We start from the raw sequence: 57,671 nt of genomic DNA, 5'->3' as shown, positions 1-57,671 counted from the left end.
AATTTCAGATCGACATCTTCGCCTCGCGCGCCTCGCGCGCCGGCTTGACGGTTTCGCTCTTCTGGCTGGGTTTGACGGTCGGCCGGTTCGGCGCCGTGCGCCTGATGGGACGGTTCCGCACCACCGGCCTGATCAGCGCCGCCGGTTGGCTCATGGCGCTGGGCATCGCGGCGGTATCATTGTCGCCCTGGCGCTGGGTTTCGGAAGGATTCTGCTTCGTGACGGGGTTGGCGTCGGCGGCGATTTTTCCGCTCATCGCCAGCTACGTGGGCCGTTTCCCCGCCTGGTTTTCGGGCGTGGTCTTCTCGCTGGGATACCTCGCCGCGACGGTGGGCGCGATGTTTTTCCCCTACCTCGTCGGCCCGGCCGCCGATTGGGTCGGTTTCCGCCTGGCGATGTTTTCCGCCGCCCTGCCGTGCGCCGTCGTCGCGCTGCTGGCTGGGCCGTTGGATCGCGCGGCGGCGAAGTGAGTCGAGCGGATCATTCGATCGTCATTGCCCGGCCGGCGCCTCGGCCGAGAAGCTGCCTAGAACATTGCCGATGATCACGGTGAAATGGATGTTGCCTTCGGCGATGCTGGCTTCGGGCAACAGCGACTCGTCGATGAAGGCCAGCACGGCCGGGACGTCGTTATCGCCGATGCCCGCGTCGTGGAAGATCGAAACGGTGCCCGCGACGACGCCGCCGACCAGATAATGCAGGTCGACGCCGGCCGCGTCCCGACCTTCCCGCTGCAGCACGAAACGCTCCGAATGAGGGGTCCGCAAAACGCGCATGATGTCGAAATGCATCGGCCTTCTCCTTGCTCGTTATCGGATAAACCAGAACGCCATCGCGACGACCGTTAAAAAGACCAGCACGGGCAGCAGGCATCCGGTGGATGATTTCCCGTGGTATTTGACATAGCGCAGGCCGGTTCCCGGCAAACTCATCGACGTGTACTTTCGCCCCGTGGAGGAAACGCCCGACCGGAATCCCCTGCCGCCGACCGAAAAGCCGAGTCCCGACTTACTGACGTTCAGCCGAAACGGCCCGAGATTGGCCGATTTGCGGTAATAAAATCCCATGGCCTTGCTCCTTTGCGCGCGATTCTAGCAAAATCGGCGGACCGCCACCATATTGGCGACCCGTCGGCCTTTCGGCCTCGGCCCCCGCCGGACTCCCACCCGTTTGACAAGATTTCCAATCGGCGAAATACTATTTGAAGAGAAGCTCAGTCGTTCAGGCAAATTCGGGAGACAACATTTGGAAAGTTGATTGCTGTTCCCGCTCACTGGGGGGACACCAAATGCGCGAGGAGTGCGCCATGTCCGCGATGCATTTAAAACCATTCCTTCTTTTCCTGACCTCGATGTTCGTTCTGATGTCGCTTTTCGCTGCGGCTTGCGTTGATCAGAACAATGACGACCACAACGACGGGAACGACGACGACAACGACGATAATGGCGACGACAACGACGATAACGATGACAATGACAATGATGTCGACGATGACAACAACGACAACGATGACGACGACAACGATGACGACGACAACGACAACGACAATGACGACAACGACGACACTGTCGTCGACAGCTTAGGGATCGAGCTGATCGACGGCGGCTGTAGCTATTCGCAAACCCATCTGGCGCTCCTGCCCGGTGGGGCGGCGGCGGTCGCCACGATCCGTGGCGCCATGCCGGTCGTTTATCGATGCTTCCCCGACGGCAAAACCGCGGCAATCGCGATCGACGAAACGGCGCGCGGGCCAAGCCCGGCGATGGCCGCGGACGCCGCGGGGCATTTGCACGTCGTCTTCCTCGACGTGCGCCACGGCCAGGTCCGCTACGCCACCGACGCTTCGGGCGAATGGGTCACCGAACCGATCCGGAACGACGACACCCTTAGTCACTACACTCCCGATCTGGCGCTGGATGCCGAAGGTTTTATCCACGCCTGCTTCGTCAGCAACCGGCAGTTGTATTACGCCCAAAACACCACCGGCGCCTGGGAAGTGGAATGGATCGAACCGGCCGACAACCTGTGGGGCGCCGACCCCGTACTGGCGCTGGACCGACAAGGTAAGGCCCACCTCGCCTATTATCGCCGCAACGAATCCGTCGACAGTTACCATTACGTCACCAATGCCGGCGGCAACTGGCAAATGGAGAAAATCCTCGACGACCCCTCCTATTCCGTCGAGCCGCAGATGGCGATCGCCGTGGACAGCGCCGGCCATCCGCACGTCGCTTCCGCCAACGACAATCGACGGGTGATCGGTTACGCCGTGCGCGGGCCGCAGGGCTGGCAAACGGAGGTCGTTTACAACGATATGGAATCGACCAACTCCCTGGCCTTGCTGCTGGACGACCAGGACAAACCGCATTTGATCGCCGGCCGAAACGGCTCTCCGAAAAGTCAGCTCTATCACATCACCCGGCCGGCGGCGTCCTGGGAGCGGGAAATGATCGCCACCGCGACCGCGCCGGAGTACGAATACGGCACCGATTTCTACCCCTCATTGGCCAGGGACGCATCCGGGCAGTTGCACCTCAGCCTGATGGTCGAGGGCACCCTTCGGTACGCGACCAACCCGATCGGCAAGGATTGGCGGTTCGTGACGCTGGCGGATTTCGGGATGGTCGACTCCAACGTCGCGCTAGCCGTGGACGGCCAACGTCGTCGGCACCTGACCTACTTGCGCGAGCCGGTCGCCGAATGGCGCTATGCCGTCCGCCAGGGAGGCAGTTGGCACATCGAAACCCTGCTGGACTCGGTCGGCCAGTCGGGTATCGTGGACATGGCGACGGACGCCGACGGTTTTGTTCATGCCGTGCTCGGCGATCACCAGAATTCCAAACTCTGGTACGCCAGCAACAAAACGGGATCGTGGATCATCGAAAACATCCTCGCCGGCCAAACCGTTGAAAAGGGGATTTACAACCATACCGAGCCGGCGATCGCCGTCGATGCGGCGGGGGCGGCCCACGTCGTCTACTCGGTCGGCGGTCATCAATTGATGTATGCCACCAATCAAACCGGCGACTGGGAAACGACCCTGCTGGATGAAATCCCTGGTTTGGACATCCTGGAAAAGGTCGTGGCCGCGGATTCGCAGGGGTATCTGCACATCGCTTACCGGCTCGCCCTGCCTTCCTATCTTTACCCGTACTCCATTACGACCGTGAAGTACCTCACCAACGAGACCGGCGACTGGGAAACCAGACAATTCGATCCGAGCCTCACCAGCGGCATCGACCCGGACATCGCGGTATCCGGCGACGGCGGAGTTTTCGTCAGCCATCTGACGGGCGCCGGCAGCCTGAAACTGGGCAGCCTGATCGACGGCGAATTGTCGTCCGAAATGGTCGCCGCAGCGGGATTGGAATATTCGACCGTCGCGGTGGCGGGCACCGGCGAACCGCACCTGGGCGCCACCGGCAGTGAACATGTCTGGTATTTCTTCCGCGACGGCGAAATGTGGCAACCAATATCGATCGATTCGGGCTATTTGCTCGACGAGTCCGTTGCGGCGGCGGTTTTGGGATCGACGGTGTATTTCGGCCTGGCGCATTCCAAGGCCGTCTGGCTGGCGTCCTTCCCGGCGGGCTTTACCGGCGAACCGCGCCCCTGACGAGGACCGGCGCGCCCGTCACAGCGCCTGGTGGATTTTGACCAATTCGGTCACGGTGCGGCAGATCGGCACCAGATCCCCGCGCTCGACCATCTCCAGCGTATCGTTCTCGTCCAGCAGATAGTACGGGCAGCCGATCCACGAAATGACCGGGACGCCCGCCTCGACGACGTACCCCGAGGCGTCGGAAGTCGGCACGGGAGCGATCAGGTCCGACGGGATCGCGGCGGTGCGCCGGGCCGGCGCGGCATGCAGCGCGCGCACGACCGACGCGACGGTCGTCGGCTCGGCCGAGGTGAACATCACCGTCAACGCGGGCAGGCCGGTTTCGACATAGCGGTGCGCCCGCTCCGTCACTTCCTTGCCGCCGAGGTGCTCGAGGGTGATCAGAATCCGCGTCCGCTTCATGAGGTCGGCGTGCCGGCGGGCGAATTCGTGCGCGCCCTGCGAACCGTAAAAATGGCCGGCATCCACGACGAAAACCAGGGTTTTCGGCCGGTCTTCCGGCGGCACTTGCGCCCAAGCCCACGCCTGCGCAAGCACCTGCGTCACGCCCGCCCCGTCTTCCACCACGCCTTTGAACGGGCTGTCGTGGTGCGAGGTGAGCAGAATCGTTTCGGCGGACCGGCCGGGTAAGACACCCCACACGTTGCGCATGGTCCCCGGTTCCTGCCGCCCCGCGAGGGTCAGCACGGCCGGCGCGCCTTGCCGGGCCAGCGTGCGCAATTCGACGCCATCCTCCTTGCCGATCCACAAACCGGGAAGCGGTTTCATGACGCCGTCATAGGGGCCGTAATGCGTGTTCGAATTCGACGGCTGGTCGCGCAAGATCAGACAAACGCCGCGCGCGCCCTGTCGCACCGCCTGCCAATACACATCCTTCGCCGGCGCCGCCGCGGCCGATGCCGCGCCGCCGATGAAGTTCTGACGCACGAAATTGAGGTATTGAGACGACCAGGGTGAAATCACGCGATCGGGATCGGAAAGCGCGTAGCTGGCGCGTAGAACCTTCATCAAGAGCCCGGTGGGCATGCGCGGGAACGGCACGTCGGCGACGACGATCTTGCCGCCGACCTCCGTGCCCGCGAAATCCGCGGCGGTTCCCGTGCCGACGTAAACCAGCGGCGCGGCAAGGCCGGCGTCGCCGGTGAAGGCCGTGTTGACAATGAAAAAACTCGGGATGACCCGGCCGCCGACCGTCAGCGACCAGCGGTCCGCCGTCCAGACCTCGATCGGAATCGGGTCGAGGGTTACGTCCGCGAGCCCGAATTCGCGCAACCGGTCGGCCACCCATTCTTCGGCCTGCCGGCCTTCCGGCGTGCCCGGCCGGCGGTGCGGCGTCCGGCAGATGCCCCGCAGCCACGATTCAAGGAGCGGCAAATCCGGCAGCGCCGGCGGACCGGAGTGAACCGGCAGGCCGGCCGCGAGTTGTCGCGCCCGGCGGCGAGCGGCCCAGATTCCCGGCAGACGGCGAACGATACTCGCCAGCGTCCCGGCCGTGCTGGTAGCGGTCGTCTCTTCCCAGGTGCCACGTGCGGTCATGCTCCATCCCTCCTCGACAATCCGTCGGCGCCGAAAAAGATACCATTCGCCCGGTGCGGCGAACAACCGCTGGACAACCCCGGACAAATCGGAAAAACTGCCGCTCGATGGACCTTTTGCCAGGTAAAAAACATTTCGGTTTCGATCGGCGCGTCAGGTGGAAACGCTGTCTGTTCCGGTTCCTTGCCGTGCTGTTCGGCCTGTTGATCGTCCTTGTGGCGGTCGAGATCGGGCTGAGAATTTACGGGTCCATCGTGGCGCCGGAGATGCTCGACACCCCGGCGTTTCAAGGATCGCCGGACATTCTCGTCGCTTGTTACGGCGACAGCTATACCTACGGCATCGGCGCCTCGGATAAAACGGCGTTTTCCTATCCGGCGCAATTGGAACGCTATCTGCGGAAACAAAATCCGGACCGAAAAATCCAGGTGCTCAAGCGCGCCGTGCCCGGGCAAAGTTCCTCGCAAATGCTCGCCCAACTGAAAAATGATTTGACGACGGCCGCCCGTCTTCCCGATTTATTCGTCGTGGTGATCGGCCACAACAACCCCTGGCATTATCGCAATGCCACTTTTTTGCAAAAAAACGACCTGCCGGCGTTCGACCGGCGAAAAATTGTCGCGCAACTGGAACGTTCTCGCGTTGGCACTCTTTTCGTGCTTCTCAAAAGAAGCCTCTTCGGCGGGTCGCTTTCCGCGCCTTCCGAAACGGACGATCCGGATCAAACCGAAACGCGATTCCTCGACCAATGGCTGCGTGCCGATTTGGGGAATATCACGGCGCTGCTGCGCGCTGATGGCAAGACCGCCGTCTTCGGGCAATATCACGAAAGCCTGGCCAATTCGACCATCGCGGCTTTTGGCCAGGAAAACGGGCTGCCCGTCTGCGCGCCGCCGCCCGCCGCCGATTACTGGCGGGCGATGGGGTACCTCAGCCAGGATGACTGGCATCCGAACGACCGGGGATACGCCGCCTTCGCCGCGCACCTCGCCGGCTGCGTTCAGTCGCTTTTATCGGTCAGCCCCGCCCGCCGACCCGCGCCGGAAGGCTAAGCCCGGCCGATTTCATTTCGATTCGAGCAGCTTGATCGCCGCCTGCCGATAGATTTCCTCGTTTTGCCGGCCGAAACAAAGGTCTTCCTCGTAATGATCGGGGTGACCGTACGGGTGATAATCGCTTTCCGGAATCAAATAGGCGACCTCATTGCCGCAGACAGACATCAGCATCGGAACCTCGGCGTTCATCGAGGACAAAATTCCGGTCATGGCCGGGAAATGAAAGACACCCCACGGATCGCCGTAATCGTAATCGCTCGCCTCGCGGCCGATCAGGGTTTCGGGGAAGGTTTCGCCCGGCGAGGTGATCAGCGCCAGCGGGCCGAGCCGGACCATGCCCAGGCGATCGTCCACGCAGCCGAACCAGCCGCAAATGTCCGGCTGATCCTTCACCACATCCTGCGCGTCGAATTCCAGCAGGTGGATCAGGAACCCCATGATGAACAGCAGGCTCTTCACAGGGCTCAACAATTGTTCCACCTGCACTTCCAACACCGGCGATTCGACCGGCGACGCGGTCTCCAGGGCCCCGAGCGCCAGATCCGCGAGCACGAAGCCCAGGCTGCGAGCTTTGTCCCATGTGCCTTCCTGCAGATAGACCGGCTGCTGATCTTCGTCCAGCACCGGATCGCCGTTTTCATCGCGCGCCGGCACGTCGACGCCCGTGGGCGTGGCCAGGCCTCCGAGCGCGCCGGAGATGTAAACGCATTCGCCGCCCACGCGGTCCCGCACCCGCTGGCGCAGGTAACCCGGAAAATCGGCGCTGACCAGCGTGGATTCGATCATCACCTCGGGATGCGCGTGCCAGTTGACCAACGTGGCGACGGGAATGCCGTCCAGGCCGATGAACTGCGCTGCCGACAGCCAGCCGACCGTCAACTGCGGCTCGCGGAAATCGGCCATCAGCGTCGGGTAATTCGAAAGCGGATCGTCGATCGTCGTCGTGGCCGCGGTCATCGTCACCGGCTCCAGCTTTTCCCAGGTGTCGTCGATCAGCGCCACGATGGCATCCTGCACGAACGCCATGTACTCGGGCGAAACACCGCTGGTGAAGACATTGGGCCCGAAAACGCCGAGCGTGTCCGGCCCTTCGTGCGTGTGCGTCGACGCGATGAGAATATTCTCTTTTGCCAAACCTTCGGCCGTCACGCGCTCCTGAATTTCACGGGTCCGGGAGCGGGAGAAGCCGAGAAAATCGAGGCTGACCAGCATCAGCGTGCGATCGCCCTGCTTCAAGGCCAAAGCGGTCGCCGTCAGGTCGTCGTGCACGCCGGTCCCGATCCGCGACGGGATGATACCGCCGAGATAAATCGTTTCGGGGTGATTGGCCGCGGTCGGCGTGAGGACGGCCGTTCCCGCCGCCGCGTAGAGCGGCTCGCCGTCCGGGGTGTCGTCGTCGGGCGTATCATCGCCCGCGTCGTCGTCGGCCGGAGAGGCGTCGTCGTCATCGTCCGTCTGGTTGTCCTGGCCGTTATCGTCATCGTCATCGCCGGCGGCACAGCCGACGACGAAAAGCAGCGGCAACAAAAGCAGCAGTCGAAAATAGAAACGCATGGTTGACTCCTCGGCGGTTTCAGGCGAATCGACCCGAAACCGTTGACCCGTCAGAATAATTCAAAGACCTCGTTCGCCCACATTTCCATCGCGTCCCGATTCCGAAAATCGCCTTCCGGCACTTTCACCAGATCCCGCGCCGCCCACCGCGCCAGCGGATTGAGGCGCGAGTAATCCATCCGACCCGCGAAACAGCCTTCGTGCCGTGGGCGGATCCGCTTGCGCACGGCCGCGAAGTAGGTCGCGACGGTCGCGCGGTTTTCCGGCGTATCCTTCAACAGCGTCATACAGAGCAGAAAAACCGCCACCGGCTTCCCGCCAAACCCGGCCGCGTGCCGCTTGATGAAGTTGAGAAACTCGGGAACGGGTTGGCCCGCTCGAATGGCGGTGCCCAGGACGAAGGCCTCGTAATTCGCGATCGTTTCGACTTCGGCGACGGGTTTGACGTCGACCACCGCGCCCCGCGCGGCGATCGCACGGCCGATCAGCAACGCCGCCTCGCCCGTCGAGCCGGCCTTGGTCGCGTATGCAACCAGCACTTTCTTCCCGGTCGCGCCGAAGGTCTCCGCCGGTCGGGCGATGCCCGGCTTCCCGCCTTTGATGGCATAGGTCATGAGCAGCGCCGGGACGATCACGATCGCGGCCAACGAGCCCAGCACCAGGAGCAATGTCGTCATTTACCGGTCTCCGCGAAACCAACCGGGCGGCCCACCCTGAATTTAATTAGCAGGGTGTTGAAAAACACCCGGCGTGCGATCCATGGATGGATCGCCACTTTCGGCAATTTCCGAAGTTGCCGAAAATGAAGTGAAACAAAAACCACGCTTTTTGTTGAGCGCGATTGAAAAAGGCCAGGACGGCCTTTTTTACCAGTTTGTTAGGGAAAATACTTGATTGCGAATTATTTGGAAAGGTCCGGCTTCTTCCGGTTATCCAGTCGCAACGATTTGATCATCGTCGGCAAGCCGAAGATGGCGATGATCATGGTGACGGTGATGGCGAAAACCAGAATCCAGCCGAAGGAAATCATGCCGCGGTGATGCGCGAAAACCAGCGAGCCGAAACCGGCGACCGCGGTCGCCGCGGCCAGCCAAAGCGCGTTGCCCATGGTGGCGATCAAGCGGCCGAGGTCCGCGCCGTCCGGCTCCCGCCAGCGGTGGATCATGAAGATGCCGTAATCGATGCCGATGCCCATCAGGATGGGCAAAAACAGTTGGTTGGCCATGTTGAGGTTGACGCCCAGCGCGCCGAGCAGGCCCAGCGACAGAACGATGGCCGTGATCAGCGGGAACATGGTTAACAGCACATCCCGCAGGTTTTTAAAATCCACCAGGATCAGCAGGAAGATGATGATTCCCGCCATCCACGAAGCCGTGACGAAACCGCGATGAATCATGCGGCTCGTCACCTGGTAGACGACGCCGAAGCCGGTGATGCGCTTGGGCCCTTCCTCATTGCCGAAAACGGCCTCGGCCGCCTGTTGAACGTCGCCAACGAACCGGTCCAGAAAGGTTATGTCCCACAATTCCTTTTGGGGGAAAACCATCGTGGAGAAGCGGCCGCTCTGGCCGATGAACCGCTCTTTCATCTGCGGATCGAGCGTCGCCAGGGTGATCGGCGGCGCTTGCATCATCGCCAGCAATTCGTCGCGGGCTTGCGCGACCGTCGTGAAAAAAGCCGTTTCAAACGCCGCCTGATTGGCCGCCGCGTCGGGTCTGGCCAACGCCGCGTCGATCGCCGCGAAGCGTTTGAGCAGGCGGTCCAGGCTCGCCACCAGATCGGTCAGCCCGCTGCCGAAGGCGTCTTCCTGGGCGGTTTCCAGACGCTTGATCGATTTCGTCACCCGCTCGCGCAAGGCGGCGATCGCGGGCGTCGGCGGCGCGGTTTTTACGGGAATGGTCGCGACGATTTTCGCCATTTCCGACAGCAGCCGCCTTTTCTCTTCCTGATCCGGCGGCAGCAGCATGGCGATCGATTCCACCCGCGACACCGTCGCTTTGCCTTCGAGTTCCTTTTGCAGGCGGCGGATCTGCTCGAGGTCGTCGGCGATCACCGACACGAATTGCGTTTTATAGGGCGTCGCCTGTTCGAGCCGATCGCCGACGCGCACGGCTTCGCTGTTGACCGCCAGCAAATTGTTCAGGTTGTAGTCGAAGCGCAGGCGGGGAATCTGGGTCAGCGCCGCCAGGACCGCGACGAGAATCACCACGGCCAGGATCAAGGGGCGCCGCAAAACGCGTTCGCCCGCGCGCCGCAACACCCGCGACTCCGCCAGCCGGGCCATGTCCTTGGGATCGGCCTTCGGCGGAAAATGCGCCACCAGCGCCGGGTGCACGAAGAAGGAAGCCACCAAGGCGCACAGGATGCCGGAACCGGCCACGATGCCCAGGTCGGAAAAAGCGGGCTGGTCGGTGAAGCCGATGGCGAAGAAGGCGGTGATCGTCGCCGCGGCGCCGCTGCCGACGCTCTGCCCCACGTTGGTCAGGGTGTTGTGCGTCGCCTCGGCCGTGGTGCGCCCCAGGGCGATCTCCTCGTCGAAACGCCGGATGAAGACGACGCCGTAGTCGATGCCCAGGCCGAAGAGAATGCCGACGAAACCCGAGGTCAGGTAATTCAGGTGGCCGATGGTGAAATACGTGACGCCGAAATTCCAGACCACGCTGAGCAGCACCGGAACGAACATCAGCAGCGTGCGATGGAACGACCGTGCCGCGGCCCAGACGATCAGAAAAATGATGATCGGCGCGACGATCCCGACCATGGCGATATCGCTTTTCACCAGGCCGATCTCCTCTTCGATCGAGACCGGCCAGCCGGTAAAGCCGACCGTGACGCCGGGATACTTCTTCAAGACGTCGGCCGCCGTCGCCCGCGCGTATTTCATGAGCGGCACGACGTACTCGGTGTTGTCGATGCTTTGGGACTGCTGGACGAACAGGATCTTCATCCGCCCTTGATTGCCGATCAGATACCCTTGTTCGTCGGCGCGCGAATCGCCGAACTTGGCGACCAATTGCGCGAAGGTCTTTTCGCCGAGGTCGAGCTTGGCCGTTGCCGGCGTTTCCAGATACTGCTGCCATTCCGCCAAAAAGAGATCGAAGATCTCGAGGCCGTTCAGCATGGCTTTTTTATCGGCAACGTCGGTCGTTGAAAGCCGGGCGGATTCGGTTTCCAGCGCCGCCAACAGTCCGTTCCAGGTGCCCTCGCCGAGCGCCCGGCTGAGCAATGGCTGGTAATCGCGCAAGCCCGCCGCCATTTTTTGCAGTTCGTCGACGGACAGATAATAGAGCCCGGATTTCCTCATGGTCGCCAGATCGAGCCGGTAGAAAACGTTCTTGACCCACTGCGGATCGCGCAACAACGCTTCGGCCAGATCCGTCGCCGCGGCCCGGGTCACGACCGGGTCGCCTTCCAGCAGAATCACCAACTGGTTCTGGGCGCCGAAATCCTTGGAAAATTCAAGGTACCGCTTCTGCACCGCCAGCTTGGAATCCACCATCCCTTCGCGGGTCGTCAGAATGGGCAGCCGCGTCATCAAAAAAGCGGAGACGAGGGTCATCGCCAAGGCAATGCCGATCACCCACCAGCCGATGGTGGTCGTGGCGCATTTCGAAAGGAAATTGTAAAACTTGTCGCGCAGCATGGGCGCGGATGTTAACGAAGGGAGCCCCTTTTTTCAATCGAAAAAATCGCCGCGCCCGACCGGGGCTTTCGCCGCTCCCCTCGCCCGCAGCGAAAAATCAACCTAAATTCGCATTAATTGGCGTTTGCCGCGCCGCCGAGCGGCGGCGGCAGGATGGTAGGCAAATCCATGACGATCCCCCCGGCGGCACTGGGCACGTAGGCCCGAAGACCATCCTGGGAGAAAGTCACCAACCGCGGGAACAGACCGACGAAAACCTGCCTTTTCACGGTCATGGTCGCCAGATCGACGATGTACACCATCTTGCTGAAATGCCCCGCCACGTAAAGCAGCCCGTCACGAGGATTGATGGAAAGAAAGCGGATTCCCGGCGCCAGAGGCAGCCGCCTGAGGACGGTCAGCGTGGAAGCGTCGAATTCCAACAGATCGCCTTCATTCCAGGCGGAAAGGTAGAGGCGTCCGGAGGGAGCGAAAATCAGGTGGCTGTCATCCATCGGACCGACAAGCGACAAAGGCGGCGAGGATTGGACCTCGACCAGGCCGTGATTGGTCTCATTGATCCGATAGCGATGGAGGCGCGAATCACGATGCGACAAGACCACGATGTCGCCTTGCTCGTTCGTGGCCGGATTGGAAGTCAGATCAAACGGTTCGGTGGGCAAGCGATCCGGATGCAATTCGTTCGCCTGAATCGCCACCATTTCGTGTTCATTTCTGGCCAGGCCCGTTCCCAACGCCCGGTTGGGAATGAACCATTGCAGATTCTCGAGCGGGGTCGGAAATCGCGCGAAAATTGCCGGTTGATCAGACAAGCGGGCTTTGAAAATCGTCGATCGCCGTTCGCAATCGCTGACGTAGGCGACTCCCAGGCTACAATCGTACGGCAAGTCGAATTCGAGCGGACAAATTTCGGGAAAATCCAATTTCCGGCCGGCGATACGGTCAATTACCCGCATTTTTTTCAACGATTTATAGCCGATAAACAGCCGTTTGCCGTCGCAGCTTTCTTTGATAATGGTGATGACGCCTCCCCGGCGAAGCTCCGGATAGATGCCGCTTCCCTGGCGTTGAAACAGCATCTTCACACCCGGTTGCGCTTCGACCTTGGCGGCTTCCCAGGTATGCGGCATGGCGACCCAGGCATAGACGAGCGGCACCACCAACCAACAAGGCAAGATCATCGCGGCGCTCAAGGTGATCTTGCGGAAAACGACTCCCAGCGCGGCCAGGAGAAGCCCGGACGTCAAAGAGATGAAAAAGTAGCTGTACTCGTATTGCCACATGTAGGCGCCGACGAAGGCGACTAAAAGCACCCAGACGAGCGCCAGGACTACCGTGACGGCCAAGCGCCGGGAACGAACAGCAAAGAACACGAGTCCCGTGGCGACAGTGGCGGGCAGCGCCGTGTAAACCGCCGCGGGTCCCAAATACAGATAAGTGAATTTAAATACATAATAGACGGAAATGATCGTCGACACCGCGCGAATCGGTTGCAGCCGGCGCGGGTTCCGGATGAAAAATGACCGGAGAAGAATGATCAGCGCCGCCATCGCCGCCAGTGCGCCGAGAAAAGCGGGGATACTGAGAATGCGGAGGACTTTGATCAGCAAATAGAGCACGAGCGGCGCGAAGACCGATACATTCAGGAAAAACGAGGCGCAATTCTTTATTTTTTCAGACCCAATCCGCATTAAATACCCTTGTCTGAAGTTGGGCTGACTTCACCACTCTTACAGTCCAAGATGCCAAATTCGAAAAAACACTCGGTTCGACCAGGCGCCGCCGGCACAGCGGACTATTTTCATAACTCATTGATATTATAAAACAATCAACCGCCATGGCCATAAACCGACCGTGTGGATAGCTTAACATGTACGCGGCTCGTCAGGCAATCCACATGCCGCGAAGGACTTGGCCGAAAAAAGATAGTGATCGCGGCCGGTGCGCCGCAATATCCGCCATGCCTGAAAAAAAAGGCCGCCGGTGAAGGCGGCCTTTTCAGGCTCTGCGAATTTAGCCGGACGAATCAGCAGCCGCAACCGCTGTCGTCGTCATCGTCATCATCGCCGCCGCTGTCGTTGTCGTCATCGGCCGCCGCATCGTCGTTGTCGTCATCGTCAGCGCCCGTATCGTCATCGTCGCCGCCGGTGTCGTTGTCGTCGTTGTCGTCGTTGTCGTCGTCGCCGGTGTCGTTGTCGTCGTTGTCGTCGTCGTCATCGTCGGCCGCTTCAGTCACCTCGAAGCCCGCCGCGAGGGTATCCTCGCCCGCCGGGGTCGTCACGACCACGTCGTAACCGCCCGTGGCCGCACCTGTCAGATCGAAGTCGCAGGACAATTCACCCGGGTTGGCCACGACCACGTTGGTGCCCTCGATATCGGCCTTGCTGACCGGACCGGAAAGCGTCACCGTCGTTTCGCCGTCGACGAAATTGGTGCCCAGAATGGTCACGGCGACGGCCGCATCGTCGGTCTCGCCGGAAGGCGGGTTGATCGAGGCGACCGTGGGCTCGAAGGCATAATAATCAAAGGCGTTCGAATAGGAGCCGTTGTAGCCTTCGATCGCCACCATGAAGCCGCTGCCGAAATCAAAGCCGAAAGTCCGCCGGCCGGTGTTGAGCAGATCGCTGAAGGCGACCCAGGAACCCTTGGAGTCGTCGTAATACTCGACCGTGGTCAGATAAGTGTACCAACCGCCGCCGTAGGTATAGACTGTCTCGCCGTCGGTAGCCAGACCGAGGCCGGCGCGGCCGGTGTTCAGCGAGGTGCCCGCCGACCAACTGTTGCCGGCGATATCATAAATTTCAACGGTGGCAAGTTCGGTGCCGAACGTGGTGTACCCGCCGGCGATCCAGATCGTTCCGTCGGCCAGTGCCGTCGCGGCGCCCCACATGAAGCCGTACGGGATCGCGGTGCCGGTGGACCAGGAATTACCATCGATGTCGTAAATGGCGTTGTCGGTCAGACTAGTGCTGCCGTCGGGAGTGCCGCCGAGCGCATAGAGGTAACCGTCGTAAGCGGCGCAGGCCACGCCGTATTTGGCAGTGGCCAGCGTGGCGCCGGAACTCCAGGAATCGCCGGCGATGTCGTAAATTTAGAGTGTGTTGCTGCCGGTCGCGCCGGTGTAGCCGCCGACGACATAGATTTTGTTGTCGTAGGAGGTGACGCAAATGTTGCTGAGGCCGGTCGGCATGGTCGCCGCACTGGTCGACCAGGTATTCGCCGCGAAATCAAAAATGTGAATTTGGTTGGAGTATGCCTTGGCGGTTTCGCCACCCATGACATAGGCTTTGCCGCCCACTACCGCCGCGCCCGGCCGCGATGCCGCGACCGGCGAAGTGGGGCCGGCGGTGAATGACGCTTGCGCCAATGTGGCGCCGACCAGGACCGCAAAAACGGTCAAAAAGAGAAGCTTTTTCATTCATATCCCCTTTCCTCGTAGTGTTTGGTAATTTCCACGTAAAAGTACATTATCAAAGCGTTCAGACGATCCCATAGTTTCATTTGTTGTACCACTGAGGAGAAAATCACCCTGCCATCCGAAAGGAAACCGCATCAACGCCGCGAAGCGATTTCCTCGCGCATTGACCTGATAAAATCTACCATGACGAATGACCGGCTTGTCAAGAAAAATGGCTTTGTATCTCAACAATAATATTTAAGAGTCGCACCGTTCCCGATTCTTCGGGAATGGCATTCCATATAGTCATCATCTGCTCTGAACTCAGCAAATCTATCGCAATATTGCCATTCAATTGAGAACGCCCCTCCCCTTGCGAACTATTGAAAATTGTTTCAAATCCTTTAGTGTTTAGCGAGTGCATAGTTAGCGTTTTAAAAAGGAGGGCGCTTTGAAAAATATCCGCCAAGCGATTTTCGCCGCTGCTTTTTTCGTTTTGTCACTGATTGTATCCAACGTCTGGGCCGGCATCGATTACGGCCCCTGGTTGACCGGCGTCACGGATCATTCCATCACCATCAAATGGGGTTCGCTGGATCCGAGCGGGTCGGTGGAATACGGCACGACCGAAAGCATGGAGCAAAGCGCCGCTTCAGTGGCCGGCGACGGAGTGCACCAGGCGGATCTGGATTCCCTCGAAACCGGCACTCGTTACTACTATCGCGTGAGCAGCGGCGGCGACAGTAGCGAGATCCATTCGTTCCTCACCGCGCCGGACCCGGCCGAACCGATTCATTTTGTGGTCATCAGCGACACCCAAGGCTTCATCGCGCCCTACCATGACATCGTCGAAACCATTCTGCCCTACGAGCCCGAATTCATCCTGCACAACGGCGATCAGGTCGATTACGCCTTTTTGGCTTCACAATGGGATCAATACTGGAGCGTCACCGATCTGCTGGCCGGCGATGCGCCGTATTTTCCGGTCATGGGCAATCATGACCTTTATCCCGGCGGCAAGTCGCATTTCGCTTTGTACTGGTCCAATCCGATGAGCGACGGGACTCCCTCGCCGTCCACGTATGCCTTCCAATACGGCAACACCTATTTCATCAGTTTGAATGTCGACATCCCCTACCATTCCGGCTCGGAACAATACAATTGGCTCGTGGATCAACTCGATTACGCCAAAAGCCAGCCCAGTGTGCAACATTGCATTGTCCATGCGCATTTCCCGCCGTTTTCCTGCTCCAACCACGGCGAGGACGCGAACGTCCTGGCGTTTCGCGAAGCGATGGTGCCGCTTTTCCAGGAGTATGGCATCGATCTGTACATGTCGGGGCACGACCACAACTACCAGCGTTCGGTGGTGAACGGCCTTACCTATCTGGTGACCGGCTGTTCGAGTTCGCGGCATTACAGTTGCGACCCGCGGGATTGGACGGTCACCTGCGAGAAAACCAACAATTTCTCCTACATCGAGATCGACGGCACCGTGATTCATGTCGAGGTGCACCGTCCCGACGATACGGTGATCGAGGAATTCGACCTTGACCACGATTTCAACGGCGGGGACGACGACGACACCGCCGATGACGACGCGGCCGACGACGACGATGATGACAACGACGACAACGACGACAACGATGACAATGACGACAACGACGACAATGACGATGACGACGACGATAACGGCTGCGGCAACTGATCGCGCTTGAAAAGCCAATCGCCTAAAAAAGAACCGGCGGCCCCGCATGAGGCGGAGCCGCCGGTTTGATTTTCTTAATCGCCGCTCAGTAGGCGCGCGTGGTCGGCACCGTGGTGCTGATCAGATTGACCTGCACCGGCACATCCATGACGCCGAGAATCGGGATCGACATGCCGGCCATCGTCCGGCCGCGAACGATCGACATCATGCGCCCATCCTTGGTGTAGCGCATTTTTCCCGGAATGCTCATGACCATGTCGTGCACCAGGAGCGAATTGAGCAGACTGTTTTCGACGTTGAACTCCATGCCGATGTTCACGTCCGCCTGCAACAGATTGTCGGCGCTCTGCACCACATCGGTCCAGGAATTGGGTTGAAGCTCGATCAGCATCGGGCCCATGTCGAGCAATCCCGGCGGATCGGCCTTGCCGCCGAGCGACAGCGAGACCGAAACGCTGGTGCCGATCTGATAGGAATGCGGCACCACCGCGACCGGCAGCCGCGGCTCGGACGCTTCGTTCATCGCCAGCCGGTAGGCGGAGATCGGGAAGAAGCCCAACACGTAAGCCGGATCGTGAATCAGCGGCGATTTCATGGTCATCGTGTTGACCTTCGTCGCGGTTTCCTCCGGGTCCAGCCAGCCGTTGGCGTTGGTGTCGGCGTACGGATAGGTGAACTGGACCGTCTGGCTGAACGGCGAGAACGGCGTGACGGTGAAATCCACCACGTACGGCGGGCCGCCCGGCACACCGTCCATATCGGTGTCGAGCGCCAGACCGTCCAGGTTGGTGACTCCTTCGGTGATTTCCCAGCGGTAGAGGTGGCCGGCGATCGGTTCCTCGTCGGGCACGAAATCGACGAAAATCGAATAGCTTTCGATCGTGCCCGGAATCATTTCGCCCGCCGTGACATCGTAGAGCATGAACGTTTCGCCGTTGATCAGCGAGTCCAGATCGACGATCTGCGAGAAATAGAATTCCGGCAGATAATTGCGCGGCATGATCGAGTTCGTTTCGCGCGTGGGCACGGTGGCCAGCAGGCGCATCGGCTCGGTCGCCGACCCTTGGTAAGGCATCGTCTTGAAGGTGTATTCGTGCCGTTCCGTGGTCGCGTTGCCCGAAATATCCTCGATGCCCGGTTCGACCACCACGCGGTAGATCGTATCCGGGTCGAGCGGCTCGTCGGGCTCGAAGTACATCTTCGGATGGTACATGTCGTAGCGCCCCGGCACCTTGCCTTCCGGACCGACGACGTAGAAATGATCACGCACCGTATCCGGGTCGAGCGGCTCGGAGAAATAGGCGATGATCGGATCGCCCGCCATTCGCGTGTCGACCAGATTGCCGATGTCATCGGGCTCGACCACCATGTCCACCGGCGAAACCGAAAGCACTTCCGGCGGTGTGGTGTCGAGGATCTCTTCTTCCGGCAACGTCGGCGGCGGCACCATCTGCAGCGCCATGATGACCGGCATGCGTTCGTTGCCCAGGTTCAGTTCGGAGTAGCCGGTCAGTTCGATTTTCATCGCCTCGTAGCCGGTCGCTTCGTCGATCACGGCCACCGAGGCCAGGCCCACCATCTGGATGCCGAGCAACGGCTGCGGCAGCATCGCGTTGGCCGTCGGATCGTCGAGGCTCATCGCCGAATCCATCATCAGTGTGATGGTCGCCGGCAGGCCCGCTTCCCCGCTGACGAACTCGGAACCGATCATCTCGCCGACGGCGTCGGTCAACAGGGTGATGTAAATGTTGCCGGTGTAAATGCCCGAGTTGATCTCGCCGCCGACCTTGTATTGCAACTCTTTACCAATCAGCTTCTGCCCCTTGCGCACGACGAACGGGACGCGTTTGGGCGAGAGCTTGGCGTCGCCGAATTCGTTCCACAGCCGGCCGCCGACCATCATGTCGGTGTCGCCCAGGAAGACCGATTTGGTGTAAACCGAGTTCGCCCGGCGCGGCAGCATCCGGCTTTGCGGATACGATTCGTCATCGGGCAGCGCCGCGCAGAAACCGTAGCCCCCGAGCGCCGTCGGGCAATAGTCCATCGCCAGTTTCGTGTGCTTGCCCGTGGAAACCGCCGTCCATTCGTGCACGAACGGTTCGGCCAACCGGCTGCCCTGCACGTCGGTGAGCTGGTTGGTGATCGTCAGGCGATATTTGTGTCCGGCCACCAGGTCGGCGTCCGGATCGAACACGAGTTGGCTCGCCCGCGCGAAGGTGTTGCCGGGCAACTGCTCGCCGGTGTCGACGTCTTCAAACAATACCGATTCGCCGTAGCGGACCGTGTCGCGTTCCACCGGTTCGTTGAAAAACACGCGAAACGTCATAAAGTCCCAGCACGGATCCTCGTCGCCCGGCACCACGCGGCGCACCGAAAGCTGCTCGGCGGCCTTCGGCCGGCGGATGCCGCTTTGGAACGTATAGAATTTTTCCTCGTTCATCGTCCGGCCCGACTTGTCGCGGATGCCGGGGAGGATGTGGAGCGTGTAGTCGGTCAGTTCCTCCCAGTTGGAGGTCGGCGTCAGCACGATCGACGCGTCATAAATCTCGGTGGTCACCTCCGGTTGGTTGCCGGCGGCGTCGGTCAGCAGCACGTGACCGGCCACCGTAGGCGGATCGATCTCGTGCGACAGATAAATCAACACCGAGCTGGTCAACGGCACGTTGAACATCTCGTGATGCGGATTGGTCATCAAGACGCGAAAGGCGTCATTGTCGGCGGGAGCTTCGAGCGGTTCCAGCTCATCGCCGCAACCGGCCAGGCCCAGCGCCAGGCCGACGAGCAGCGTCGCGCCCAGGAATAAATGGATCAAGCGTTTCATGGCGTCCCTCCTCCCCGTTAAAACTTCAGGGTCAGGGTGCCAACCACACCGTTGATCAGACCGCTGGATTCGAATTCGCGGCCGTCCCCCGCCTCCACGGTGCGCGGCGCCAGGTAGTGCAGGAAGTACGAAGCGCCGATCGACGGCGCGTGTTTCAGGCAGGAGAGGTAGGTCATGTCGTGGCCGACGCCGAGGCTGAACGCGTGCTTGGCGTTATCCAGCACCACGGTGTTGCCGAGGCCCGGGTCGGCGAAGGGGGTGTCCTCGAAATAGTAGCCGAAGCGAAGCTGCAGGTTATCCAGCACCCCGTATTCGACGCCCAACCGCGGAATGTACAGATCCCGGGTGTCGAACTTCGCGCTGTCCTTCACCACGTCGCCCTTTTCCATTTCTTTCTGATAGTCGCCCCAGTTCGCCCAGGTGACGTCCACGGCGATCAGCAGGGATTTGAGCGGCGTCACCGACGCGCCCAGCGCCGCCTGTTGCGGCACGTAGGTGTCTTTGAAAGCCATGACCAGGTTCAAATTCGTCAGCGGCGAATCGCTGACCAGCGCCTTGGTGGCCGCGTCGATGTTGTCGAATTGCGCCAGGCCCTTGCCGCGATAGGTCAGGCCCAGGGTGACCATCGGGTGCACCGGCGCGAACAGGCTGACGATCGGCGCGATCGCCGGTTCGGCGCTCACCTGGATCTGCTCTTCCTTCGTGTTGCCGGCCATGTCGGTCTCGGCGATCAGCTTGTTTTCGCCTTTGACCATGATGAACCCGCCCGCGCCCAGGTAAAGCTGCGGGATGATTTCCACGCCCAGGCCGGTGGTCATCGTCACGCTGGTCAGGCCGTAGCGCATGAATTGACCGTCGTCACTGCGCTTTTCCTCGAAGGCCATGAACGACTTGGTGTTGTTGTCCATCGCGATGTCGAAGCCCAGGCCCAACCCGTGTTCCTTCTTGAACAGGGTACCCAGGTTCATCGTGAAACCGATCAACGCGACCTTGTTGGCCGTATCGAAATCGACCGCCTCCGAATCGTCCTTGGGCCCGCCGGTCAGTTGCGGCCCGGCGTACAGGTAGCCCAGGTCGATCTGGTTGGCCGACAACGCGCCCAGCGCCGCCGGGTTGAAAAACGTCGTTGAGTAATCGTACCCGACCGCCGTCATCGCGTTGCCCAGGCCGACCGACCGGGCCGACAGCCCGTAGGTTGTGGGCACAAACAGCAATCCGGCCTGCGCCGCGCCGGCGCCGGCGACCATCGCCAGCACCACCAAGGCGGTCAACATCAATCTTTTCATGATGATCTCCTTCGGATAAGCGCGGCGATAGACCGGCGCCGCGTCTCGTTTCCACTACTCGTGGCTTTTGCCCTTTTTCGGCGAGAACTTGATTTTATTTCAGGTAACCCAAATCCCGCAACCGCGCCCGCTCATCCGCGGTCAACGGCCGCAATTCGGCCAACCGCCGGCCCAGCCCGTCCGGATCGTTCGCTTCGGCCCAGGCGACCAGCCGCAGCCACAAACCCGCGAAGTTCAGCCGGGGCGCCGCCGGCCGGAAGGACGATTCGTCTGCCGTCGATTGGGTGGCCATCTTTTCCGGGATCGCCGCGCCGTGCCCCAGTTCCTCTACCGAGGTCACCGGCTCGTCGTCCTCGATGTCCTGCAATTTCAGCAGCACTTCGGTCGGGATGGCGAAAACCAACTCGACGTTGCGATCCTGGCGCGTGCCGCGATGGCCGAACGGCGCGTTGCCGTGATAGCCGTCGGCGAGCGTATCTTCAAAGGCCAGTTCGCGGCTCAGGTCCGACAGGATGTCGGCGTCGTCGCCCTCCAGCGCGAAGTGATCGAAGTTCGTCAGGAAGATCGACCCGCTGCCGTCGCGGTTGTCGACGATTTCCACGATCCGCCATTGCTGCGGAAAGTCGGTCGCCGAGGGGGTTTCGATTTCCCAGTAGCCGCGGTAGGGATCGCCGTCGGGGCCGCGGTGCGGCGTGATCAGGTTGTCGTGCCCGTGCCCGACCAGGTGGCAAATGACGTTCGGGTGCCGCCTCAAGGTGGCGGCCAATTCGTCGCCGCCCGCGATCGTGTCGCTTTCCTGGTGGTGCGAAGCCACGACCACCAGCACGCGGTCCTTTTCGGCGCGCGACAATTCGAGTTCCAGCCACGCGAGTTGCGCCGCCGTCACGCCGCCTTGCGGGAAAAGCAGCTTCTCGGTGGTGTTGAGCACGACGAACCGCACCGGCATCGCCCGACCGCTGACGTCGGCCAGGTCGAAGGAATAGAAGCCGCCGTCGTCCGGGGTCACCTCGCCGTCGTCGTTGCGGTCCTCGTACAGTGCATGGCCGGTTTCGTACAGCACCTGCATCACGCCGGCGGTGTCCATGTAGGCGCGCGTTTCGTCGGCGGTGATCGGCACGCCGTCGTCGTTCGACTGCGAAGGCGTGTCGTGCAGCAGATCCATCAGCACGAAGTCCGCATTGAGGTCGGCCTCGTAATCGCCCAGCAGGCCGATTTTCTCGACCAGCGAAAACACCGAACCCCAGTCCAACGGCAAGCCCAGAATGCCGTTGGCAATCCGCAGTTTCTGATCGGGATTTTCCTTCCAGTAGGCGATCGCCGACGGAAGGCCGGTTTCGAAACCGAAGGGCGAGGTCGCCGCCACGTATTCATCGGGACGGTAAAAGGTCAGCGGCCCCATGGGATCGAAGGTGCCCATGTTGATCACGTCGTGGTTGCCGATGGCCGAGAACCACGGCAGCGGATCGCCGGAAGAGCGGCGCAAGCCTCCGCACGTGAAATCGGCGTTCGAGTTCGGCCAGTCGGGACGGTAGTAGTTATTGAGGATATTTCCCTCGCCATCGGTTTCCTGGAAGCCGAAATTCCGCTCGCCCCGGTCGCGGCCGGTGTTCGGATTGATGTCCAGGTCGCCGGAATCGACGCGGCACCAGCCCTCGTCGGTCAGCAGGCCGCCGCCGTCCAGGACGTCGACGATCATCGCCAGTTCGTTGGTCTGCGAATTGTCGGCGTTGTCGCCGAGCAGCAGCGCAAAGTCGAAATCGCGGCCGTAGTCGACTTGGATGCGGTTGGCCGTCCTAGCCAGCGCGTTGATGGCGTGCGCGGACAGGTCGTACTGCGGCCGGCTCGAGGCGTCGAACGCGCCCATGAAAATGTGTTTCGACTCGAAGAAGTCCATCCGGGTCGGCGATTCTTCGTCGCCGATGTGCAAGTCGGTCGCCGTGAAGAAATAGGCCAGGGAAAGCCGCGCGCGATTCGACAGGTTTTCGGTGGGCCGCGAGACGCCCAGGTCGTTGCGCACGACCCGCTGGTCGCCGTGGCCGATCGCCATCACCCATTGGTCGCCCTGGCGCACCGGCAGGTAATTCATGTCCAGGGTCGTCGGTACGCGTCCGGACGGCGGGGTTTCATCGTCGTCATCGGTCGCCGCGTCGTCGTTGTCGTCGTCATCGTCGCCCGACGCCGCGTCGTTATCATCGTCGTCGTCATCGGAAGTGCAGGCATTCAAGACGAAAATCGCCGCAATCATTAATAGGGCCAACAGGCAGGCTTGTTTCCACAGTGCCATGGCGGTTCACCTTTCCCGGATAGATAACGAAATGCTCATTCTGGTTTAACAACTTCTTAACAGATGCCGCCGCCGACCACAAGCAGGGGGGTTTTCTTCGGCCGGCAATTTTTTTGTTTTTTCACCGGTTTGGAAACGTCGGTAATCAGCCGCCGGCAAGATTGGAACCAACCCCTCTTTCGATGTGTCGAAACACGGGGTAGTCAAGGAGCGAAAAACAGATGATCACCTTACGCCCGTTCACCCGAGAAGATTTGCCGGCGCTCGACGGTTGGTGCAAAACCATCGACGCTTGGCGTTACCTGTCGCGTTGCGTCCCCCGGCGATTCAACCGGCGGTCCCTCCCTGCCGATGAAGCCTATCAGTGGTCGGTCATCGTCGTCGACGGAACGGCGGTCGGCACCGTATGGTTGGAAAAAGAAGAAGCCGGGATCGTCCGGTTGGGTATTTTGATCGGCCGGGAGGATCTGCTTGGCCAAGGAATCGGGCGAGCGGCCATCGACCTGGCCATTCGCACCGCCCCGGCTGATTTTTCCTTGGCACGGGTTCGCCTGCACGTCCGGAAAAACAATGCCCGCGCGATCGCCTGTTACCGCGCCTGCGGCTTCCGACAAACCGGCGAAGGCTGCAAACTCGACCCGCAGGGTGAATCGATCGAATTTCTGGAGATGGAAAAAGCCCGCGCTTGAATCACTCGGCGAAGGTTCCTGTCCGCGCCGATCGTTCCGCAGAGGGCTCAAACTCCGGATGCTGGTTCGCCGCAAATAATTGACGGCTAAAATCGGCAATGCTATACCTCGGCCACGAGCTATTTTTTTTTTGCGGGTGTCGAGGTGAAGGAGTGCTTTCCGCCGATGTCTGGTACCGGGGTCTGACTTCGTGGCACGAAGGCGCGGCCTTCCTGCTCGGCGATTCCGGATTTCTCGCCCCCTACCGCGCCCAATTCGAAATCACCTACCGCTGCAATTCCTTTTGCCGTCATTGTTGTAAAAAGCACACTCCCCAGGGCGCGAAGGACCTGCCCCCGGACGGCCTGAACGCGGCCGACTGGATCGCGCTGGCCCATTCGTTGCCGCCCTATACCCTGATCACCATCACCGGCGGCGAACCGCTGCTCTACCCCGAGTTCGAGCGCCTCCTCGACGGCATCGCGCGGCGTCGCGTCGTCAATCTGCTGACCAACGCGACGCTGCTCACCGACGAACTCATCGATCGGATCCTGCGCCGCCGGGTCGTGCTCATCGGCGCCCCGATTTACGGCACTCCCGAGCGGCACGACGCCTTCGTTCGCGCGCCGCGCCACTATGAAATGGCGGTCGAAAATCTGCGCCGGCTGCGCGCCCGCCAGCGAGCCACGGGAAAGCGCCGGCCGCTGCTGGACCTCAAGGTCGTGGTGCACGAAGGCAACCTCGACGAGGTGGACCACTTCGTCGCCCTGGCGACGGAACTGGACGCGGATTTCCTGACCTTCTCCCTCGCCTACGACAACCCGGTCATGCTCAGCCCGTTTTTGAAGCCGGATTTGTCGCCTCCGGAGTTCCGGCAACAGCACCCGTTCGGCCCGCGGGATCCGGCCGCGCGGCGCGAGTTCGCGGCGGTCTTTTCGCGCTTGCGGCAACAACGCGGCAGCGGCCGCACGCGCTTTCGCTTCTATCCGCCGTTTCCGTCGGCGGAATCGGCGGCGCAATTCTTTCTTTCGCCGGCCGACGGGCCGGGCTGCATGCGCCGTTGCCGCGGCCCGTGGGGCAATCTCGTCATCAATCCCGCGGGCGACGTCTTTCCTTGCCTGAGCGTAAAGGTCGGATCGGTGCGCGATTCGTCCTGGCGCGAAATCTGGCGGGGCGCGGCGTTCCGCGATTTTCGCCGGGCGATCCGCGCCGCGGGAACCCTGCCCGCCTGCTGGGGTTGTTGCTATGTGGCGGTGGATTTTCCTGCCTCTTCCCGGAGCGACCATGACTGACGCGCCGCCCCAAAACCGGATGGACCGGCGTGAAGGAAATCCGACCGAACTCTTGGCGGCCATGGCCAACAACCAATGGCGCATCGCCCGGTTGAGCGCCCGCTACGGCAACTTCGCGAAAACCATTTTCCTGCGCCGACTCTACGAAACGATCGCCGCTCGATCCGTCGCCGGCGCCCGGGCCGTTTCCCGGCGGACACCGATCGAAATCGTCGCGGCCGTCAGTTCGGCCTGCCAGCTTTCGTGCCGGATGTGCGGCATCCGCCAGGTGATGCAAGAGCCGCCCTATCGTGGCGCCCGCCTCTCCTACGACGACCTGGCGCCGGCTTTTCGCGAAATCGAAACGTGGTCGCCACGCCCCTACGTCAAGTTTACCGGTGGCGAACCGCTGCTGCTCGGCGACGAATTGTTCCGCATGCTCGACGCTTGCCGCCGCCGGCGGATCCCGACCCGCCTGAGCACGAACGGCCTGCTGCTGGCCGACCGCGACCTGGCTCGTGAATTGGTCGGGACCGGCGTGGACGTGGTGACGATTTCGCTCGACGGGCCGCCGGAGGTGCACGATGCGGTGCGCGGCCAGAAGGACGCTTTCGCCCGCACCCTGGCCGGCATCGGCAATCTGGCGGCGGCGCGCCAAGCCATCGGTCGCCGGGGCCCGCTGATTCAAATCAGCAGCGTCATTCAGGCGCTCAACGCCGGCCGCCTGCGCGAAACTTATGGCCTTTGCCGCGGCCTGCCCATCGATTGGTGGAACGTCCAGTTGTTGAATTTCCTCACGCCGGACGCGGCCGTCGCGGCAGACCATCTGGCCCAAAAATGGGGCTACGCCCCCGGGCCGTGGGGAGCCTTCGTCCGGGACGAATTGCGCCACTTCGATCACGCGGCCCTGGCCGAATCGGTGGCGTGGATCAAACGCCGGATTTCGCCGTTTGCGATCAGCTTCCACCGGATCGGCGGTTTTGACGCGGCGGCGTTGCGCAACTACTACGCGAACGGCGAACTGCCGCGCCAAAAGAAGCTGTGCGCCGCCCCGTTCATCAGTCTGCACCTCGCGCCGAACGGCGATTTCGTTTATTGCATCGATTATCCGTATATCGCTTACGGCAACGTGCGCACGCATTCGCTGCGCGACGCCTGGCGCTCGGCGGCCGCCGACCGCTTTCGCGGCCTGGTGCTCGACGAATTCCGCCGCACCGGGCGAACGCCGCCGCAATGCGCGCGCTGCAATTGGATGTATAACTGAGCGATGCGAAAAAGCTTATCCACCACATCGGCCTGGAAAACGGACTTGCCGTTGCTGGTCCTGGTTTGGGGACTGGCGCGCCTGCCGCTGGCGCTACTTCGCCTGCCGCCGCTGGTCGAGCACGACACCTTCGGGTACCGGTGCGATCTTCAATCCATCTCGGTTCCGCCGCTGTACGGTCTCTTCCTCCGGCTGTTTTCCCCGTTGATTGCGGTGATCGTCCAGCATCTGCTGGTCCTGGGCGCCGCGATCATCTGGTACGCGATCGCCCGTCGCGCCGCGAGCCGGGCGGCCGGTCTGCTGGCCGGACTGGCCTTCGTACTGTACGGCGAATTCGTCGTCTGGGGCCATGTTTTGATGTCGGAAACGCTGTTTCTGTTCTTCATTGCCTTGCACTTGGGCGCCCTCTGGCAGGCGATCCGCTTCCGGTCCATCACCTGGTATTTCCTGGCCGGCGCGTTCGCGGGATGCGCCGCCGACGTGCGACCGGTGGCCCAGTGGCAAGTGGTGGTGGTCGCCCTGGCGCTCGCGCCGTTTTATCTGTCGCGGCATCATTTCAAAGGCTATGCCGTTCGGATGGCGGTGCTTTTCGGCGGCTGCGCGCTCGTCTTGGCTCCCGCCGTCGGACGCGTTCACCAGGCGACGGGCGAAATCGCCCTTTCCAACGGCCTCGCCCCGGTGGTCATGTATCGGTTGGTCGGCGACGAAACCGCGCCGCTGGCGGCCTTGCCGGTCGCCGATCCCACGCTTGCGGCGATCCGCGATTACCTGGACGAGGTCGGCCGCACCGATTACGGCGCGATTCATTACCGGGCGTTTCAGCACATTGAAAACCAACTGTTACCGCGGGGGAAAAATTCCGAAAAAGAAGCCTACGCGGCGGTGATGGAACTCTGGCGCGCGTATGTCCGGCATTATCCGTGGCCGTATCTCCGCCGCTCGCTGGCGGAAATATCGGCGACGCTGAACGCCCGGACACACCTGTTGGTCGAGGAACTGTTTTCGCTGGAAGTCGTCGCGCAAAAAAAAGCCCAATGGCCGAGGCCCGGCGCGACGTTCGTCACCTGCCAAAAAAAATTCGTCGCTGCGCTCGGCCAACCGGCGAAGCCGGACTTTCTGGAAGTCGTGACCGCCAGCGGCTTGTATTTCACCCTTTCCGGCTTGTTGGGTAGGCGTTTTCTGATATTCCTGACGCTCCTGCTTGGCCTGGGGGTTCTCTGGCGACGCGACCGGGACGAGCGGATCACCGCGCTGGAATCACCGGGGAACGAATCGACTGGCGGTCACGGCTCCGCGGTTCCGAAAAACGCGGCGCGAATTTATTGGGTCGCCGTCTATGCCACCCTGATCTATCTCTACGCACCGCAATTTTTTGTCAGCATCGCGATTATGCGCTATCGCTATCCGTTCGATCTCGTTTATTTTCTGATCTTCGGCGCCGCCTGGGCGAAGGCCTGGCAACTGTGGCGTGAACACCGGGCGCGAAGACTAAACAAATCCCTTCGTTGAGGAAAAGCGGACGAAATGTGCGGCTTCGTGGGCAGAATCGCGGCCGAGCCGCTGCCGCCCGAAAAATGGCGGCGGGCGTTGGCGGCCTTGCGCCATCGCGGTCCGGATGACGAGGGTCTTTTCTCCGGCGACGGCATCGAACTGGCGCACGCGCGCCTCGCCATTCTCGACCCCTCGGCGCAAGGCCGGCAGCCGCTGACCGACCCGACCGGCCGTTACACGATCGTGCACAACGGCGAAGTCTACAATTACCTGGAAATCCGCGAACGCTTGCGCCGGGACGGTATCGCGTTTCGCACGAACACCGACACGGAAGTCGTGCTCCAGGCGTTTATCCACCGGGGCGAGGACTGCCTCGCCGAATTCAACGGCATGTTCGCTTTCGCGATCTGGGACGGTCGCGAACGGCGGCTTTTCCTGGCCCGCGACCGCTTCGGCATCAAGCCCTTCTACTACTGCGTCGCACGCGGCGATTTTCTGTTCGCTTCCGAGATCAAAGCCTTGTTGCCGCTGGAACCGCCGCCGGCGCGGCCCAACCTGGCGGCGCTGGCGTATTTTCTGCAGTTCCGGCACAACGATCTGCCTGAAACGATTTTCCCGGGCATCTTCAAACTGCCGCCCGCCCATCGCGGCTGGTGGGCCGACGGGCAATTGCGCCTGACGGTCTGGTGGACGCCCCCGGCCGCCGGCGACACGGTGGAACCGACGCGGCCCGAGGAAATCCGCGAGTTGCTGTTGGATTCGGTGCGGTTGCGCCTGCGTTCCGATTTTCCAGTCGGCTTGTTCCTCTCGGGCGGCGTCGATTCCGCCGGGCTGCTCGCCGCGATGACGCACCACGCCGGGCCGATCCGCACCTTCACCGCCGAACTGCCGGACTTGCGCGCCGCCCGGAATCTCCCGGCGCTGCGCAATCGGTTCGGCAATTCGTCGCAGACGATCGTCGTCGGTCCGGAAGCGGCGGCCGACTGGCCGCGCATTGTCTGGCACTATGACGAGTTATGCGCCGACCCGACCTCGCTGCCGCTTTTTCGGCTGGCCAAACGGGCGCGGGAGCAGGTCAAGGTCATTTTTTCGGGCGAAGGCGCCGACGAGATTTTCGCCGGTTACGAGCGGGCCGCGATCCTGCAATGGGCCTGGAAAGCCGCCCGAGTGATCGGGCCGCGCGCGTTGCGGGTATTGCCGGCCGTGCTGCGCCGAATCCCGCCGCACCTGGGTGACCGGTTTTTCCGCTATTTTTCCATTCTGGGGCCCGAAGGCCTCGATCGCCTGGCGCGCTTTCTCGCGGCGCTCGATTCGCCCGGCCGCGCTTATCTGGCCGTGCAGGCGGTGCTGCTCGCCGACGAAGCGACCGGCTTGCTGCTGCCGGAACACGTGCGAGAGATCGGCCTCGAACGGCTGGCGGAGGATTTCGCCGCGCCCTGGTTCGCGCACGCGCCGGGGCCGGACGCGGTCGCCGACCTGCTGCGCTTCGAATTGGCCAATCGCCTGCCCACCGACTTGTTGCTCAAGTGCGACGCCATGACCATGGCGCACGGCCTGGAATGCCGCGTCCCGTACCTCGATTATCGCCTCGTCGAACGCGCCTTGCGGATTCCCCTCGCCGACAACCTCGGCATGCGGACCAATAAAAAAGTCCTGCGCGCGGCCACGGCGCCGTGGTTGCCGCCCGCGGTAAGCGGCACGGCCAAGGAAAACTTCTTCGTCCCGATCCATCAATGGCTGGAAGCACTACGGCCGTGGATGAACGAACTGCTCGCGGAGGACAAACTGCGCGCGGAAGGGATTTTCGAACCGCGCCGCGTGCGGCAATGGGTGGAGCAATATCGGGCGGGGAATTTGTATCGCGCCCGCCCGTTATGGAACCTGCTGCATTTTCAACTCTGGCGCCATATTTACCTGGAGCGGCACGGCGAGATGCCGGCCGGCGCGCCGCCCGCTTGAAACGGTTGCCGCGACCACCCAACGATTCCACTCCAAAACGCTCAAATACCACACATTTTGGCTTTTATTTTTGCCGTTTTCATGTACCATGAATCAGCCCTTCTTGGACTTTCATCGATCATTGTCACGACGGCAGCGGCGGAATGATTCGGATTTCGCGGTCGGGGACGAGTTCATCCAAGGCGTGTTTCTTTAATAACGGCTTGACGATTGGGTGAGGATGTCATGAAAGCCAATTTCCATTCGGCCCTGGTCCTTTTTTTATTCCTCATTTTTCCCTTACTGGTTTTCAACGCTTGCGGCGACGACGACGACCCCGGATCAGGTCATGGGCAGGCTCAAGATAATGATGACGATGCCGCCGCTGGCGATGACGACGACAACGACGATTCTGGCGGCGGTGGAACCGACGACGACAACGATTCCGGCGACGACGACGATGACAACGACAACCTGGATAAGCTGCAAGAGTTGTTCGACAAGATGGATGTCGACCGGTACATCGGGATCGAGCCCGAATCCAGCGCCCCGGGGCATAACGGCTACACCTATTTCACCTACAGCACCGACGACTGCCGCTGCACGTTCGGCGCGAAAATGCAGGTCGCCATTCATCCGGGAACCGAAAACAAGGTGATGCTGTTCATGGAAGGCGGCGGCGCGACGTGGCCCGGCGGCGGCTTTGCGGTGCCGCTCGATTATCCGTGGGACATGGGTTTCAAATCGTTCGAGGAGGACAATCCGCTGCGCAATTGGAGTTTCATTTACGTGCCGCATTGCGATCACAGCATTCATATGGGCGACAACGAACTGATGGAAAACGGCCGGTGGGCTTACCACCATGGGCTCCGGCAGGTCGGCGCGGCGGTGACGCTGATGCGCAAGTATTTTCCGCATCCCGACAAGATTCTGGTCTCCGGCTCGAGCGCCGGCGGATACGGCACCTACCTCGGCTGGGCGATCGTCAAATCGCAGTACATGGACACCGACACCTACATCATGAACGACTCGGGCACCGGCTTCTGGAACCCGGACGATCTCGCGAGTTGGGAAGTGATCAAGGACGCCTGGAACATTCAAATCCCCGACGACTGCACGAAATGCGGCGGCACGGTACAGACCTACATTTACGAGTTGTATCTGCAATACGATCGGCAACTGCGGATCGGCCTGTTTTCCTCGTATCACGACTGGATCATCTCGACCTGGTTCCTGGGCATGGATCCGGACCGTTTCGAGGAAACCCTCATGGCGGTGACCGACGAAATCCACGCGGATTATCCGGGCCGTTTCAAGCGGTTTTTCGTGCAAGGCAACACCCACACCACTTACGAATTCCTGCTGCCGGGCGGGCCGCACCGGGCCATTCGCGGAACGACGCTCTACGACTGGATCGGCCAACTGGTCGACGAGGATCCGACCTGGCGGGATCTGCTGGAGTGACCCGGCTCCGTCTTGTTCCCCTTCCCGCCTCCGGCTAGTGTGCCGGTAATGAAGACGATCGGGATGCGGCGCCTTTCTTTCAACCCGCGCGACCTGTTCGGGGCGATCCTTCTGTTGCTGCCGTTCGGGTATTGGCTCGGCCGGCGGATCGATCTCGACCTTTGGTTCGACGAACTCAGCTCCCTGTCTTTTTTCACCTTCGTCCCGCCGTGGGTCACGGTTTTGCGTTACGACGATGTGGGCAATCACATCTTCTTCAACCTGCTCGACAATCTTTTCACACTGCCGTTTCGGCTTGGGCTCGGCCTGCAACTGGGGACGCTGTTGCGCCACCCCTGGCTGATCCGCCTGGTGCCGCTCGCCTATACCCTGGCGATTTTCGCCGTTCTTTACCGGATCGCGGTCCGCTTTCTCGCTCGCGAGGCCGCGCCGCTGGTCGTCCTTCTTTTGGCTACTTCGATCCCGTTTTACAATTTCTGCCTGCAAATCCGTGGGTACATCCTGAGCATGTTGCTTTTATCGCTGCTGCTCTATTTTTCCTGGTCCGGCAAGCGGCGCCGCGACCGGATCGGCATTCTCGTTTGCGCCGCTCTGCTCGTTTACACCATCCCCACCAACGCCCTGCTGCTCGGCGGCGTGGGAGTCGCCGGCCTCGCGGCGATGGCGCGGGCGTCGGCCCAGGCGCGGACCAACCGCTGGTTGCAACTCCGATCCCTGGCGACCGGCGCCGCACTTGGTTTTCTCGGCTATGTTCCGCCGCTGCTTTTTCGCCTGCCGGGCCGAAGCAATCGCGTGGTCGATCACTTTTCACGCGGCTGGGATTGCGAACCGCGCGCCTTCAGCGTGGTCCTGCCGGGCACGGTGAAGGCTTTCATCGCCGATCAGTGGCTCCTGGTCGCCGGTTTGATCCTGGCCTGCCTGGTCGTCCTCTTGAGCCGGTCGGACGCGGTGCTTCGGCTGCGCGGTAGGTTCGCCTGGCTGACCACCGCCCTTCTCACGCCGTTCGCTCTCTTTTACCTGCTCGGCATCGGCGATCTGGGCACCGCCCGCATTCTATCGGTCGCGACACCGTTGTTCGTTTTGTGGTTCACCACGGCCCTGACGCTGGTTTACCAAGGGCTTCCGTTTCTCCGGCGCGCGCCCCGTGTTCTGCTGGTCGCCCTGTTCGTTTACTGCAACGTCATTTTCTGGTTGAACATCGACCTGATGGACCGCCGCGCCCTGGTCGACATCGCCCGCGGGACCTCCTCGCAGGAACTGGCGCAAAATTTTTACCAGTCGCGCTATTGCCTTTCGGACACCCTGACGCAATTGCAGGATCGCTTGCGCCGCGACCCGCTGCCCGTGATCCTCTACCGTCATATCGGCTTGGGCACGGAATTCTACCTGCGGGAATACGGCATCCCGTTTCGCGCACAGGATTGGGTTGATTTTCGCTTTTCGGCGTTCCGGACGATGCTCGACGGCCTGCCGCGGGCGTACGTCCTGACACTGTATCCCAACACGTTTGCGACCGACCTCCGGCGCGAAATGCCGGAATATCGCTTCACCCGGCTGAATCCGCGCTGGGATTTCCACAACCTTTTTTTGCTGGAACGCGACGATTCAAAAGGGCCGCTGCCTGTACAATGACCACCCCGGAAATTATAATCTCGGCGCGAAGTCGTGACCGGAAGAAAAACTACGTTCCCGGGAAGGCTCGATCGTGACGGATCTCCCGCTGGCGAAATTCGGAACGGAATTGCCCCTCCCGCGTTTTCAGATGAGCACAAATCGATGCGCCTGGCCCTGATTTTCCCGCCCTTTCGCTACAAATTGCACGAGGAAAACCTTGCCAAGGTGCAACGATTTTTCGGGCTTTTCCCTCCCTTGAGCATGGCCTGGGTCGCGGCGATCGCCGAGCGCGCCGGTCACGAAACCCTGCTCATCGATGCGCGGACGCTGGAACTGGACATCGCCGAAACCGCGCGGCGGGTGAACGCCTTCCGGCCGGACCTGATCGGTTACATGATGACCACCTACATGTTCGGCGAAACCCGCGAGTGGATACGCGGCATCCGCGCGCGGGTCGACGTGCCGGTGATCGTCGGCGGGTTCAACCTGCGCGTTTACCCGAAGGAATCGATCGCCCACCCGGAAATCGACTTCGGCGTCGTCGAACAGGCGTTGGAAACGCTGCCGCTGTTTTTGACGGAATTCGCCGGCGCCCGCCGGTACGAGACCGTGCCCGGGCTCGTCTGGAAGGAAGGCGGTGAAATCCGGATGACCGAATCGCGGCCGGTGCGGTTCGACGACTTCCCCCATCCGTTGCGCCGCGATCTGCCCAACGATCTTTACGCCGAGTTTCCGACCGAACAAAAAAATTTCACCGTGATGGTCACGAGCCTGGGGTGCCCCTGCGGCTGCACGTTCTGCGAGGTGTCGCACACGCCCTACAACGCCCGCTCGCCGGAAAAGGTGCTGGCGGAAATGGAAGAGTGCCGGCGCGAGTACCGGGTCCGCGAAATCGACCTGTTCGACTACAACTTCACGTTCGATCGCCGGCGCACGACGACGATCTGCGAGGAAATGCTCCGCCGGGATCTGCGGCTTCAATGGGCCTGCCGTTCGCGAGTCGACGCGGTGGACCGGCCACTGCTGAAGCTGATGAGCGAATCCGGTTGCCGGCGCATTTATTACGGGATCGAAAGCGACTCGCCGGACAAGCTGTCGGAAATGCACAAGGGAATCACCCTGACCCAAGTGGAAGACGCGATCCGCGCCACCCGGGAAGCCGGCATCAAAACCCTCGGTTTCTTCCTGACCGGTGTCGCCGGCGAAACCGCCGAAACGATCAAACGCACCGTCCACTACGCAACCCGGCTCAACCTCGACTACGCGCAGTTTTCGAAGCTCACCGCCAAGCCGGGTTCGCCCATGTGGCAGGATATGCTCGCCCGGACCGGCGACGACTACTGGCGGAAATACATCCTGGGCCAGGTCGAGGAGCGCGAATTGGAGCGGCCTTGGACGGCGTTGACCAACGACGAAATCAACCGCCTGACCAAGCTGGCCTACCTGCGCTTCTACGTCCGCCCCGGCTTCCTCTGGCGGTCGCTGCTCGGCATCCGGACCTGGACGGAATTCAAACGCAAAACCCGGGCGCTTTTTTCGATGATCTTCGCGCAGAGCAAGCGCGCGGTGCTGGATACGCGTTTCAAGGCCTACCAGGAAAATCCGCACCGTCGACTGCGCAAGTACGTCAAGCCGGCGCCGGCCGATAATTAGGCATTCCCCTCAACGCTCCGGTTCGTCGTCCGCCGGTTTACCGTGTAGCGGCAGCACCGATAACAATCGTGACAGGCGATAAGCGCCCGAAAAACCGCAACCGGCGCAGGAATAGCCTTGCAGCCGGCGCAGCGCGGCGGACAGATCCAGGTCGGGGCTCCAGGGCAGGCGCGGGACACCGTCGATTCGTTCGCACGGCACGAGCGAGCCGTCGGGCTCGACCACCGCGAACAACCAACCGGCGGCACACCGCCGAAACGGGACTCGCGGCCAATCGCGCAAATAGCGCAGGGCGGCCGACGAGTTCGCGATCCAGCGGGAGCGGCGCTTTTCCCGCCACAGGTACTCGATGGCCGGCCGGAGTTTTTCCGGCTCGTCATCGACCGCCGCGGCGCCGCGCGACAGCCGGAGCGGAAAAACCGGCTGGAAGAGAATCGGTACGCGCAGTTCCGCGGCCGTTTGCAAAGCCCGCGGAACGGCCTCAGCCGTCGCCGCGGTGATGGTGAAAATGAAGCGGACCGGAACCCGCCGGGACGTCAGCAGCCGCGCCGCGTCGATCACCGCGTCATAAGGGATTCCCGGCCGCGAGAGTTCGTGAGTGGCGCGGTCGCCGTCCAGGCTCAATTGCACCAGGGAAACCCGTGAAAGCCAGTCGAGGTGCCGGGGCACTTCCAGGCCGTTGCTGTTGACGTGCAGGGTCATCCCCAGGTCGATCACCGCGGCGGCCAGATCGCGGATGTCGGACCGCAGCAACGGCTCGCCGCCGTCAAAGGCGATGCGCCAGGCGCCGGCCGCGGCCGCCGCTCGAAAAACGGCCAGCCACTGGTCGGTGGCCAACTCGGGAACGTTCAACGAGGGCAAGGCGCAATAACGGCAACGACCCTGACAGCGGTAGGTCAGGCGACAACGCAACGCCAGCGGAAACGGCTCCCGGCCGGCCAGCGCGCGTCCCGTGCGGATCAGGGCCTTGGTTTGCATAGTCTATTCCATCGGCGCCAGCCGAGCGGCGGCCAGGTCGGTGCTCCGCTCCACGAAATCGGCCAGCCGTCGCGGATCGGCATCGATCAGCACCGGCAATTTGACGGCATGGGCCGCCAGGTGCCGGGCGCGCGGAAAATCATCGCCGGAGCCCGGTGGCAAAAAGCTCGCGACGCGATCGCCGATCAGCACTTCAAAACCCCATTGCCGCGCCCGGCGTTGAAATTCCGCCGGGCGATCGACAGTCACGATCAACCCGTAAGCCGTGCCGGCAAAGGCATCGCCCAGCGCCCGCGCGTAAGCCCGGCCGGGCTCATCGACCGCTTTCGCGGTCAATCGTTCCAGGTAAAACGCGATCAACGCCTGACGCTGCCGCTGCCGTTCCGCCAGAACCGCCAGTTGCCGCAGGCCGAGGTCGCCCAGCAGCGGATGAAGGCCCGCCTGCAGCGCCTGCCGATCGCGCCTGGCGCGGCGGAATTGGCGGCGCACGCGATCCATCAGGCGTTGATTCGCCAACAACCGACCGGCGATCGCGTAAAGTTCCGGCCGCCGCACGAGGCGTTCGATTTCGTAAAGCAGGCGGTCGGCGATCATCGATCGGCTGTCCCGCAGCGACGGTTGCCGGTTCCCGGCCAGGGCCGCGGCCAGTTGGTCGTCGCCGGTCAAGGCCATCCCGCCGGAGATCGCATTGAGCAATTTCAAGCGATCAAAGGAGATGAACGCCGCCCGGCCGGACGTGCCGACTTTCGCGCCGCCGTTCCCGGCAGACGGCAGGATATGGCAGCAATCCTCGACGAGGATCGCGCGATCGCCGGCCAGCTCGCGGATCCGTGCAGCGTCGTTAACGACGCCGAACAAATGGGTCACGAGGATGACGGCGGCGTCCGCCTCGCCGGTGACCGTGCGGACCGGGTCCAGCCGAGCCGCGACGGGGTCCGGATCGACATAAACGGGCGCCAGTCCCAGCCGCTCGATCACCTCCGCCAATCCGTAGAAATTGTAAGCCGACAGCACGACGCGAGCGCCCGGTTGCAAATTCAGTCCCGACAGGATCGCCGCCAAAGCCGCGCGCCCGGAAGCGGCGCAGAATCCCCGCTTCAAACCGAATAGCCGGGCCACGGCCTCCGCCAATCGATCCATCGCCTGGCGAGGGTCGATCGGCGCGTCAGGCGATTCCTCCCCGCGCGGCTGGGCGAGAATCTCCTCATTGGGATAAAGCCGGATCACCCGCGCGCTCCGTCGGGCCTCGCGCCAACGGCGCGCCGACCGCGTCGGGATTGGGTTCGGCGATTGCCTTTTCGCATCAAAATACCGTGGCTCCGCTCCTACCCGCCGGCGAAGGATTCGGCCGGATTCGGCCAGCGTAGAGCATTCGATCGGGTGGGTCAACTTTTCAGGCTGAAACCGGGCGTTCGTCCCGAGCCGAATCCAGCTGTTTTTCGGTCTTGGCGATTCGCAAAACGCCCATGACGAAAGGCAGCCCCAGAACGGCGATGAACAGTTTCTCGAACAGTGTCGTCAGAAAACCGGTCGCCACCAACACCGACGCCGGCGCCAGATTGCGGAACAGCCACAGCGTGCCGGATTCCCTGACGCCGATCCCGCCGATGGAGACGGGCAGTTGCGAGAGAAAATCCAGAAGAAGCGACCGAAAGACGACATCCGCCGGCGCCGCTTCGATCCCCTGCGCGGCGAAGACCAACAGAATGAATAGCGGCATTGAGGCGATCAATACGAACGAAAATAAAATGGCAATCGCGTGATCACCGGCCCGAAACCGCGCGAACAGATCCAGGCCGGCCCACGATACCCGCCGCCCGAGCCAAATCGGAATCCAACTGCAAATCAGGATCGCCACGGCCAAGGCGAGGCTTGCCGCCGGCGAGTAAACCCTCATCACGCCCGCCCATACCGACAGGGTGGCCAGCAAAGCAATGAGGGTGGTGTAAAGATGATAAACGGTCACCCATAAACCATGCCGCCAGGACATTCCGAAGCGACTTTTTAAAACCGCCGCCCGGACCATGTTTTCGGTTTTGCCCGGCATCAGCAGGGACAGGCTCGCGGTCGTCAGTTCCAGAATCAAGGCGGTTCGATAGGTGATCGGCGCGCCGCAACGGTGATACAGCCAGTGATACTTCCAGGCCGGGAATACCGCATTGCAGACAATGGCGACCAGGCTCATGGCCAACAGCGGCGACCGGCGGAAGAATTCCCAGGAAATCTGGTTCCAGGTGTCGCGAGACGCCAAAACGAGATAGACGAGCAAGGCGAACAGCACCGCCAGACGGATCGGCATACTATAACGTTTCAGCGTTTCCACGGCACCGACCTTGCCAGCTCATGGAAAGCGCGGGCGAATATCCGGGGAACGGAATCGCGAGCCACCAGGTTCGCCTCCACGATGCCCGAACACCAGCAGCGCGAACAATCCTGGGGCCGCAGCCGGGAAAAGGCGTCCGCGAAGGAAATCGGTCCGTAGGCGATCCGTTCCGGTCCGTCGATCTGCCTTCCCCAGCAAGCCGTCAGCGAACCGTCCGGAGTGATCCGGACCGCCAGGGCGCCGCCGACACACGGCGCGGCGCCGACCGGTGAACGGCCGAACAGATGTTCCAGGTTTTGTAGTGAGTTTTCGATCCAGCGATTGCCCCGCCGTATCTCCGCGGCGATTCGCGCGTAAGCCGCCGTCAACTGCTCAGGGCTTGGCGACAGCGAATGTCTACGTTCCGAGCCCAACGCCGAGGCGATTACCGGCTGAAAGGAAATCGGCAACCGCTGTTCAGCCGCGATGCGCAGCGGATAATCCAGCGAATCGCAATTCGCCGCGGTCAGTATGCAGGTCAAGGAAACGGGCAGTCCGCGGCCGCGAGCCGCTTCGAGGGCGCGAAACGTCGCGGCGGCGCTGCCCGGGCCGCGAATGGCATCCTGCACCGCCTCGGGCCCGTCCAGACTCAACCCGATCCGCGTACCGGCGGGCAACTCGGACACCACTTCCGGCAGCAGATCGCCGTTGGTGTTCACCGAAACCGCCAAGCTGGCGGCTGCGGCTTCACGAGCCAGGGCGATCAAATCGGGCCGGAGGAGCGGCTCTCCACCGGTCCAATTCACCCAGCGAGTCCCCGCGGCAATCATTTCCCGCAAGAGCTTTCGGGCTTCGGCGGGTTCCAGTTCGGCCGTCGGTCCGGCGGTCAGATCGCAATATTCGCATCGGCGCGTGCACCGGTCGGTTATCCGCCAACTGACGAAAAACGGCCGCCGGACGCCGCGCCGACGATAACGCCGCGCCGCCAGATAAAATTCCAATGACAATCGGCGGTTGGCCATGATGACTTTTCGTCCTTTCCGGCGAAGCGATTGCCGTCGGCCGCCGCTCGGCTTGAAATCCTTCCGGCGACGGCAACTTGCCGATCGTCTGCCGTTTGAAAATAACACCGGTCTTCGATTTCTTTCAATCTGGCGCATTTAACCGCGCCGCCATCGCGCAAACCACCTCGTTTTTGAGTGTTCAACTTGACACCCCCAGGTGATTTTGGCAGGCTGACCCAAGATCATTTTCACCGGCCGGTTTCAGGCATTTGCGCCGGGATGAATGATTTCTCTAACCGCAATCGAATTCACTCGGCAACCGAAAGAAAGAGAGCCCGCGATGAAAGTGGCGATTACGGGCGTCTCCGGTTATCTGGGCCAATTGCTCGTCAAACGGCTTGCGGCGGAAACGGCCATCGATTCCATTCTCGGCCTCGACCTCGCGCCGTCCGCCGCGTCATCCCCGAAGCTGACCTTCGTGCAAGCGGACGTGCGCACCGCGCCCTTCGCGGAATTGTTTCGGGGCTGCGATGTCGTTTATCACCTCGCCTTCATCGTCGAGCCGCGCCGGAACATGCCCGCCGCCGAAATCGACGAAATCAACGTCGGCGGCAGCGAACGGGTTTTTCGCGGCGCGGCCGCCGCCGGCGTGCCCAAGATCGTTTACTCCAGCTCGGTCGCCGCCTACGGCGCCCACGCGGACAACCCGGAGCCGCTGACCGAGGATTCGCCGTTGCGGCCGAATCCGAACTGGTACTACTCGCGCGGCAAGGGCGCGGTCGAACGTTTCCTCGACGAATTTCAACGGGAACATCCGGCGCTGATCATCATCCGGTTCCGGCCGTCGATTTTTCTCGGGCCGAGCGTCGCCAACTCGGTCGGCAAGCTGTACGGCGGCCCGGTTCTGATTTGCCTCGACCGGCGGATGAAGACCGACCTTTGCTGGGACGAGGATATCGTCGAAGCGTTCTACCTGGCGCTGAATTATGACCATTCCGACGCCTTCAATCTGACCGGCGGCGACCCGTGCACCGCGGACGAATTCGGTTCGTACCTCGGTCGGCGCGTCCTGCACGTCGGCCGGCCGCTGGCCGCGGGCCTGGTCAGGCTGCTTTGTGCTTTGCGCTTGAAATCGCCCGCCGCGCTGGAATGGATGGAAACCGGCGTCACGGCGGCGATCCTGGTATCGGCCCGGCGGGCGCGCGAAAAGCTGGGCTGGCGACCCCGCTACAACAGCGCGGCGGCCTTGAAAAAGTATCTCGAAAGTCTCCGTTGAACGCCGTGGCGCCCCGACCGGGCGCGGGAGACGCGATCATGAGCGATTTTCTCGACGTCGAAATCAACCGGCGCGGCCTGCGCGAAATGGCCCCCCGGCTGAAGGTGCTCGCCGAGCACGCGCCGGACTACGTGCGCGAGTTGGAGGAGTGGCAGGCCAAGGCGCGCGAATACGGCGACCGTTTCATCCGGCCCAAGGCGCTGGAAATCGACGCCAAATGCCGCCGCGATCCACGCTATTTCGATTGGGATTTGATCCGGCAAGCGATGCCCTTCGGCTTTTTGTCGATGGCGATTCCGCGGGCGGCCGGCGGCGCGGGCGGCTTCACCACCGTCACCGCCGTCGTGCTCGAGGAATTGTGCGCGGCCTGCGCCGGCGTGGCCAACATCTTCGGGGCGCACGGGCTGGGCATTTCGGGCATCTTGCTGGGCCTCGATTTTTATCACGTTGACCGTTCGCTGGCCGAGGTCGCCGCCGCCGAAAAACGCGGCGAGCCGCTGATTTTCGCCGCGGCGATCACCGAACCGCTGGCCGGTTCCGACGTCGAGGACACCGGTTACCTGCGCACCGCGAAGCTGATGACCGAGGCCAAACCCGTCGCCGGCGGTTACCGGCTCAACGGCCGCAAGGTCTTTATCAGCAACGGTTCGGTGGCTCGCTATTCGACGGTCATCGCGCCGCTCGATCGCGCGAAGCCGCTGGAAACGATGACCGCCTTTCTGGTGCGCGCGGGCGACCAGGGTTTCAGCATCGGCCGGGTCGAGGAAAAAATGGGCATGAAAGCCTGCCCCGCGGCGGAACTGGTTTTCGAGGATTGTTTCGTGCCGCGCGCCAACCTGATCGGCCGCGAAGGCGACGGCATGCGCGGCGTGGAAATCGTGCTGGGCGCATCGCGCGGGCCGGTGGGCGCCATCGCGACGGGCATCGCGCGGGGCGCGTTTGAGCGCGTCGTCGATTACGCCGTGCGTAAAAAGACCGGCGGGCGCCGGCTGTTCGACCAGCAATGGGTGCGGATCAAGCTCGCCGAAATGGCGCGCCGGATTCACGCGGCGCGGCAACAGTACCTCGACGGCACGATGAGCTTCGATTTCACCGGCGTGCCCAAATTGATGAAAGAGCCCGCCGCGCGCCTGCTCGACCTGGCGCCTTCGGCGGTGCGCCGCCAATCGCTGTTCACGCACGCCCTGCGCTCGAAATTCATGCTCGACACCACTCAGCGGCTGCTGGACGAACAGCTCGATCCGAACGATCAGCGCCAGATTCAGCAATACTCTTCCGGCGGCAAAATCGCCGGCAGCGACACCGCGATGGCGGTCGCCTACGAGGCGCTGCAGATCGTCGGCCTGGAAGCGTCGCTGCACCGTCACGAATTGGAAAAAATCTACCGTGACGCCAAGCTCACGCAGATTTACGAGGGAACGAATCAGCTCAATCGGCACAACCTGTTCGTCAACCTTTTCCCACGGGAGTCCGGCCATGTCGGCTGAGGCAACGCGGCTCGCGGAAGTCGAACAAACCGCCGCGCGGTTCGCCGCGCGGCATCTGGCGCCGGCGGCGGCCGACGTGGATCACGCCGATCCCGCGTTTCCCGCGGCGGTCTTCGCGCTGGGATTGGAGGCGGGTTTCGACCGCTTCATGCTGCCCGAAAGCGCGGGCGGCTACGGCTTTACCCTGGCGGAACTCGGCGCGCTGGTGGCCGTGCTCGCACGGACCTGCGCCGGACACGCGGCGGTCTTCGGCGTTCACGCGGCGATCGTCGCGGCGATGCACGAAGCCGGCGGGCCGGCGGCGGAACTGCTAACGCGCGTCTTTTCATCCGGGTGGCCGCTGGCGGTCGCGATTCCCGAGCCGCTCTCGCCGCACGATTTCGAAACCGAGGTCGCCATCGACGCGAGGCGAAGCGCGACTGGCCGTGCCGGATTGGCGATCAATGCCGCGCCGCACGGCTTCGCTGTTGCGTTCGCCAAAGACGAAAACAAGACGCCGCTGGCTTTCCTGGCGCCGGCGGATCAATCCGGGGTCGTGGTCGGGCCGGCGGAATTCACGCTCGGCCTGCGGGCGATGCCGCTGGCCGAGTTGTCGTTCGCCGACTGGCCGCTGCCGGCCGAGCAGGTGATCGGTGCCGGTGATGCGGCGCTGGCCTTTTATCGAACGCTGCTGCGTTACCTTGCCTACACGGTGTCCGCGGCGGCGCTCGGGACGATGCAGGCGGCACGCCGGCAGGCGCTGGCCTACATGGCGCAACGCTACCAGGGCGGCCGGATGATCATCGACCATTCGCACCTGCGCCAGATTCTCGGGGCGATGACCGCGGCCGAAATCGCCGCCGCCGGCGCGCTGGCGCAGGCCGCGGCCCGCCCGGATTGGTTCACCGCGCTCGGCGTCAAAGCGTTCGCGACCGACGCCGCCGCCCGGCTCGCCGCCGATGCGGTGCAACTGCTGGGTGGCTACGGTTACATGCGCGAATACGGCCTGGAAAAACGGCTGCGCGACGCGGCGACGCTCGCGCTGTTGCCGATCTCGAATCCGCGGGCCGAGTTGTTGCTCGCGGCAATGGAAAAAGAAACCTTGTCCTAACCGCCGGGGGGCGAAAATGAGCAGCGAATTCTTCCGCAGCGTCAAGCAATGGGACTTCGAATGGGAAGGCCGCAAGGCCAAGTTGCCGGTTTTTTATCCGGACAACACCTCGCTGACGGCGATCTTCACCGCCGCGACCGCCAAGGTGCGCGCACTGCTGCCGCGCGCGGACATGTATCCCATCGAACTGCTGCCGGGCAAATGCCTGGCCGCGTTCACCGCCTTCGAATATCGCCAATCGGACATCGATCCGTACAACGAATTCAGCATCGCGTTCATGGTCACCCTGGGCAAACCGCAGGTACCCGGCCTCACCGCCGGGTGGCAATTGTTGCAGCGGCGGTTTTCGGTCTACGTCTGGCAATTGCCGGTGACCACGGAAATCGCCCGGTACGGCGGCGTCGAATTGTACGGCTACCCCAAATTCCTCGCCGACATCGTGTTCACCCGCGGCGCCGACACGCTGACGTGCGACCTCAGCGAACAGGGCAAGCGCATCCTGACGCTGCAAGGCAAGGTGCAGCCTGTCGCGCCGGGTAAGGTCTCGCGGTTCGTCACTTACTCGGTCAAGGACAATATCCCGCTGGTCGCCAATGTGCTGACCAATCCGCTGGAGTTCGCGCAGAGCCGCGACCCCGAGGCGGCGCAACTCACGCTGGGCGATCACGCCATCGCCGACACCTTGCGTACGCTGGAGCTGTCGCCGAAACCGCTCCTGACGCAGTATTGCCCGAAAACCGAGGCCATTCTCTTCGCCGGCAGAAATTTGCAGGACTGCTGAGCGGGAAAATTCCGCCGTTTATTCGTGCGGCACCACCAGCCGCCCGGACAGCTTGCGCACCGCATCGAGCCCCGGCAGGTAGACCTCGCGGTAGATCCGCGAATAAAGCGCCATCCGCTTGGCGTCCGGACGGACCGTCTCGGCCGCGGGCACCATCGCCGACACCGCCGCGTCGTACGAGGGGTACAGGCGCGAACCGACCGCCGCGACGATCGCCGCGCCGCGCGCCGCCAACTCCTCCGACGGCGGCCGGACGATCGGCACGCCCAGAATGTCGGCCAGGATGCCGACCACCACCGACGACCGCGAACCGCCGCCGCCGACGCGCACCTCGGCGATGTTCACGCCCGCCGCCTTTTCCAGAATTTCCCGGCCGCGCCGCAGATCGAAGCCGATCCCCTCGAGCAAGGCGCGGAAGAAGTGCCCGCGCGTGTGCGTTTCGCGCAAACCGACACAGGTGCCGGTTTCCATCGGGTGCTGAAGCGTCGGCGACCAGCGGGGCCAGGTGACCAGCCCGTTCGCGCCCGCCGGCACCGCTTCGGCCTCATCGCACAAATACGCCTCGGCGGGGCGGCCGCTGCGCGCGGCCTCGGCTTCCAGATCCTTGCCCAATTCACGGGCGAACCACCGCGCGGTCCACATGCCGCGAAACAGCAGGTATTCGAGGTACCACAGGCCCGGTTCGCAGCCCGCCATGGTCAGCCAGTGGTAATTCATGCTGGCCAGCGGCTTGAGCGAAGGGATGCAGATGGAAGAGCCGGAGCCCAGGCTGACCGCGCCGACGTTGCGTTGTTCGCCGCGCACGCCCGCGCCCAGCGCCTCGGCCTGCTTGTCGCCGCCGCAGGCGAAAACCGGCGTTCCGGCGACCAGGCCGGTGCGCCCGGCGGCCGCCGCGGTGACGGCGCCGATTCGCTGCCCGGCTTCGACGATGTCCGGCAGCCAGCGCGGCTCGTAGGCCAGCAGGGTGTACAACAAGCCGGGCTTGGACCAGGCGCGTTTTTTCACGTCGAACGGCCAGGCCCCCGCCAGGCCGCCCGGCGCGACGGCGTTGCGGCCGGTGAGTTGGTGGTTGAGCCAACCCTCGATCGGCGACATCCACGCCGCGCGGGCGAGCGTTTCGGGATCGCGCTCGCGCCATTGCCGCGGCCACGATTTGGCCAGCAGGCGCGGCAGCAGCGCGTTTGGGCCCATCGCTTTGAGCAACAGCCGTAGCGCGGTTTTCGGTTCCGAATCGAGGCCCGCCGTCCGCCGGTCGAGCCACGAAACCGCGTCGATCAACGGCGTGCCGTCGGCCGCGGCCAGCAGCACCGTGGTGCGCTGCGTGGTGAGTGAAACGCCGGCGATCGCCGCCGGATCGCCGCCCCAGGCCTGCAAACAGTCGCGGATCGCGCCGAACAGGCAATCGCGGATGTCGATCGGATCCTGCTCGACGGCCCCGGGCTCGGGGTGCCGCATCGCCGCGTGCGCGTGACTGCCGTTGGCCAGCACCGTTCCCTTGGCGTCGAACAACAGCGCGCGCGAACTTTGCGAACCGGAATCCAGCGCCAGCACGAATTGCGCGTCGGCCATGGTCGCCTCCCTGCCCCGTTCGAGCATTAATGTGGATCGCCGTCCGACTTACCGCGGATCGCCCCAAGGGTCAATCCGCCGCCCGGCCCGCCCTCGCGCCGGCCGTGGTTTTCCGGTATTTTAGGCGCATCAACAGGACATGAAATAGCAGGAGGCCCGCGTGAGTCGCATCGAGCGCATCGAATTGTACCACGTCAGCGTACCGCTCCGGACGCCATTCTATCCGTCCTGGATCCCCGGTTATCCGCAAACCCACAACCGCTTCACGCTGCTGCGGCTCACCACCGACGACGGCCTCGTCGGCATCGCGGCGGGCAACGCCTTCAGTCGCGAGCGCGAGGGGCTGGGCGATCTGCTCGGCGGCTTTCTGCTCGGCCTGGAGGCGCGCGACCTGGTCAATGTGCGCCGTCGCCTGCGCGAATCGTCCTACCTCGGTTGGCGGAATTACTGGATCGAGGCGGCGTTCTTCGACCTGATCGGCCAACTCGAACGCAAGCCCGTTTACCGGCTGTTGCAGGAGACGGAAACGCCGGTGCCGCGCGTGCGCGTTTACGCGTCCTCGGGCGAGTTGCGCCCGTTCGGTCGCCGGAAGCCCTACCTGGACGAAATCCGCCGGATGGGTTTTCAGGCGCTGAAAATCCGCGTGAAGGACCCCGCGATGAAGGACGACATCGGCATCCTGGCGCAGGTTCGCAAGGAACTGGGCGACGGATTCCGCATCGGGGTCGACGCCAACCAGGGTTGGCCCGTGTCGCTCGTCGAGCCGACGCCGATCTGGAGCCGGGAATACGCCCTGAACTTCGGCCGCGCCTGCGACGACCTGGGCATCACCTGGATCGAGGAACCGCTGGACATGCACGATTGGGACGGCATGGCCGAGTTTCGCCGGCAGGTGAAAACGCCCATCTCCGGCGCGGAACTGCTCGGCGACTGGCACGAACTGCGCGCCCTGTTCGAGCGCGAATGCCTCGACATCTATCAGCCCGACGCGACGTTCTGCGGCGGCCTGACCGTCGCCAAGCAGGTCATGGCGGAATGCCGGAAGCGCCGGCTCGGCTACTCGCCGCACACCTGGACCAACGGCATCGGCCTGCTGATCAACCTGCACGCCTTCGCCGCGTGGGAAAATCGCGACTACCTCGAATATCCGTTCGAGCCGCCGGGCTGGGTGCCGGAATTCCGCGATGGCATCATTCCGCCGGTGACGGTCAACGCCGACGGCACGATCGACGTTCCGCAGGAGCCCGGCTTGGGCATTCACATCGACGAAGCCCGCCTCCGGCGGTTCGGCCGGCGTTTCCACGTTGTGACGCCGCTGCGCCTCGCGGTGAAAACCATCCGCGAAAAAGGGCTGAAAACCGCGCTCGACCTGAAAAAGAAGAAAGGCATTTAACGGGTCCGGCAATAAAGGCCACGCGGTTGTTTTTTTCGCCGGGGCCGTGACTGCGGCGGCCGATCGGTTATATTAATTTTTATAAGCTCTTTCCATGTGGCTGCGGTGACACGGATCGGCGTCTCGCCGCCGACGGCGGGATCAAGCGGATGCGGAACGTCAGAATGCGGTAACGCGGCTCGACATCCGAAGTCGTCCCGGCACGGCATCGGACCGGCACCGCGACCGTTGTGTTGCGTCCATCAAAACACCGGAGAAGTCACATGAAGCTCGTCGTTTTCGGCGCCACGGGAGCTTCCGGCCTGCTCCTCGTGGAAAAAGCGTTGGCCGCCGGTCATGAAGTCAACGCCTACGTCCGCCATCCCGCCAAACTCCAAATCCGGTCGGCAAAGCTTCAGGTCGCGGTCGGCGAATTGAGCGACGCGTCGGCGATCGCTACGGTCGTAGCCGGAGCCGGCGCGGTCATCAGCCTGCTTGGGCCCAAGGGCCAATTCAGCGGCACGCCGATCGCGGACGGCATGCGGCGCATCGTGGCGGCGATGGAAAAACACGGTGTCAAACGGTTGATCGCGACCGTGCCGCCGAGCGTGGTGGACCCCGGGGATCGCTTTCGCTTTTCGTTCTGGTTGGAGGAAAAGGTTTTCAAAGCCGTCGCCGGCAATGTCCACCATGAGATCAGCGAAACCGCCAAGGTCATCATGACCAGTTCGCTGGACTGGATCCTCGTCCGCTTGCCCCTACTGACGAATCGGCCGGCAAAACGGCCGGCGGTGGCCGGCTTCATCGGCAATCCGCGGATCAAACTCCTCTGGCTCTCACGCGAGGCGCTGGCGGATTTTCTACTCGCGCAGCTCGAAGAAACCGAATGGCTTTACAAGGCGCCGGCGATCAGCAACGGGTAAGGCGGCGATCCGCGGATCGTCATTCGCAGCCCAGACGCATCATGTCGTCGCCGACCCGCAGGAATTCGGCCATCCAGGAGACGATCGGATACCGGGCGCGGGTCGCGAAGTCGGCGACTTCCGCGTCGGTTCGCGCCGCTTCGCGCAGGCAATCGCCGTTCAGGTCGATGAGTCCGGTTGCGGTCCCGAGACCCGGGATTTTGGTCGACAACCGATGCGCCGCCGCGTCTTCCGCCCAGTAATCGCTCGGATCGCTCGTCGGCAACAACCCGGGAATGTCCGACCAGGCCTCGATAAACGTCATCTCCCCCCGGTCGTTGAAAGTGAATTCTTCATAGATCGAACAAGGCCTGTCCTGGTAGTAAAAAACGACATGGCAGCGGCCGAAAGGTTGCACGGGAAACGCGCGGCAATCGCGCTCCGCGACGGAGGTCGGATACAGTTTCAAGGCCAGATCGATCCAGATCATGGCCTCGTCGCCGAGCCCGGTCAGCTTGAGCCACGGCGGCCATTCCCAGCGGGCGACCAGTTCCGAATAGTTCGGGATCGAGCGCGGATCGGCGTAGGAATCGAGGGTGTCGAAATACTTCAGGCTCTGCTCGACATAGTATTCCGGCGATTGCCGGGGCGTCAGGACATCGGCGGTTGGCGCGTCACCGCCCGCTTCCCAACATTCCGGCTGGGCGTCCCGGTCGTCGTTATCCGTCCCGCCGTCGTCCGCCTGGCTGTTCCCTTGCTCTCCATCGCGACTGTCGCAACCGTCGAGCAGCGCGAACGGAAGCAGGCAAAGGATGAAGATCGAAAAATTCCGGAAACCTCGCCTCATCAGACGCTCCGGCAAATGGGAATTTCATTTCAATAGGATGCCATTCCGCCGAAATCTTCAAGCGTCGGCGCCCCGCGGGACCGGAAAGATTTTTCCAATATCGCACAAACTGGGACATTGCCACTATCCCCACCAGCATAAATGTAGTAGTAAAAAAGAAAAAAACGACCCCGCGCCTGGAAGGGATCGCAACATGAAAAAAACGATTTTTAGCCTGTTACCTTTCTTTTTGCTGGCGATCGCGCTGCTGCCCGCTTGCGGGTCCGACCATTCCGCCGGCGACGATTCCGCTGAGGCCGATCATCCGCTCGACGATGACGATGCGACGGCCGACGACGACACGCCCGACGACGACGCCACGGACGACGACGCGGCCGACGATGATGGGGCCGACGATGATGCCACCGATGACGACTCGTCCGATGACGACGCGGCCGACGACGATGCGACCGATGACGACGCGACCGATGACGACGCGACCGACGACGACGCAACCGATGACGACGCAACCGATGACGATGAAGTCGCGTTGGAAGGTTTGGGCGGACTGTGCGCCGCGGTACAGACCGACGACGGGAAATGGCTGGCCGCCGTTTCCGAGACCGCCTTTGCCTTCGTGCCGGATGCCGACGCGGCCGCGCACTTTTATCTGCAGCCTTCCGACCTGACGACCTATTTGTTTTACGACGCCGAGCAAGCCTACTTTCTTAGCGACAACGGGCCGCTGCGGCGCGCCAAAGTCCTTGAATCCGACGTCACGCGGGTCGAGGACGATTACATCTCCGGTGCCGAATGGATTCTCGAACCCTTCGAAGGCCACCCGTCCCAGTACCAGTTCCGCAACCGCCGGAACGACCTGCTGCTCGGCCCGCTGGGGCTCGGCGGCAACCCCGTCGCGTTGTCGCTGGTGCCGGTCGACGGCTGCGCGACCTATCCGGAAATGTCACTGGACGCCGCCGGCGCCATCACCCGCACCACTTTCGCGGACGGCACGCTCTACGGCATCGCCGACGCGCACGAGCATCTGCTGACGAATTTCAGCTTCGGCGGGGGATTGTTTCACGGCGGAACCTTTCACCGTCTCGGCGTCACGCACGCTCTGGGCGACTGCAGCGTGGTGCACGGCGAAAACGGCCGCCATGACTTCCTCGGCTACGTCTGGGACTCCCTGGGATTGGACCCGTCGACCGTGTTGTCGCTGGCCGTCGCCTTTCTCCTCGGCGAACTCCCCGTGGACAATCATGCGACGGCCGGCTGGCCCGAGTTTACCGATTGGCCCGACGCGCCCCATCGCTCGACCCATCAGACGATGTACTACCGTTGGCTCGAACGGGCGTGGCTGGCGGGGCTGCGACTGATGGTCACGCATGCGACGAGCGATTTCGTGATCTGCAGCCTGATGGTCGCCAGCGGCATCGAGCCCAGCCGCTACGATTGCGAGGATATGACCTCGGTCGACCGGATCATCGACGAAGCCTGGGCGATGCAACGCTACATCGACGCGCAGGCCGGCGGAGAAGGCCTGGGCTGGTTCCGTATCGTCCGCAGCCCGGCCGAGGCCCGCGAGGTGATCGCCGCCGGCAAGCTGGCGGTGGTGCTCGGCATCGAAACCTCCAGCCCCTTCCGTTGCCGGCTTACGCCGCGTCCCGAAGACCCGGTCTGCGATGAGGCCTGGATCGACGAACAACTCGACGTCTACTACGCCCGCGGCATCCGCGCCGTTTTTCCCGTGCACAAATACGACAATCGCTTCTCGCCCGGCGACGGCAACCGCGGCTTTCTCGAGGGCGGCAACTTCTTCAATAGCGGCCACTGGACGAACATGACGCAGGATTGCCCGACCGACGGCCAGAACCGGGGCTGGGACAACGGCGGTATATTCTTCGGCGGCCTGTTGCAGGCGCGCGACGACTACCTTGCCGATCCGCCGGTCGACATGTCGGGTTTCGGCGAACATCCGGTGCCCTTGGTTCTTCGTTACATGTTCCGTTTCCTGCAGCCGTCGATCAGCGGCGACTGGTGCCAGAACGCGACGATCACGCCCTACGGGGAAGCGTTATTGGCGGGGTTGATGGCGCGCGGGATGATCATCGAGGTCGACCACTTCCCCTCGTGGTCGTACCGGCGAGCCTACGAAATTCTGGAAGAATACGACTATCCGGCGGCCGCGACCCACGGGCGGGTCTGGGCCGGACGGCCTTACACGGTGGGCGGCTATGCCACCATCGGGCTCGGCCGTTGCCAGGATCCGGATGACCCGGGAGCGACCGTGCGCGGCTTGACGGACCGCGTGGCCTTGATCGAATCCCTGGGCGGCTATCCGGGTGTCGGTTTCGGTTTCGATCTCAATGGTTTCGCCGGCGCGCCGGGCGGCCGATTCGCCGCGGGCGCCTGCGCCAAAGAGCAACCGAATCCGATCACCTACCCATTTTCCTCCTACGCCGGCGACGTGGAGTTCACCGCGCCCTTCCTCGGCAATCGTGCCGTCGATTTCAATACCGAAGGCCTGGTGGACATCGGTCTGTTGCCGGAATTGATACAGGACGCGCGCGCCGATGCCGGGGACGCGGCGATCGAGCCGCTCTTTCGCTCGGCCGAGGCGTATCTGCGCATGTGGGAAAAAGCCGAACAGCGGGCGGTGGAATTGCGAAAAATTTTCCCGCGCGCCGACCGTCGCTAAGGCCGTCGTTGCCGGCCTACCTTCCATCCCTTATTCCCGGATCAGGGAAGATGAATAAACTTGCCTTCGACCGCCTGAAGTGTTTTGCTGGGATCGCAGCCATTCAAGACGGAGGGAAAAATGAAAACCTTTTGTTGGGTCATGGTATTGGTGTTTGTTCTCGGCGCGGGTTTGACGGCCGTTTCCTGCGGCGATGATGACGATGACGACGACAACGACGACACGACCGAAGATGACAATGCCACCAACGGCAACAATAACGTGGCCTGCAATGTGCAAAGCATGTGCGACTGGGCGGTCGATTGCGGTTTTAACCCGACCGTCGCGGATTGTCTCGATGATTACGACGCCTTTGCCGACGATTGTGCCGATTCCGCGGGCGATCTTTCGTGCGAGTGCGCCTGTATGAACCAGTATGCCGACTGCAGTGCCGCTGGCGATTGCGCCGCGGAATGCGTGCAGACCTATTGTTGAGCGGGCGTTTCCACCGTTCGATCGGATCCGGGTATCGTCGTTCGCCGTCAGGACGACCATGAAAGGGATCGTAAAACTCGATAAAAATATCCACCCTGGCCGCGGGCGGCGCGGTATCCGGCCGGCTCGGTTCCGGGTCCGACGAGCGATTTTCGTCTTCGTGCCTTTCTTCGTGCTGTTCGTTGCCGCGTCCCTTACGCTACGACTGCTGGAACAACGGGGACTGATTAAAACAACCCGCCTCGACGACATGGTGGCCCAGGCGCCGATCGATTTTCTAACCCCGTCGGTTTTACCCGCCGGTCCGGCCTGGCGGGTCCACGCCGACAACATGGCCGATCAGGTGTTCCTCCGGGAAAAGCCGCCCGGCACCTTCCGTTTCTTCGTCACCGGTGAATCGTTCATCCAGGGCTTTCCGTACAATACGCTGGAGCACACCCTGGGTTACGGCGACATCACGACCTGGTTGCAAGCCGATTTGTCCTGCCAACTTCCATCGCGCCGCTTCGAAGGCGTCAACTTCGGCGCCGGCTGCCAGAATTCGTTTGGCATCCGCGGTATCGTCGAAACCATCGTACGCCTGCATCCGGATCTGCTGATTGTGGCCGTGGGCAACAACGAGGGCTTTGTTCCCGCGAAATTCAGTGAAATCGCGCATCGCTTCATCCTTTACCGGGCGCTGAAAAAAGTCCTGCTCCGCGAACCGGCCCTCGACGAGCGCCGCTATTTCGCGCCACAGGATCCGGACAATCAAAAGATCGAAAACAACTATGAAAATAATATCCGGCGAATGATCGCCGCCGCCCGAAAGGAGCACGTCCGCGTGGCGCTGGCCACCATGCCGATCAACGTCCGATACCCATTCCGGCCGGAATTCCAGGACTCGCACGGGGTCAGCCCGCGGCTTCCGGCCGACGACCGGTTCATCGAACAAGGGAAAAAACTGATGGCCGAGCAGCGTTGGGAAGAAGCGCTGCAAGCCTTGGCCGGCAGCCCCAACCAGGCGTTTTCCACCTATTACATGGCCCGGTGTCTCGAAGCCTTGAATCGCTGGGAGGAAGCACGGGACCTGTATTTCCTGTACGTGCAACTCAATCCCCTGAATCGCACGCGCCCGTCGCGCAACGTTTTCATTCGCGATTTGGCGGCGCGCGAAAACCTGCCGCTGATCGACTTTGAAAAAGCCCTGGAAAACGCCTCGCCGCACGGGATCCCCGATGAACGATACTTCGTCGATTTTCACCACATGAACTGGCAGGGTTACGAGTTGCTGGCCCGCGAAGCGGCGCGGGTATTGCTGGAAACGGGGGTGATTGTGCCCGGCCCCGGCGAACCGTCGCCCCTGCCGGCCGCGCCGGCGATGATTGAAAGATTTCATTGGGAAAAGCTGCTTTCCACCGACGATCCTGGTGTCGCTGGACATCCACCGGGCGCGGTTGAATAATTTACCGACGGAAACGACCTACGAATCAAGAGTGATTGGGGATCATTGCATGCCGAGTCAGGTTCGTCGCCAACCGGATCGCCTACTGTTGGCCTTTCTGTTTTTCTTGTCGGGAGCAAGCGCTCTTCTCTTTCAAGTCGTCTGGATGCGCAACCTCAGCCTCGTTCTCGGCGTCACCACCTATGCTTCGAGCGCCGTCATTTCGGCCTACATGGCGGGATTAACGCTTGGCAGCTTCTGGTTCGGCCGTCTCGTCGACCGCAGCAAGCATCCCTGGTTTCTTCTAGGCCTGATGGAAATCGGCATCGGGCTCTTCGCTTTCTCGTTCCCCGCCATCCTCGAGATTCTGAAAGGTCTTTATATTCAACTCTGGCCCGCCGTACCCGGCCACCTCTCCCTGAGTTTGATCCGTCTGGCCTTCGCGGTCGCCCTGCTGATCGTTCCGACTTCGCTGATGGGCGGAACTTTTCCCGTGGTCATGTCGGTGTATTCTGCCAAGGAACGCTTATCCGGCGGTGATACCGGGCGAATGTATACCGTCAACAATCTTGGCGCGATGGTCGGCGCGGCCGCGGCGGGATTTGTCCTCATGGAACGCGTCGGCGTGAAGAACACGGCCTGGATCGGCGCGTCCATCAGTATTTTTGTCGGTATGGTTTGTTTGCTCCGCGCGTTTCTTCACGGCGAAACGACAACCGGCGACCGCGTTCAAACCGGGTTGCCGGCCGCGGCGCCTTCGATCGCCGGAAAAGCAGGCATGCCGGGATCGTTGAAAATCGCGCTCTGGATCTTTGGTCTTCAGGGCTTCGCCAGCATGGCTTTCGAATTGCTTTGGATTCGTCTGTTGGTGGTTTTCATCGGCAATAATGTTTATGTATTTTCGTCCATTTTAACCATCACCTTGCTGGGGTTGACCGCCGGCAGTTATCGAATGACCCGCCGTCTGCCGCGCCTCGCCGATCCGCTCGCCGCCCTGGCTAAGCTGCAGTATGGAATCGGGCTGTCTGCCGCGGCTTCCATCCTGCTGCTTGGCGGATTCATGTTTTTTCAATATTTCGGCTACTTCATCCTCGGGCCGACCGCAGGCGGCCGGATCATCGGTTATTTCCTGCCGTCGCTGCTGATCGTGTTTTTTCCGTCCTTCTGTACCGGCGCCACCTTGCCGCTCATTGCCGCGATGTACAAGGGAATCGACATCGGCACGGGCCGGAAGATGGCGGTCATCGCCTCGCTGGATACGGCCGGCAGCATCCTCGGCGCGCCGATTGCCGCTTTCGTTCTGTTGCCGCTCTGCGGCATAAAAAGCGGGATCGTTTTGATCGCCGGGGCCAGCCTGGCGCTCGGCCTGGCGATTCACGTTTTCATCGCCGCCGGCCAAAAAAAGAAACGACCGCTGCTTCTCGCGGCGATCGCGTTGATCGCTTTCGCGGCGCTCACGTTGATCGTCAATCCGCGGCGGCCGCTGATCCGCGACGCCGGCCCGATGCAAGTCTCTCTTCCGCTCGATGATTCGCCGGCGAACAATGCCGAGGATTGGAAGCCGGCGGTCAAGGCCGCGTTCACCCCGAAGCTGAACAGCTATTGCGAAGGGCTGGAAGCGATCGTCTCCGTCGTTGAAGCCGGCGGCGACAAAGGAATGGCGATCGATGGCGTAGTCTGCTCGGATGATTCCTTGCGCGACCGGCCAAGCCATACCATGATTGCCCATCTTCCGCTCCTCCTGGCTCCGCAAGCGCATGACATGCTGCTGATCGGCCTGGGGATCGGGTTCACCACCCTCGCCGCCCGACAATACGGGGTTAATGTGGATATCGCCGAATTGGAGGCTTGCGAATTGTCGGTCGCAAGACCTTCAACCGGCTCGCCGACCGACATTCTTTCCGATCCGCAGGTGCGGGTGCGCATCGATGACGGCCGCAACTACGTATTGGCGACCGATCGAAAATACGACGTGATCCAACCGGGCATCATTCATCCCGTCTTTTCCAGCGGCAATGCGAGTTTCTATACGCTGGATTTTTACGAGGAGTGCAAACGGATCCTTCGTCCCGGCGGCATCGTTTCGCAATGGCTGCCGCTGTTCGGCATGACCGAAGCCGATTTCAAGATGCTGGTGCGCACTTTTCAGGCCGCTTTTCCGCATACGACCATCTGGTACAAATGGACCGACGACTCGATCGTTCTCCTCGGCACTCAGGAAAAGCTACGCATCGACTGGCCTTCGTTCGTCCAGCGGGCTGAACTGCCGCCGGTCCAAGCCGATCTTGCCGTTTCCCATGCCGCCGGAGTTTACTCGCTCCTCGATTCGTTTTTCATGGACGAGGACACTGTCCGCGCCTATACGGGGGATGGACCGCTTCATACGGACGATCATCCGCTGTTGGAATTTTCCTCGGCCAGGCTTTTTCAATTCACCTCCTATTTTGCCTTACGCGGCATGGCGCCGTTCAGGCAATCCGGCTACCCGGCGATCAACGGACTCGGCGATGCGGATGCCGAGGTGCGCCGGGAGTTGACGCGGTGGTTTTCCGCCACGCAAGAGGTCATCGCCGGCCAAATCATCGAAGCGCGGTTGCAACTGGAAAACAGCAAGGATTTGTATCGCGACACTCCCGAACACCGGGAAGCTTTGCGCCACTATGCCGCCGCTTTGGCCATCAACCCCGCGGATGACAACGCGCGCTTCCACTATTCCCTTTTACGCGCCAACATTCTGCTGGCGCAGGCGCTTGCTTCACTTCGTTCCGGCAATCTGGATCTCGCTTGGCAACAATTAAAAATCGCCAAACAATCAGGCACGAAATGGAAACCCTCCTATCTGGCCGGGGCGATTCTTGACGGCCTTTCAAAAAAATAACCTCTGAAAACACCCCTTCCCGATCGGCGGGCGGCTTTCGTTTCCGCCCGCAACGGATGCCGAATCACGACGCTGCCGCTGTCTCAACCTCAACGGTTCCATTTTCCTCCCCGAAACCCTCGGCGGCATCGCGCGCGATTTCGAAAAAACTTGCGTCCGACCCGACAAAATGCTTCTATTCAGTATGGCCCTTACTTGGAGAGTGCATCGTGAAAACAAGTTCAATGATCGTCCTTTGGCTCTTCCTGATTTGTTGCGGTCTGACCTTGGCCGGCTGCGGCGACGATGACGATGCGACCGGCGATGACGCGGCGGATGACGACGCCGTCGACGATGATGATGACGATGACGATGACGCCGCCGACGATGACACAACGGGTGCGCCCGCCTTCACGGCAGTGGATCTCGAGTCGGAATCGTCGCCGGCCGTGCGGTTGGCGATCCAGGCCTGTGCCGGCTTGTACAATCGTCAGCACGGCGGTTCCGTCTACACCATCCTGAAAGAGCCGGATGCCCGATGGTTGGATGAACTCGCCTGGGAACCGAGTGAGTCCGTCGGCGCGGCCGATTTCCTGGCGGCTTGCGTGGCCGACTTTCCGTGCTTGCGCTACTCCTACGCCGCGCAACAAGAACTGCTTCCCAATATTCTCACCGTCGGCGCCGTCCTGGGGGCGATCCCGTTGGACGAGGGAATGCAAGTCGCCTGCGCCACCCCGGTGTTCGATGCCGTCGTTGAACTGGCGGAACGGAACACGCCCTACCTCGCGACGAAATACATCTACGAAAACTACGTCGCTCAAACGACCGGTTGGGCGATGATCAACCCCGGCTACGACGAGAATGACCCGCGCGTCTGGGATCCCGCCCTGACCGGCGACCTGGATGCGTCCCTGGTCGACTATGTGTTTTCCGCGCGGCTGTTCGTCACTTTTCTGATCAACGGTTGCATCAAATCGACGCCAGAAAACGAGCTGCTTGAAGAGATCGCCGGCAAGAATCCCTGGCCGAGCCTGATCGGCGTCTACGGGTATGCCAGCTATTGGAAGGTTTTCGGCGGGTTCCTTTTCGAGTCGCAAACCCGCTGCGTGGAATCGCGCAACCTGGGGCAAATCGCGACCGCCGGGGTGAACAACCTATCCTTCTTTTCCTCGCGGCGCGAGCCGATTCGCGAAGCGAACGAGATCGAACAGAACGCGCCGGAAGAAGTAGCATACGACCCCGAGAAGACTTACGTGGCGTTCGTGGTGGGCGACGGGGACAACATCGCCTTTATCATGGACGCCCGCAGCCAATGGATTCGGCAACGCCTCGCCGCCTGCGATCAGCCGGACGACTCCTGCGCGCCGATCACCTGGACCATCTCCCCCCACCTGTCGTACCTCGCCCCCGACGTGCTCGAATGGTACTACGACCAGAGCCACCAGACCGGGAAGGACTACTTCATGCTCCCGCCCAGCGGCCACCTCTACGCCTATCCCGCCTCACTGAATGATGAAATGCAGGACGAGTTCGTGGCCGCGACGGAACGCGACGCCCTGCTGCTTGGCGCCGAATCCACCGTTGACTGGGAATGGTGGAACACCTGGCGGCGCGCCGAAACGGAGTTTTTGCCGAAATACGCCAGAGAAGGCGGTGTCATCCGCGGCTTGTTTCCGGTCAATGTCCCCTACATGTTCCCGACCTTCACGTGGGCGGAACCCGATCGTTTCTTCAAGGTGCTCGTCGGCCGGGACGGCGGCGAAGTGGTGTTGTTCCGGCCGCGCGAGTGGCGCGGCATCGACGACAGCGGCGCCGGCCTGACAAAACCTTTTTACTTGAGCCCCGAAAAAATGGCCCAGGAGTTGGGGGATTACCCGCGCGGCACCGTCGCTTATGTCTACCTGACCAGCGACGGGGGGCTGGACCTCGAAAATTCATTCCTGACGTTGGTCAAAATATTGCCGGCGCATGTTCGGCTCGTCAGCGCGGATACCGCCGCGCGCCTGGCGCTTGAAGCGTCGCGAAGTGGCGCGGTGGCTAACTAGACCACGGCGACAGTTCTGTAACGAACGGACCCGAAAAACCCTCCATCAAGCCTCCGATCGCGCCGACATCCGATGGATCAGCCTTCAGACAGCGATGGCGACGGCCGTACTAGCAGGCTGTTGAAGAATCGACTTTCCGGCATGAATTTTCGAAGTGAAGCGGGTTGATGGCGATTGCGGCAGCAAAAACGGCGATCGCTGGTGGGATATTTGGTGCCGCCGGGGCGGCGCGGGCCGCCCGGCGGGCGGCTCGATCACGCGGGGGCGGGGTTCAGGCGCGCCAGGCGCAGCAGGTTGTACGCGGCGCCGGTAAGG

The 57,671-nt window shown here is 62.2% G+C and carries 40 protein-coding genes and 1 pseudogene (1 of these 41 running past the window's edge); 23 read left to right on the top strand and 18 right to left on the bottom strand.

The genetic code is table 11. From position 1 onward, the window contains the following. Positions 1-470: the final stretch of an MFS transporter gene (locus tag GX444_07005; protein ID NLH48336.1), read on the top strand. Its footprint begins 688 nt before the window's first position; only the last 470 of its 1,158 coding nucleotides appear in the window; its start codon lies off the left edge, out of view; it ends in the stop codon at positions 468-470. A gap of 21 nt (positions 471-491) precedes the next feature. Here the strand turns inward: GX444_07005 and GX444_07000 are convergent, their stop codons facing one another. Together GX444_07000 and GX444_06995 are read right to left on the bottom strand one after the other, a co-directional pair. Continuing rightward, complete coding sequence (locus tag GX444_07000; GenBank protein ID NLH48335.1) at positions 492-791, bottom strand: hypothetical protein; 300 nt, start codon at positions 789-791, stop codon at positions 492-494. An 18-nt stretch (positions 792-809) separates the two neighbouring features. Continuing rightward, positions 810-1,067, bottom strand: a complete 258-nt coding sequence (locus GX444_06995; GenBank protein NLH48334.1) for a DUF4236 domain-containing protein — start codon at positions 1,065-1,067, stop codon at positions 810-812. Between the two features lie 239 nt (positions 1,068-1,306). Between GX444_06995 and GX444_06990 the strand changes: the two genes are divergently transcribed. Continuing rightward, the gene (locus tag GX444_06990; GenBank protein NLH48333.1) at positions 1,307-3,616 is read left to right on the top strand and encodes a hypothetical protein; all 2,310 of its coding nucleotides are present in this window, start codon (positions 1,307-1,309) and stop codon (positions 3,614-3,616) included. An 18-nt stretch (positions 3,617-3,634) separates the two neighbouring features. On the opposite strand, the gene GX444_06985 is transcribed toward GX444_06990, so the two are convergent. Continuing rightward, positions 3,635-5,158 carry a M28 family peptidase gene (locus GX444_06985; GenBank protein NLH48332.1) on the bottom strand — a complete coding sequence of 508 codons (1,524 nt, stop codon included), beginning with the start codon at positions 5,156-5,158 and terminating at the stop codon, positions 3,635-3,637. A gap of 107 nt (positions 5,159-5,265) precedes the next feature. On the opposite strand from GX444_06985, the gene GX444_06980 reads away from it, so the two are divergent. Next, on the top strand, positions 5,266-6,210 hold the full coding sequence (locus tag GX444_06980; GenBank protein NLH48331.1) for an SGNH/GDSL hydrolase family protein: 945 nt from the start codon (positions 5,266-5,268) through the stop codon (positions 6,208-6,210). Positions 6,211-6,222: 12 nt separating this feature from the next. Here the strand turns inward: GX444_06980 and GX444_06975 are convergent, their stop codons facing one another. From GX444_06975 to GX444_06950, 6 genes are all read right to left on the bottom strand, one after another. Beyond that, positions 6,223-7,767 carry a hypothetical protein gene (locus tag GX444_06975; protein ID NLH48330.1) on the bottom strand — a complete coding sequence of 515 codons (1,545 nt, stop codon included), beginning with the start codon at positions 7,765-7,767 and terminating at the stop codon, positions 6,223-6,225. 50 nt (positions 7,768-7,817) lie between these two features. After that, on the bottom strand, positions 7,818-8,444 hold the full coding sequence (locus GX444_06970) for a flavodoxin (GenBank protein ID NLH48329.1): 627 nt from the start codon (positions 8,442-8,444) through the stop codon (positions 7,818-7,820). Positions 8,445-8,668: 224 nt separating this feature from the next. Then, entirely contained in the window at positions 8,669-11,410 is a 2,742-nt protein-coding gene (locus GX444_06965) for an MMPL family transporter (GenBank protein ID NLH48328.1), read from the bottom strand. A gap of 113 nt (positions 11,411-11,523) precedes the next feature. Beyond that, complete coding sequence (locus GX444_06960; protein NLH48327.1) at positions 11,524-13,101, bottom strand: hypothetical protein; 1,578 nt, start codon at positions 13,099-13,101, stop codon at positions 11,524-11,526. A gap of 335 nt (positions 13,102-13,436) precedes the next feature. Continuing rightward, entirely contained in the window at positions 13,437-14,438 is a 1,002-nt protein-coding gene (locus tag GX444_06955) for a hypothetical protein (GenBank protein NLH48326.1), read from the bottom strand. Positions 14,439-14,501: 63 nt separating this feature from the next. After that, on the bottom strand, positions 14,502-14,828 hold the full coding sequence (locus tag GX444_06950; GenBank protein NLH48325.1) for a hypothetical protein: 327 nt from the start codon (positions 14,826-14,828) through the stop codon (positions 14,502-14,504). A gap of 430 nt (positions 14,829-15,258) precedes the next feature. On the opposite strand from GX444_06950, the gene GX444_06945 reads away from it, so the two are divergent. After that, positions 15,259-16,515 carry a hypothetical protein gene (locus GX444_06945; protein NLH48324.1) on the top strand — a complete coding sequence of 419 codons (1,257 nt, stop codon included), beginning with the start codon at positions 15,259-15,261 and terminating at the stop codon, positions 16,513-16,515. 85 nt (positions 16,516-16,600) lie between these two features. Here the strand turns inward: GX444_06945 and GX444_06940 are convergent, their stop codons facing one another. From GX444_06940 to GX444_06930, 3 genes are all read right to left on the bottom strand, one after another. Further along, the gene (locus GX444_06940) at positions 16,601-19,336 is read right to left on the bottom strand and encodes an Ig-like domain-containing protein (protein NLH48323.1); all 2,736 of its coding nucleotides are present in this window, start codon (positions 19,334-19,336) and stop codon (positions 16,601-16,603) included. Between the two features lie 17 nt (positions 19,337-19,353). After that, entirely contained in the window at positions 19,354-20,622 is a 1,269-nt protein-coding gene (locus GX444_06935) for a hypothetical protein (protein NLH48322.1), read from the bottom strand. A gap of 94 nt (positions 20,623-20,716) precedes the next feature. Beyond that, positions 20,717-22,906: a hypothetical protein gene (locus GX444_06930; GenBank protein ID NLH48321.1), complete on the bottom strand. Its 2,190-nt coding sequence runs from the start codon at positions 22,904-22,906 to the stop codon at positions 20,717-20,719. A 221-nt stretch (positions 22,907-23,127) separates the two neighbouring features. Here GX444_06930 and GX444_06925 point away from each other — a divergent pair, with 221 nt between their 5' ends. The 8 genes from GX444_06925 to GX444_06890 all read left to right on the top strand — a co-directional run bounded on the left by GX444_06925 (position 23,128) and on the right by GX444_06890 (position 34,269). Continuing rightward, complete coding sequence (locus tag GX444_06925; GenBank protein NLH48320.1) at positions 23,128-23,595, top strand: GNAT family N-acetyltransferase; 468 nt, start codon at positions 23,128-23,130, stop codon at positions 23,593-23,595. 152 nt (positions 23,596-23,747) lie between these two features. Then, positions 23,748-24,866, top strand: coding sequence for a radical SAM protein (locus GX444_06920; protein ID NLH48319.1), 1,119 nt, complete (start codon positions 23,748-23,750; stop codon positions 24,864-24,866). Further along, positions 24,859-26,109 carry a radical SAM protein gene (locus GX444_06915; protein NLH48318.1) on the top strand — a complete coding sequence of 417 codons (1,251 nt, stop codon included), beginning with the start codon at positions 24,859-24,861 and terminating at the stop codon, positions 26,107-26,109. The genes GX444_06920 and GX444_06915 overlap by 8 nt, the downstream gene beginning before the upstream one ends. A gap of 45 nt (positions 26,110-26,154) precedes the next feature. Beyond that, positions 26,155-27,618, top strand: a complete 1,464-nt coding sequence (locus tag GX444_06910; protein NLH48317.1) for a glycosyltransferase family 39 protein — start codon at positions 26,155-26,157, stop codon at positions 27,616-27,618. A 27-nt stretch (positions 27,619-27,645) separates the two neighbouring features. Beyond that, positions 27,646-29,559 (top strand): asparagine synthase (glutamine-hydrolyzing), encoded by a 1,914-nt coding sequence (gene asnB / locus GX444_06905; GenBank protein NLH48316.1) that lies wholly within the window; start codon positions 27,646-27,648, stop codon positions 29,557-29,559. Between the two features lie 225 nt (positions 29,560-29,784). Next, a complete protein-coding gene (locus GX444_06900) occupies positions 29,785-31,002 on the top strand; it encodes a hypothetical protein (protein NLH48315.1) in 1,218 nt (405 codons plus the stop codon). A gap of 63 nt (positions 31,003-31,065) precedes the next feature. Beyond that, the gene (locus tag GX444_06895; GenBank protein NLH48314.1) at positions 31,066-32,634 is read left to right on the top strand and encodes a hypothetical protein; all 1,569 of its coding nucleotides are present in this window, start codon (positions 31,066-31,068) and stop codon (positions 32,632-32,634) included. Positions 32,635-32,778: 144 nt separating this feature from the next. Further along, positions 32,779-34,269 carry a B12-binding domain-containing radical SAM protein gene (locus GX444_06890; GenBank protein ID NLH48313.1) on the top strand — a complete coding sequence of 497 codons (1,491 nt, stop codon included), beginning with the start codon at positions 32,779-32,781 and terminating at the stop codon, positions 34,267-34,269. Positions 34,270-34,278: 9 nt separating this feature from the next. Here GX444_06890 and GX444_06885 read toward each other — a convergent pair whose 3' ends face one another. The 4 genes from GX444_06885 to GX444_06870 form a co-directional block, all read right to left on the bottom strand. After that, entirely contained in the window at positions 34,279-35,247 is a 969-nt protein-coding gene (locus tag GX444_06885) for a radical SAM protein (GenBank protein NLH48312.1), read from the bottom strand. Positions 35,248-35,250: 3 nt separating this feature from the next. Continuing rightward, entirely contained in the window at positions 35,251-36,474 is a 1,224-nt protein-coding gene (locus GX444_06880; GenBank protein NLH48311.1) for a DegT/DnrJ/EryC1/StrS aminotransferase family protein, read from the bottom strand. Positions 36,475-36,640: 166 nt separating this feature from the next. Further along, the gene (locus GX444_06875; GenBank protein ID NLH48310.1) at positions 36,641-37,546 is read right to left on the bottom strand and encodes a hypothetical protein; all 906 of its coding nucleotides are present in this window, start codon (positions 37,544-37,546) and stop codon (positions 36,641-36,643) included. 11 nt (positions 37,547-37,557) lie between these two features. Continuing rightward, positions 37,558-38,571 carry a radical SAM protein gene (locus GX444_06870; protein ID NLH48309.1) on the bottom strand — a complete coding sequence of 338 codons (1,014 nt, stop codon included), beginning with the start codon at positions 38,569-38,571 and terminating at the stop codon, positions 37,558-37,560. A gap of 322 nt (positions 38,572-38,893) precedes the next feature. Between GX444_06870 and GX444_06865 the strand changes: the two genes are divergently transcribed. Genes GX444_06865 through GX444_06850 form a run of 4 tightly spaced genes read left to right on the top strand, consistent with a single transcriptional unit; the run spans position 38,894 to position 43,187 of the window. Continuing rightward, positions 38,894-39,829, top strand: coding sequence for an NAD-dependent epimerase/dehydratase family protein (locus tag GX444_06865; GenBank protein ID NLH48308.1), 936 nt, complete (start codon positions 38,894-38,896; stop codon positions 39,827-39,829). Between the two features lie 38 nt (positions 39,830-39,867). Beyond that, positions 39,868-41,316, top strand: a complete 1,449-nt coding sequence (locus tag GX444_06860; GenBank protein NLH48307.1) for an acyl-CoA/acyl-ACP dehydrogenase — start codon at positions 39,868-39,870, stop codon at positions 41,314-41,316. Continuing rightward, positions 41,306-42,406, top strand: coding sequence for an acyl-CoA/acyl-ACP dehydrogenase (locus GX444_06855; GenBank protein ID NLH48306.1), 1,101 nt, complete (start codon positions 41,306-41,308; stop codon positions 42,404-42,406). The genes GX444_06860 and GX444_06855 overlap by 11 nt, the downstream gene beginning before the upstream one ends. 16 nt (positions 42,407-42,422) lie before the next feature. Continuing rightward, complete coding sequence (locus GX444_06850; GenBank protein ID NLH48305.1) at positions 42,423-43,187, top strand: acetoacetate decarboxylase family protein; 765 nt, start codon at positions 42,423-42,425, stop codon at positions 43,185-43,187. Between the two features lie 18 nt (positions 43,188-43,205). Here GX444_06850 and GX444_06845 read toward each other — a convergent pair whose 3' ends face one another. Further along, on the bottom strand, positions 43,206-44,756 hold the full coding sequence (locus GX444_06845) for a hypothetical protein (protein NLH48304.1): 1,551 nt from the start codon (positions 44,754-44,756) through the stop codon (positions 43,206-43,208). Positions 44,757-44,916: 160 nt separating this feature from the next. Between GX444_06845 and GX444_06840 the strand changes: the two genes are divergently transcribed. Continuing rightward, positions 44,917-46,149 carry a mandelate racemase/muconate lactonizing enzyme family protein gene (locus tag GX444_06840; GenBank protein NLH48303.1) on the top strand — a complete coding sequence of 411 codons (1,233 nt, stop codon included), beginning with the start codon at positions 44,917-44,919 and terminating at the stop codon, positions 46,147-46,149. Between the two features lie 263 nt (positions 46,150-46,412). Then, positions 46,413-47,051, top strand: a complete 639-nt coding sequence (locus tag GX444_06835) for an NAD(P)H-binding protein (protein ID NLH48302.1) — start codon at positions 46,413-46,415, stop codon at positions 47,049-47,051. A 19-nt stretch (positions 47,052-47,070) separates the two neighbouring features. Here the strand turns inward: GX444_06835 and GX444_06830 are convergent, their stop codons facing one another. After that, complete coding sequence (locus GX444_06830; GenBank protein NLH48301.1) at positions 47,071-47,877, bottom strand: hypothetical protein; 807 nt, start codon at positions 47,875-47,877, stop codon at positions 47,071-47,073. Between the two features lie 193 nt (positions 47,878-48,070). Here GX444_06830 and GX444_06825 point away from each other — a divergent pair. The 5 genes and pseudogenes from GX444_06825 (at position 48,071) to GX444_06805 (ending at position 57,356) form a co-directional block, all read left to right on the top strand. Next, a pseudogene (locus tag GX444_06825) lies at positions 48,071-48,403 on the top strand (hypothetical protein). Positions 48,404-50,677: 2,274 nt separating this feature from the next. After that, positions 50,678-51,031: a hypothetical protein gene (locus GX444_06820; GenBank protein NLH48300.1), complete on the top strand. Its 354-nt coding sequence runs from the start codon at positions 50,678-50,680 to the stop codon at positions 51,029-51,031. A 160-nt stretch (positions 51,032-51,191) separates the two neighbouring features. Further along, the gene (locus GX444_06815; GenBank protein ID NLH48299.1) at positions 51,192-52,475 is read left to right on the top strand and encodes a hypothetical protein; all 1,284 of its coding nucleotides are present in this window, start codon (positions 51,192-51,194) and stop codon (positions 52,473-52,475) included. A 49-nt stretch (positions 52,476-52,524) separates the two neighbouring features. Next, entirely contained in the window at positions 52,525-55,332 is a 2,808-nt protein-coding gene (locus GX444_06810) for a fused MFS/spermidine synthase (protein NLH48298.1), read from the top strand. Positions 55,333-55,541: 209 nt separating this feature from the next. Next, positions 55,542-57,356 carry a hypothetical protein gene (locus tag GX444_06805; GenBank protein NLH48297.1) on the top strand — a complete coding sequence of 605 codons (1,815 nt, stop codon included), beginning with the start codon at positions 55,542-55,544 and terminating at the stop codon, positions 57,354-57,356. The last annotated feature ends 315 nt before the right edge of the window (positions 57,357-57,671 follow it).

The organism is Myxococcales bacterium, assembly GCA_012517325.1.
Taxonomy (GTDB): Bacteria; Lernaellota; Lernaellaia; order Lernaellales; family Lernaellaceae; genus JAAYVF01.
This window is presented reverse-complemented; position numbering and strand designations above follow the sequence as displayed.

Coding starts and splice junctions, on each gene's coding strand:
- GX444_06980 (NLH48331.1), top strand. CDS start 5,266: ATGGACCTTTTGCCAGGTAAAAAACATTTCGGTTTCGATCGGCGCGTC.
- GX444_06830 (NLH48301.1), bottom strand. CDS start 47,877: ATGAGGCGAGGTTTCCGGAATTTTTCGATCTTCATCCTTTGCCTGCTT.
- GX444_06985 (NLH48332.1), bottom strand. CDS start 5,158: ATGACCGCACGTGGCACCTGGGAAGAGACGACCGCTACCAGCACGGCC.
- GX444_06965 (NLH48328.1), bottom strand. CDS start 11,410: ATGCTGCGCGACAAGTTTTACAATTTCCTTTCGAAATGCGCCACGACC.
- GX444_06810 (NLH48298.1), top strand. CDS start 52,525: ATGCCGAGTCAGGTTCGTCGCCAACCGGATCGCCTACTGTTGGCCTTT.
- GX444_06865 (NLH48308.1), top strand. CDS start 38,894: ATGAAAGTGGCGATTACGGGCGTCTCCGGTTATCTGGGCCAATTGCTC.
- GX444_06950 (NLH48325.1), bottom strand. CDS start 14,828: ATGAAAAAGCTTCTCTTTTTGACCGTTTTTGCGGTCCTGGTCGGCGCC.
- GX444_06875 (NLH48310.1), bottom strand. CDS start 37,546: ATGCCGATCCGTCTGGCGGTGCTGTTCGCCTTGCTCGTCTATCTCGTT.
- GX444_06900 (NLH48315.1), top strand. CDS start 29,785: ATGAAAGCCAATTTCCATTCGGCCCTGGTCCTTTTTTTATTCCTCATT.
- GX444_06970 (NLH48329.1), bottom strand. CDS start 8,444: ATGACGACATTGCTCCTGGTGCTGGGCTCGTTGGCCGCGATCGTGATC.
- GX444_06925 (NLH48320.1), top strand. CDS start 23,128: ATGATCACCTTACGCCCGTTCACCCGAGAAGATTTGCCGGCGCTCGAC.
- GX444_06930 (NLH48321.1), bottom strand. CDS start 22,906: ATGGCACTGTGGAAACAAGCCTGCCTGTTGGCCCTATTAATGATTGCG.
- GX444_06835 (NLH48302.1), top strand. CDS start 46,413: ATGAAGCTCGTCGTTTTCGGCGCCACGGGAGCTTCCGGCCTGCTCCTC.
- GX444_06890 (NLH48313.1), top strand. CDS start 32,779: ATGCGCCTGGCCCTGATTTTCCCGCCCTTTCGCTACAAATTGCACGAG.
- GX444_06915 (NLH48318.1), top strand. CDS start 24,859: ATGACTGACGCGCCGCCCCAAAACCGGATGGACCGGCGTGAAGGAAAT.
- GX444_06860 (NLH48307.1), top strand. CDS start 39,868: ATGAGCGATTTTCTCGACGTCGAAATCAACCGGCGCGGCCTGCGCGAA.
- GX444_06960 (NLH48327.1), bottom strand. CDS start 13,101: ATGCGGATTGGGTCTGAAAAAATAAAGAATTGCGCCTCGTTTTTCCTG.
- GX444_07000 (NLH48335.1), bottom strand. CDS start 791: ATGCATTTCGACATCATGCGCGTTTTGCGGACCCCTCATTCGGAGCGT.
- GX444_06820 (NLH48300.1), top strand. CDS start 50,678: ATGAAAACCTTTTGTTGGGTCATGGTATTGGTGTTTGTTCTCGGCGCG.
- GX444_06975 (NLH48330.1), bottom strand. CDS start 7,767: ATGCGTTTCTATTTTCGACTGCTGCTTTTGTTGCCGCTGCTTTTCGTC.
- GX444_06870 (NLH48309.1), bottom strand. CDS start 38,571: ATGGCCAACCGCCGATTGTCATTGGAATTTTATCTGGCGGCGCGGCGT.
- GX444_06895 (NLH48314.1), top strand. CDS start 31,066: ATGCGGCGCCTTTCTTTCAACCCGCGCGACCTGTTCGGGGCGATCCTT.
- GX444_06845 (NLH48304.1), bottom strand. CDS start 44,756: ATGGCCGACGCGCAATTCGTGCTGGCGCTGGATTCCGGTTCGCAAAGT.
- GX444_06850 (NLH48305.1), top strand. CDS start 42,423: ATGAGCAGCGAATTCTTCCGCAGCGTCAAGCAATGGGACTTCGAATGG.
- GX444_06995 (NLH48334.1), bottom strand. CDS start 1,067: ATGGGATTTTATTACCGCAAATCGGCCAATCTCGGGCCGTTTCGGCTG.
- GX444_06885 (NLH48312.1), bottom strand. CDS start 35,247: ATGCAAACCAAGGCCCTGATCCGCACGGGACGCGCGCTGGCCGGCCGG.
- GX444_06935 (NLH48322.1), bottom strand. CDS start 20,622: ATGAAAAGATTGATGTTGACCGCCTTGGTGGTGCTGGCGATGGTCGCC.
- GX444_06940 (NLH48323.1), bottom strand. CDS start 19,336: ATGAAACGCTTGATCCATTTATTCCTGGGCGCGACGCTGCTCGTCGGC.
- GX444_06990 (NLH48333.1), top strand. CDS start 1,307: ATGTCCGCGATGCATTTAAAACCATTCCTTCTTTTCCTGACCTCGATG.
- GX444_06855 (NLH48306.1), top strand. CDS start 41,306: ATGTCGGCTGAGGCAACGCGGCTCGCGGAAGTCGAACAAACCGCCGCG.